The organism is Paenibacillus sp. DS2015 (assembly GCF_050433705.1).
Classification (GTDB): Bacteria; Bacillota; Bacilli; order Paenibacillales; family Paenibacillaceae; genus Paenibacillus_AQ.
The window spans coordinates 57,672-115,342 of record NZ_JBNPWS010000009.1; the positions used below are offsets into that span (position 1 = coordinate 57,672).

General features: G+C 40.8%; 50 protein-coding genes, 6 pseudogenes and 1 riboswitch (2 of these 57 cut by a window edge). Of the genes and pseudogenes, 47 read left to right on the forward strand and 9 right to left on the reverse strand.

Features of this window, described 5'->3' with window-relative positions; genetic code table 11:
• A pseudogene (locus tag J2T13_RS10405) lies at nucleotides 1-35 on the reverse strand (IS30 family transposase) (it extends 927 nt beyond the left edge of the window).
• A gap of 214 nt (nucleotides 36-249) precedes the next feature.
• Between J2T13_RS10405 and J2T13_RS10410 the strand changes: the two are divergent.
• Nucleotides 250-474 carry a hypothetical protein gene (locus J2T13_RS10410; protein ID WP_429370939.1) on the forward strand — a complete coding sequence of 75 codons (225 nt, stop codon included), beginning with the start codon at nucleotides 250-252 and terminating at the stop codon, nucleotides 472-474.
• A gap of 24 nt (nucleotides 475-498) precedes the next feature.
• Here the strand turns inward: J2T13_RS10410 and J2T13_RS10415 are convergent.
• Nucleotides 499-612: pseudogene (locus J2T13_RS10415) on the reverse strand (IS30 family transposase); the annotation flags it as partial.
• Between the two features lie 228 nt (nucleotides 613-840).
• On the opposite strand from J2T13_RS10415, the gene J2T13_RS10420 reads away from it, so the two are divergent.
• From J2T13_RS10420 to J2T13_RS10495, 16 genes and pseudogenes are all read left to right on the forward strand, one after another.
• Nucleotides 841-1,098: a PqqD family protein gene (locus J2T13_RS10420; RefSeq protein WP_429370941.1), complete on the forward strand. Its 258-nt coding sequence runs from the start codon at nucleotides 841-843 to the stop codon at nucleotides 1,096-1,098.
• A gap of 2 nt (nucleotides 1,099-1,100) precedes the next feature.
• A complete protein-coding gene (locus J2T13_RS10425; protein ID WP_429370942.1) occupies nucleotides 1,101-1,523 on the forward strand; it encodes a lasso peptide biosynthesis B2 protein in 423 nt (140 codons plus the stop codon).
• Nucleotides 1,524-3,341: an asparagine synthase-related protein gene (locus tag J2T13_RS10430; protein ID WP_429370944.1), complete on the forward strand. Its 1,818-nt coding sequence runs from the start codon at nucleotides 1,524-1,526 to the stop codon at nucleotides 3,339-3,341.
• A gap of 32 nt (nucleotides 3,342-3,373) precedes the next feature.
• On the forward strand, nucleotides 3,374-3,823 hold the full coding sequence (locus J2T13_RS10435) for a hypothetical protein (RefSeq protein WP_429370946.1): 450 nt from the start codon (nucleotides 3,374-3,376) through the stop codon (nucleotides 3,821-3,823).
• Complete coding sequence (locus J2T13_RS10440; RefSeq protein WP_429370948.1) at nucleotides 3,820-4,248, forward strand: MauE/DoxX family redox-associated membrane protein; 429 nt, start codon at nucleotides 3,820-3,822, stop codon at nucleotides 4,246-4,248. The genes J2T13_RS10435 and J2T13_RS10440 overlap by 4 nt, the downstream gene beginning before the upstream one ends.
• A 259-nt stretch (nucleotides 4,249-4,507) precedes the next feature.
• Nucleotides 4,508-7,120, forward strand: a complete 2,613-nt coding sequence (locus J2T13_RS10445; RefSeq protein ID WP_429370950.1) for an ABC transporter permease — start codon at nucleotides 4,508-4,510, stop codon at nucleotides 7,118-7,120.
• 15 nt (nucleotides 7,121-7,135) lie between these two features.
• The gene (locus tag J2T13_RS10450) at nucleotides 7,136-7,666 is read left to right on the forward strand and encodes a MauE/DoxX family redox-associated membrane protein (protein ID WP_429370952.1); all 531 of its coding nucleotides are present in this window, start codon (nucleotides 7,136-7,138) and stop codon (nucleotides 7,664-7,666) included.
• A gap of 64 nt (nucleotides 7,667-7,730) precedes the next feature.
• Nucleotides 7,731-8,315 (forward strand): TlpA family protein disulfide reductase, encoded by a 585-nt coding sequence (locus J2T13_RS10455; protein ID WP_429370954.1) that lies wholly within the window; start codon nucleotides 7,731-7,733, stop codon nucleotides 8,313-8,315.
• Nucleotides 8,299-10,134, forward strand: a complete 1,836-nt coding sequence (locus J2T13_RS10460) for an ABC transporter ATP-binding protein (RefSeq protein WP_429370956.1) — start codon at nucleotides 8,299-8,301, stop codon at nucleotides 10,132-10,134. Before J2T13_RS10455 ends, J2T13_RS10460 begins: the two co-directional genes overlap by 17 nt.
• Before the next feature lie 46 nt (nucleotides 10,135-10,180).
• On the forward strand, nucleotides 10,181-10,981 hold the full coding sequence (locus J2T13_RS10465; protein ID WP_429370958.1) for an ABC transporter ATP-binding protein: 801 nt from the start codon (nucleotides 10,181-10,183) through the stop codon (nucleotides 10,979-10,981).
• Between the two features lie 59 nt (nucleotides 10,982-11,040).
• Nucleotides 11,041-11,706, forward strand: a complete 666-nt coding sequence (locus J2T13_RS10470; RefSeq protein WP_429370960.1) for a hypothetical protein — start codon at nucleotides 11,041-11,043, stop codon at nucleotides 11,704-11,706.
• Nucleotides 11,707-12,242: 536 nt separating this feature from the next.
• Nucleotides 12,243-12,766: pseudogene (locus tag J2T13_RS10475) on the forward strand (IS30 family transposase); the annotation flags it as partial.
• Nucleotides 12,767-13,671: 905 nt separating this feature from the next.
• Nucleotides 13,672-14,270 (forward strand): annotated as a pseudogene (locus tag J2T13_RS10480) (helix-turn-helix transcriptional regulator).
• 113 nt (nucleotides 14,271-14,383) lie between these two features.
• Nucleotides 14,384-15,010, forward strand: a complete 627-nt coding sequence (locus tag J2T13_RS10485) for a type 1 glutamine amidotransferase family protein (protein WP_429370962.1) — start codon at nucleotides 14,384-14,386, stop codon at nucleotides 15,008-15,010.
• A gap of 19 nt (nucleotides 15,011-15,029) precedes the next feature.
• Nucleotides 15,030-15,119 (forward strand): annotated as a pseudogene (locus J2T13_RS10490) (VOC family protein); the annotation flags it as partial.
• Between the two features lie 427 nt (nucleotides 15,120-15,546).
• Nucleotides 15,547-16,500, forward strand: coding sequence for a helix-turn-helix transcriptional regulator (locus tag J2T13_RS10495; protein ID WP_429370964.1), 954 nt, complete (start codon nucleotides 15,547-15,549; stop codon nucleotides 16,498-16,500).
• 28 nt (nucleotides 16,501-16,528) lie between these two features.
• On the opposite strand, the gene J2T13_RS10500 is transcribed toward J2T13_RS10495, so the two are convergent.
• The gene (locus J2T13_RS10500; RefSeq protein WP_429371124.1) at nucleotides 16,529-16,732 is read right to left on the reverse strand and encodes a hypothetical protein; all 204 of its coding nucleotides are present in this window, start codon (nucleotides 16,730-16,732) and stop codon (nucleotides 16,529-16,531) included.
• Between J2T13_RS10500 and J2T13_RS10505 the strand changes: the two genes are divergently transcribed.
• The 10 genes from J2T13_RS10505 to J2T13_RS10550 all read left to right on the forward strand — a co-directional run bounded on the left by J2T13_RS10505 (nucleotide 16,714) and on the right by J2T13_RS10550 (nucleotide 28,184).
• Entirely contained in the window at nucleotides 16,714-16,788 is a 75-nt protein-coding gene (locus tag J2T13_RS10505; RefSeq protein WP_429371114.1) for a hypothetical protein, read from the forward strand. The genes J2T13_RS10500 and J2T13_RS10505 overlap by 19 nt on opposite strands.
• A 471-nt stretch (nucleotides 16,789-17,259) precedes the next feature.
• A complete protein-coding gene (locus tag J2T13_RS10510; RefSeq protein WP_429370966.1) occupies nucleotides 17,260-17,445 on the forward strand; it encodes a hypothetical protein in 186 nt (61 codons plus the stop codon).
• Nucleotides 17,442-18,635: a winged helix-turn-helix domain-containing protein gene (locus J2T13_RS10515; protein ID WP_429370967.1), complete on the forward strand. Its 1,194-nt coding sequence runs from the start codon at nucleotides 17,442-17,444 to the stop codon at nucleotides 18,633-18,635. Before J2T13_RS10510 ends, J2T13_RS10515 begins: the two co-directional genes overlap by 4 nt.
• Before the next feature lie 428 nt (nucleotides 18,636-19,063).
• Nucleotides 19,064-19,918 (forward strand): helix-turn-helix transcriptional regulator, encoded by an 855-nt coding sequence (locus J2T13_RS10520; protein ID WP_429370969.1) that lies wholly within the window; start codon nucleotides 19,064-19,066, stop codon nucleotides 19,916-19,918.
• A 148-nt stretch (nucleotides 19,919-20,066) separates the two neighbouring features.
• Entirely contained in the window at nucleotides 20,067-21,023 is a 957-nt protein-coding gene (locus tag J2T13_RS10525; RefSeq protein ID WP_429370970.1) for an aldo/keto reductase, read from the forward strand.
• A 446-nt stretch (nucleotides 21,024-21,469) separates the two neighbouring features.
• Nucleotides 21,470-22,039, forward strand: a complete 570-nt coding sequence (locus tag J2T13_RS10530; RefSeq protein ID WP_429370972.1) for an SF0329 family protein — start codon at nucleotides 21,470-21,472, stop codon at nucleotides 22,037-22,039.
• A 154-nt stretch (nucleotides 22,040-22,193) separates the two neighbouring features.
• Nucleotides 22,194-22,364: a hypothetical protein gene (locus tag J2T13_RS10535; RefSeq protein ID WP_429370974.1), complete on the forward strand. Its 171-nt coding sequence runs from the start codon at nucleotides 22,194-22,196 to the stop codon at nucleotides 22,362-22,364.
• Between the two features lie 61 nt (nucleotides 22,365-22,425).
• The gene (locus tag J2T13_RS10540; RefSeq protein WP_429370976.1) at nucleotides 22,426-23,313 is read left to right on the forward strand and encodes a hypothetical protein; all 888 of its coding nucleotides are present in this window, start codon (nucleotides 22,426-22,428) and stop codon (nucleotides 23,311-23,313) included.
• Between the two features lie 134 nt (nucleotides 23,314-23,447).
• Nucleotides 23,448-26,531: a hybrid sensor histidine kinase/response regulator gene (locus J2T13_RS10545; protein WP_429370978.1), complete on the forward strand. Its 3,084-nt coding sequence runs from the start codon at nucleotides 23,448-23,450 to the stop codon at nucleotides 26,529-26,531.
• Between the two features lie 48 nt (nucleotides 26,532-26,579).
• On the forward strand, nucleotides 26,580-28,184 hold the full coding sequence (locus J2T13_RS10550) for an amidohydrolase (protein WP_429371116.1): 1,605 nt from the start codon (nucleotides 26,580-26,582) through the stop codon (nucleotides 28,182-28,184).
• Between the two features lie 273 nt (nucleotides 28,185-28,457).
• Here the strand turns inward: J2T13_RS10550 and J2T13_RS10555 are convergent, their stop codons facing one another.
• Both J2T13_RS10555 and J2T13_RS10560 read right to left on the reverse strand, forming a co-directional pair.
• A complete protein-coding gene (locus J2T13_RS10555) occupies nucleotides 28,458-29,168 on the reverse strand; it encodes a class I SAM-dependent methyltransferase (RefSeq protein WP_429370979.1) in 711 nt (236 codons plus the stop codon).
• Nucleotides 29,165-29,617: a hypothetical protein gene (locus tag J2T13_RS10560; RefSeq protein ID WP_429370981.1), complete on the reverse strand. Its 453-nt coding sequence runs from the start codon at nucleotides 29,615-29,617 to the stop codon at nucleotides 29,165-29,167. Before J2T13_RS10560 ends, J2T13_RS10555 begins: the two co-directional genes overlap by 4 nt.
• A 145-nt stretch (nucleotides 29,618-29,762) precedes the next feature.
• On the opposite strand from J2T13_RS10560, the gene J2T13_RS10565 reads away from it, so the two are divergent.
• The 8 genes and pseudogenes from J2T13_RS10565 to J2T13_RS10600 all read left to right on the forward strand — a co-directional run bounded on the left by J2T13_RS10565 (nucleotide 29,763) and on the right by J2T13_RS10600 (nucleotide 39,370).
• Nucleotides 29,763-30,443, forward strand: coding sequence for a response regulator transcription factor (locus tag J2T13_RS10565; protein ID WP_429370983.1), 681 nt, complete (start codon nucleotides 29,763-29,765; stop codon nucleotides 30,441-30,443).
• Between the two features lie 115 nt (nucleotides 30,444-30,558).
• On the forward strand, nucleotides 30,559-31,482 hold the full coding sequence (locus J2T13_RS10570) for an ABC transporter ATP-binding protein (RefSeq protein WP_429370985.1): 924 nt from the start codon (nucleotides 30,559-30,561) through the stop codon (nucleotides 31,480-31,482).
• Nucleotides 31,475-32,278 (forward strand): ABC transporter permease, encoded by an 804-nt coding sequence (locus tag J2T13_RS10575; RefSeq protein WP_429370987.1) that lies wholly within the window; start codon nucleotides 31,475-31,477, stop codon nucleotides 32,276-32,278. The genes J2T13_RS10570 and J2T13_RS10575 overlap by 8 nt, the downstream gene beginning before the upstream one ends.
• Nucleotides 32,279-32,312: 34 nt before the next feature.
• Nucleotides 32,313-33,203 (forward strand): HAMP domain-containing sensor histidine kinase, encoded by an 891-nt coding sequence (locus J2T13_RS10580; protein ID WP_429370989.1) that lies wholly within the window; start codon nucleotides 32,313-32,315, stop codon nucleotides 33,201-33,203.
• Nucleotides 33,204-33,603: 400 nt separating this feature from the next.
• Nucleotides 33,604-33,792: riboswitch (Lysine riboswitch) on the forward strand.
• Between the two features lie 155 nt (nucleotides 33,793-33,947).
• Nucleotides 33,948-35,399 carry an amino acid permease gene (locus tag J2T13_RS10585; RefSeq protein WP_429370991.1) on the forward strand — a complete coding sequence of 484 codons (1,452 nt, stop codon included), beginning with the start codon at nucleotides 33,948-33,950 and terminating at the stop codon, nucleotides 35,397-35,399.
• A gap of 302 nt (nucleotides 35,400-35,701) precedes the next feature.
• A pseudogene (locus J2T13_RS10590) lies at nucleotides 35,702-36,793 on the forward strand (cobalamin-independent methionine synthase II family protein); the annotation flags it as partial.
• A gap of 345 nt (nucleotides 36,794-37,138) precedes the next feature.
• A complete protein-coding gene (locus tag J2T13_RS10595) occupies nucleotides 37,139-38,269 on the forward strand; it encodes a hypothetical protein (RefSeq protein ID WP_429370993.1) in 1,131 nt (376 codons plus the stop codon).
• Nucleotides 38,270-38,452: 183 nt separating this feature from the next.
• On the forward strand, nucleotides 38,453-39,370 hold the full coding sequence (locus J2T13_RS10600) for a hypothetical protein (protein WP_429370995.1): 918 nt from the start codon (nucleotides 38,453-38,455) through the stop codon (nucleotides 39,368-39,370).
• Between the two features lie 60 nt (nucleotides 39,371-39,430).
• Here J2T13_RS10600 and J2T13_RS10605 read toward each other — a convergent pair whose 3' ends face one another.
• Entirely contained in the window at nucleotides 39,431-40,339 is a 909-nt protein-coding gene (locus tag J2T13_RS10605) for an EamA family transporter (RefSeq protein WP_429370996.1), read from the reverse strand.
• A gap of 141 nt (nucleotides 40,340-40,480) precedes the next feature.
• Here J2T13_RS10605 and J2T13_RS10610 point away from each other — a divergent pair, with 141 nt between their 5' ends.
• The 8 genes from J2T13_RS10610 to J2T13_RS10645 all read left to right on the forward strand — a co-directional run bounded on the left by J2T13_RS10610 (nucleotide 40,481) and on the right by J2T13_RS10645 (nucleotide 47,831).
• Nucleotides 40,481-41,134: a M48 family metallopeptidase gene (locus J2T13_RS10610; RefSeq protein WP_429370998.1), complete on the forward strand. Its 654-nt coding sequence runs from the start codon at nucleotides 40,481-40,483 to the stop codon at nucleotides 41,132-41,134.
• A 302-nt stretch (nucleotides 41,135-41,436) separates the two neighbouring features.
• Nucleotides 41,437-41,844: a hypothetical protein gene (locus J2T13_RS10615; protein ID WP_429371000.1), complete on the forward strand. Its 408-nt coding sequence runs from the start codon at nucleotides 41,437-41,439 to the stop codon at nucleotides 41,842-41,844.
• A 7-nt stretch (nucleotides 41,845-41,851) separates the two neighbouring features.
• Complete coding sequence (locus J2T13_RS10620; RefSeq protein ID WP_429371002.1) at nucleotides 41,852-42,196, forward strand: hypothetical protein; 345 nt, start codon at nucleotides 41,852-41,854, stop codon at nucleotides 42,194-42,196.
• A gap of 358 nt (nucleotides 42,197-42,554) precedes the next feature.
• Entirely contained in the window at nucleotides 42,555-42,767 is a 213-nt protein-coding gene (locus J2T13_RS10625) for a helix-turn-helix transcriptional regulator (protein WP_429371003.1), read from the forward strand.
• Nucleotides 42,768-43,220: a hypothetical protein gene (locus tag J2T13_RS10630; RefSeq protein ID WP_429371005.1), complete on the forward strand. Its 453-nt coding sequence runs from the start codon at nucleotides 42,768-42,770 to the stop codon at nucleotides 43,218-43,220. It abuts the gene before it with no gap.
• 221 nt (nucleotides 43,221-43,441) lie between these two features.
• Entirely contained in the window at nucleotides 43,442-46,003 is a 2,562-nt protein-coding gene (locus tag J2T13_RS10635; protein WP_429371007.1) for a LuxR C-terminal-related transcriptional regulator, read from the forward strand.
• A gap of 110 nt (nucleotides 46,004-46,113) precedes the next feature.
• Nucleotides 46,114-46,791 (forward strand): GGDEF domain-containing protein, encoded by a 678-nt coding sequence (locus J2T13_RS10640; RefSeq protein ID WP_429371009.1) that lies wholly within the window; start codon nucleotides 46,114-46,116, stop codon nucleotides 46,789-46,791.
• Nucleotides 46,792-46,832: 41 nt separating this feature from the next.
• Entirely contained in the window at nucleotides 46,833-47,831 is a 999-nt protein-coding gene (locus J2T13_RS10645; RefSeq protein WP_429371011.1) for an HD-GYP domain-containing protein, read from the forward strand.
• A gap of 235 nt (nucleotides 47,832-48,066) precedes the next feature.
• On the opposite strand, the gene J2T13_RS10650 is transcribed toward J2T13_RS10645, so the two are convergent.
• Nucleotides 48,067-51,096, reverse strand: a complete 3,030-nt coding sequence (locus tag J2T13_RS10650) for an efflux RND transporter permease subunit (RefSeq protein WP_429371013.1) — start codon at nucleotides 51,094-51,096, stop codon at nucleotides 48,067-48,069.
• Between the two features lie 286 nt (nucleotides 51,097-51,382).
• On the opposite strand from J2T13_RS10650, the gene J2T13_RS10655 reads away from it, so the two are divergent.
• The 4 genes from J2T13_RS10655 (at nucleotide 51,383) to J2T13_RS10670 (ending at nucleotide 55,408) form a co-directional block, all read left to right on the forward strand.
• Nucleotides 51,383-52,576, forward strand: a complete 1,194-nt coding sequence (locus J2T13_RS10655; RefSeq protein WP_429371015.1) for a sensor histidine kinase — start codon at nucleotides 51,383-51,385, stop codon at nucleotides 52,574-52,576.
• Complete coding sequence (locus J2T13_RS10660; protein ID WP_429371017.1) at nucleotides 52,554-53,216, forward strand: response regulator; 663 nt, start codon at nucleotides 52,554-52,556, stop codon at nucleotides 53,214-53,216. Before J2T13_RS10655 ends, J2T13_RS10660 begins: the two co-directional genes overlap by 23 nt.
• 181 nt (nucleotides 53,217-53,397) lie before the next feature.
• Nucleotides 53,398-53,745, forward strand: a complete 348-nt coding sequence (locus tag J2T13_RS10665) for a hypothetical protein (protein WP_429371019.1) — start codon at nucleotides 53,398-53,400, stop codon at nucleotides 53,743-53,745.
• A gap of 268 nt (nucleotides 53,746-54,013) precedes the next feature.
• Nucleotides 54,014-55,408, forward strand: a complete 1,395-nt coding sequence (locus J2T13_RS10670) for an MATE family efflux transporter (RefSeq protein WP_429371021.1) — start codon at nucleotides 54,014-54,016, stop codon at nucleotides 55,406-55,408.
• A 103-nt stretch (nucleotides 55,409-55,511) separates the two neighbouring features.
• Here J2T13_RS10670 and J2T13_RS10675 read toward each other — a convergent pair whose 3' ends face one another.
• Nucleotides 55,512-56,723: a DUF5780 domain-containing protein gene (locus tag J2T13_RS10675; RefSeq protein WP_429371023.1), complete on the reverse strand. Its 1,212-nt coding sequence runs from the start codon at nucleotides 56,721-56,723 to the stop codon at nucleotides 55,512-55,514.
• A gap of 530 nt (nucleotides 56,724-57,253) precedes the next feature.
• On the reverse strand, nucleotides 57,254-57,671 hold the 3' portion of the coding sequence (locus J2T13_RS10680) for a sugar phosphate isomerase/epimerase family protein (protein ID WP_429371025.1). It continues 425 nt past the right edge of the window; the window shows 418 of its 843 coding nt (coding positions 426-843); its start codon lies beyond the right edge, outside the window; the stop codon is at nucleotides 57,254-57,256.

Here is a 57,671-nt window from a genome sequence, read left to right on the forward strand (position 1 = left end):
CTACGTTCGATTATGCTAAGATGTGTATAGCTCATGGGCTGATTCTCCTTGTGAATGGTGTCTGGTAACTTCATTCTACACGAATCAGCCATGAGTCATTTTTTATTCTCTTAGCTGCTGTCGCACTTCATATTACAATCCGTCAAGAAATAAGTATTGAATATATTAACAATAAATGCTAACTTAAGGAAGTAGAGAAAAATATAGGCCTATAACTACAATTAAATCAAGAAATGGGAGGTAATTTTAATGTTCAATCAGATTTACGCAACACCGAAGTTAGTAAAGTTCGGCAAGTCAAAGGATCTTATTCAGGGAGATTGTGGATGGGGTGTGGAGAACATTACAGTGGATAAGACAGGATATCAAGAGTATCTCCAGAAAAACTGTTTGGAGCGATCTACTTGTAATTTTGAAGTTGTCTGTATGCCCTCGGAGCCTTATGATACGTGTGCAAATCATTCCAACTGTTAATGTTCGATTGTGGAAGACGGATTGTCAATCTAATCGCGGCAGTTCATCCATGAAAGCTTCGTGAGCGGACATCCACCCTAGAAATTTACGAGGATGGTTGTTAATAAGTTGGATAACCTTGGCCAATTCCTCATCAGTGGCCAGGACAATCTCCTTATACATAATCGCCCGCAATGATGCAACGATCCTATTTTACAAGAAAAGAATTCAGTTTGAGCCCTTTTCTTTTTACCTGTCGCACTTCATTTTATAATCCGTCGGAAGATAAGTAGTCCGTTAGCACATGCGGGAAAAAATATTCTTGCATGTGTTAACGATACATATTGAATTTTAATTGATATTATTGATTGGGATGGGAGAAAATAAATGAAGATTAATCCATATGTTAGAACTGTTGACGAAGATGGGGAGAAAGTATTGTTTGATACAAAACGAGGTCTATTCTATGGCATAGATGAGATTGGTGCTGATATTTGGAGAGGCATTGAATCTGGTCTTGATATAGAAGCTCTTATTATATTGTTACAGCACAAATATGCTAATGTCTCTAAGCAACAGTTATATATAGACGTAGAGAATTTTATCAGTGAACTGAAACGAAGTAAGATTATTAAGGTAAGGTGAAAATGATGAGTAAGTTGGAATTTATCAAACTCTATAGCTCACTATTTAGAATTGATCTTGGCTTACAGGTGGTCGGATTTGAAAAATTGTTTAAAAGACATGTGAAGCGTTACCCACTAGAATCACCCAATGTACAAAAAGTGAAGGAAATACATCAAATTGAAGAAGAAATTAATAATTTGTTGATGACCATTGATTATGTTTGCACTGTGTATCCGCGTACTGCGCAATGTATGCATCGTTCTTTTCTCGGTTATCAATATTTACGGAAGAAATATCATCTACCTGTAGAGTTGGTTGTCGGCGTTCGCAAGATGCCATTCCGTGCTCATGCATGGTTAATGCTTAACGGACACAATATTAATGAAGATTCTCAATATACCGATCAATTTCAGATCATCCTTTCGACGGAAGGAACATTATAGATGAAGTGGTTTGTAGCTGCTATTAATTTGGACGGAACTACGATGTCCCCTTTCAGTGGACACTCTCTTGTAGAATCGATACGCACTCCTTATAACCAAGTATGTACTAAGCTTCACCATGAGTCAGAAATTTGTGCGCTAGTAATGGAATCGTCTACGATCGATATGCCTGAGCATATGTGTAGCGAGCGTCATCAACAGACCATCATTGGTGATATTCGTTTAGATAATAGAGATGTCCTACTAACACGACTCACTGAATTACATACGCGCAAGACTGAATACATCAATGATTTGGACCTTGCTCTAGAACTTATACTATTGCACGGTATCAATATAGTCTACGATTTCGTAGGTGAGTTTGCTTTTGTCATTTGGGATAAACGCGAGCGCAAGGCAATTGCTGTTCGAGATCATACAGGAATGCGCACGTTATTTTGGACACAGAAGCAACACACATTATGGATATCCAGTGATCTCTCCCTGCTGAAGGATGTCTTCTCGCTTGAACAGATAAATACCGACTACTTAATGGATTTTTATTTATATAATGGTCATATGGATAAAGTGAATACACCGTATGACAATGTGTATCGCTTACCAAGTGCATCTTGGTTAGAGGTAACTGTTGGCAGTGTATATACAAATAAATACTGGAATTTATATGATCAATGTGAAGAATTACGTTATCGTGATGTTGATGAGTATGAATCGCATTTCCGTGAGTTAATGGTGAATGCTGTGAAACGAAGAATGACGCCTTCGGTTAAACCTGCGGTCATGATGAGTGGTGGTCTTGATTCCACGTTACTGTATGGCATTGCAAGAACGGAGATACCAACTCAAAATACAATTCCAGTATGTGGTGTCTTTGACCGCTGGCATGAGTGTGACGAGCGTGAATATATTTATGCTGTACTAGACCATTACAATAGTCGAGATGATGCTGTCTTTGAAGTTTGTGATAATTATGGAACTTTTCATCAATTTCCGAATGAATACTTATGGACATATGAACCTGCTGTTACAGCAGCTACTGCAAGTTTTACAGATTCTCTAATCCGTTGCGCTTCTACTGCGGGAGCTAAGCAAATCTTCACGGGCTATGGCAGCGACCATCTACTGACAGGTTCATTACCAACGTTAGCTGATATGTTGCATTCAGGTAAAATATCCCTTGCTGTTAAAGAAGCATCACAGTTAGCAAGCAGATACAGACTTTCAACTCCAAAGCTACTTGCTTATTACGGTATAGGACCATTGATAGGTAGAGGTTGGTCTAAAGAACTGCGCAAAAATAAACATAGCCAGTTCATTGAAGAACTTAAGCAGATTCCATCATACAATCAACAAGAGTACTACCAACAGTTTAATGGTACGATGGCTCACTTATTTATGGATCGAGTGTTAGCTGCGAAGTATGGGGTAACGATGCAGCACCCATTTCTTGATCGCGAGCTAGTTGAATTTTTATTTCGCGTGCCAGGAGTAGTGCGATTCCAAGGTGATATGACTAAGCCATTGCTACGCAAATCAATGGGTAAGTACTTACCTCAGCAAATTATTGAACGTAAGAACAAAACGGGGCATCTCCCACTTACACATGAGGGACTGAAACAAGTATGGAACGAAGTTATCCAGGTAGCATCTAAGGGCAGGATCCAAATATTGAACATATTACCCCATCAAGAATGGTTACAAGCGTTATATAAATTTCGACATGGAATGGTAGTGAGAGAAGACATGTGGGTCTTGCTTACACTTGAGTTGTGGCTCTATAAGCTGGAAGAACAAATCGGAGTAGGTCTAATGCATTAAAAATATAAATTATAGTATTAGGAGATGAGTAGGTGGCGGTAGCAATTTCAATCGTAGTAACGGGCGTGTGTTCCGTCCTGCTATATGTTGCTCTACTTCATAAGGTAAGGGAACATCATCGATATGTGGTGGGTTTGCCGTCAGTAGGTGCTGTTCAGAAAAAGTTACAAACGGGATTTCGTGGGTTTATATTTTGTTTGGACGTGGTTGGTTATCCTCAATGTGCAAAGTGGATTGATCCTCTGAAGCAAATGATTGAACAACAAGGACTAGAAATGTTAGTATTTGACGGACAGATTGTATTTAGTGAGCGGATGGAGATTGCTCAAATGTTAAAAATCAAAAAGTTTCCTTGTGTCGTAGCAGTTAATACGGATGATCAATATGATGAACAGATGTTTATTTATCAAAAACATATTGATCAGGACACTACTGCTATACAACAGTTTATAACGAACAAGTTAGGTGTGTTTGCATCATGATTATTAGCATTATAATTTGGATGGTGTCAATAGTTATAGCTGCTTTATACTATAAAAGTTCTATGCAGAAATTGCGTACACCGTATACGTTCAGTTATATCGTGAGTGAGTATCAATTAGGCACATACCACATGCCACTATTTATAGCAACAAGATTGGCACCATTACTGATTGTCGTTGAATTACTGACAGCAGTGTGGATTTTATTGCCTTGGACACGGCTGTATGGTTTCGTTTTAGGAGCTAGCTTACAGTTCGTTTTTATTCTGTTAATGTTTACGAATATGGGGAGAAGTTTTCCATATGGTTGCGGTTGCTTCAAGATGAATGCGCCGAGCGTAATTAAAGCTCGTCATGCATGGGGGAATCTAGTATTGTGTTTTGTGCAGGTATCTGTAGTTATATGGATAGTTGTTGCAGGATAAAGAGTTTGGATACGTATGATCATCAAAACTTAGAGGGGATAAAAAAAATATCATGAGTAATCAGAAATTTGTAGCATCTGGCTAGTGAAATTCGGAAAATTTGTGGGTCTTATTAAGTCAACATTTTGCATAATTCGATTTGGCTAGCTCCCGGATATAAGATATAGACGAATAGAATCATTTTGATCTATATTTTGTTGATTGAAAGACGAACTTTTGGATTTATGCAAAATGCTCAACTGTTTATAGGAGGTCAATGATGAAACGCTCTACATTTGGGATCGCAATGAGGATGTTATTTGCTAAGAAACAGCGACTCATCCTAACTTGTATCGGTATTGCTGTTAGCTTCGGTCTGATCATCGTTATAAGTACGTTGTACGGTTCTATGGAGCGTTCCGTGCAAAAAACTTTAGATAGGGAAATAGGAACGTTTGATATGATGGCGGGGTATAATCCCTTTGAAGATAAAGAAGGGAAAAAGTTACTTACGAAAGAGGAGATTTCCAAATTAAGAAATCTGGATGGTGTCATTGGTTCAGGTGTTGCAATCCAGTTCCTGGAGCTTGCAACAAATAGTGCAGTTAGACAGACGGATGGTATTAATTATATTGCAGTCGAGCCTAATGAAATAATATGGAACTTCTATAAATTCACCACATCTTTGCAGCCTAATGAGATGGTGATTACCGAAGAGGTAGCCAGACGTTGGGGAGTGAAGCTGGGGGACACGAAGGAGTTCCCCATGAATAATGACATCGTGCTGAGAAAGGTTGTTGGTGAAATTATTCCTAATTATACATCAGGTCCTGCAGTACTCATGAATATAGATGCCATTCGCCAAGAGTACTCATTGGGTGAGGTTGCCAATACCATATATCTCGATCTAGCAGACGGCGTATCCGATAAGGCTGTTGAGGCAACGATTCGATCAGAAATTGATGGGAATATGGATATAGCGTTACGGTCACAGAACAATACTGTGATGAAGCAAAATATAATGTTTAGATTTATTGCCATCGGATTAGGTGGCATATTATTGCTAGTCAGTATATTGTTCTTGTCTAGTAGCTTCAAACTCATGTTGCTTGGACGTGTACGGGAATTATCGACATTTCGGATGGTTGGGGCTGGTCGGCGAGTCATCTATAAAATGGTCATGATGGAAGCAGCAGTGTTGAATTTGCTAGGCGTTGTGCTCGGTGTTGGTGTAGGAATTGTCTTGTGCAATATCTCAACAAAGTTTATTGATTCGATGATGGGGATTGACTTGAATAATGTGGAGATGGACCCGCGAGTAGTCGTTACAATTGCTCTGTTCGGTTGGTTGCTATTGACGTTGTCCGTCATGAGGATTGCCGTCACTGCTGCCGCCGCTGCCCCACTTGTTGCCGTTCGGCATAGCGAAGAGCAGGGATTAAACAGATCGAATGCTTGGGTTTCAGGAAGTCTTTTCGTCATCGGGTGTGTAATCTTAGGCCTAGCCTGGTTAGATCTAATTAGTAGTAGTGCACGTTTGCTCATTACGCTTATGGGTGGGTTGTTAGCAGCGGGAGGATGTATTCTTGGCACGGGATATATCATTCCTATCGTCTCTCGCAGTAGTGGTTGGTTCATTCGTAAGTTCGCGATTGCTGAAGCTTATTATGCAGTGAAGCAATTCTCAGCATTGCGCAGGCAAAATTCGTTCATCGTTATGCTATTAGCGAGTATCGTGACAGCCTTCATTGCTATTCCAACATTCATAGACAATCTCAACCGTGCAAATGTGGAACAAGTCATGCGTGAGCACATTACGCCGATCGTGATTGAGAAGAAACGTGATGTAATGTCTTCTAACGTAGTAGAGCAAGTGCGTCAAGTGAAAGGCGTTGATCAGGCGCTGCCCATGGGATCATTCCATGCTGTACTCCTTGGAGATATGGATTATGAACGAGCGGATCCAAAATGGTTGAAGCGTAACAGTTATCCTCCCGAGTATTATAAAAAAGGTACACCGTTATATGATACGTTTGAGTATCAATGGTTAGGAGTTGCGCAGACGGATTTTAAGCTGATGCAGCAGATGGGATTAATGAAGGTAGATTATAACGAATTACCATCGGGGATAGTCATACAATCGGAGTATGCTAAGCATATGGGAATAGCCTTAGGGGATACAGTGTATTTGCAAAGAACTAGTCTAGGTGAAAGGTTGGAACAATCTGGGTTGCCCGTAAGCGGAGTGACAGAGCTAACTTTTACAACAAATGAAACGCTTGTTTTAGTAGATCATCACAATCCAAAGGTATCATGGATTGAAGATGATCATAACTACAGTTCTAACGAGATTTTGCCCAAAACGATCTATGTGCAAGTTAGCGAAGGTGCGGATATTACTAGTGTAAGGATTGCGTTACAGAAACTACTAGAAGATGACCCGTTGATCAAGGTAACTGATTTAGATTCGGAGTTATTGCGCAGTGCAGAGCAGTCCAGAGAGCAATACACTATTTTGTGGGCTGTAATGGTAATATTTGTAATAGTGGGCATCGTAGGCGTTATGAATACACTTGGAGCAACATTCCATGCACACCGTAGGGAGTACGCTATACTGCGAGCGATTCATCTAACAACGGCAAAGCTAAGATCTGTGATGATCATACAAGGTCTATTGTATGCAATTACAGCTATTGTTATAGGAATTATAGCCGGTAGTTGGATTATCATTGGATTATTTAGTGGAACCGATGAATTTAATGGATGGACGATAAGCTGGTTTACTATAGCACTACCTATTATTGTTATTGGCGTTATAACGCTTCTTATTTCGTTCTTGTATGCGAAACAGATCGGACTGAATTCCATTACCGAAGAATTAACAGTCGAATAGTCGAAGGTGGTGTATATGGATTATTTAGCACTTATTATGCAAATTGCGCTTGGCTTGATGTTGTTGCTATCAGCGATATTGAAACTATTATCGCTAGGAAGTTTGCTTGACATTATGAACCTACTAAGGTTAACTCCTAATAAATTAAATAAAGTGATTGCTGTTTTACTCGTGGGTGCAGAACTTGCAACGGGTAGCTTGATCTTATTTGGATACTTTGCTCGTATAGCAGCGATTGTAGGTAGTGTACTATTTATAGGCTTTATCGGGTTGCATAGTTATGCATTAGTGCGAAAGATAGATATGACTTGCGGTTGTCATGGGAGATGGACGAGTACAAGGTTGGGTAAGGCAGGGATCGTTCAGAATATTATTTATCTTATCTATGCATTACCAATTATTATTTGGTCAACACAGCCATCGTTGTCTCTATTGATTACTACCTCTATTCAACAAGTTATTACTTTGATATTGTTACCTGCTCTGTTGTTACTTGTTCTTAGTATGTGTACAACTGTGTATTCATTTGAGAAGTCAATCAAGTAATGGAAGCTTAGTGTTGTGTGGGCAGTACTAATGAATTGAGATGGAATGGATGGGGGGATACGTTATGCCGATTTGGCAGCAATCAATGTTAACGCTTTGGCTAGGGATTGCTATATTATTCATCTTGTTGGTACGGTTATGGAGGTTATCCCATCGAGAATTTGCAGAAGAAGGGTTACTACCAGGGTTCGCTATGCCGCCGATACCTGTTTATTCGCTTACTACTGGTGAAGCGCAGCCGTTTGCTACTGTCTACGAAGCGACAGAGGAGCGGCATACTATCTTGTTCGTTGTAGATTATGGATGCACATTTTGCCGTGAAATGATGGCGATTGTACCTAGGATAGCAAAGACATATTCTCACATGCCGATTAAATTGATTATTATGGATGAGAATGCAGAACAGGCGAGAATGATGTGGTCTTTAGCAGGACGAGCATTGCCAGCGGTTAGAGTAGTCTCAGATATTGAAGTCGTCAAGAAATGGCGTATACATCGCTTTCCATTTGTATATGTAATAAATGAACAAGGGGTCGTTGTAGCGCGTCAATCGGTGAACAAGGGGAAGGTTGAACACTTCTTAGATCAGCTATTAGAACGAGAGAATAAGATTGTACCGAGGCGAAGCCGTTATGAAGTCAAAAATTGATCGAAATAAGGTAGATCTAAGAACCTCCTTGCATAACTTATGGAGAATTGTCAGTATCATGTGGCAAGTAAGACCATTGGCATTAACATGCTGGATACTACTATTGCTATTGATTTCAGCAATACCTGCTATGCAAATTTGGTTGCAGAAAATGTCAATAGATGCCATTAGCACTGCTACTGCTCATACTGCAAATTTGTTACCTGTATTATTGCTAGTTGCTTCGACATACGGACTTAATATTATAAATACCATTTTATCGGAGTCAAGTGAATATCTGTTTAATATTACAAAGGAAGATACGAATTTTCGCCTACAGCGTAGCATCTTACGCAAATCAATATATATTCCCTATTACTATTATGAAGATGCTCAATTTTATGATGAATTAAGTATGGTATCACAAGCATTAAGTCGTAGCGGGGCGGAGGTTATTCGCAGTGCCTTTACTTCAATTAGTAACGTTGTTTCCTTAATTACAGTAGTAGTGATGTTGAGTATCGTTCATTGGAGTCTACCTCTATTACTCATTAGCTCTACCCTTCCTGGTATTATTATTTTAGTGATAGCTAAGAAAAGTCGGTATCGTTTAGCGGTGACCACGACTCAACAAGGCAGGGAGATCGACTATACGTTTCGACTTATGCTGTCCAAACACGCGGCGAAAGAAATTCGAATATTTCAGTTAGGAGATTTATTGATCGAACGTTGGACGCATTTATTTGTTAATGTTCGTAATAAAGTATTGAAGCAGTATGCAAAGGAAGGACGAGGGCGCATTGCAGGTGTGCTTATACTGCAGTTATCTGCATTAGCGGTAGCTGTCATCCTTGTGATGCAAATCAATAAGAACGTGTTAACACTAGGAGATTACGTGGCGTTAATGAGTGCTGTTGTAATTGTGCAAGGAACGATGGGAAGCATTGGTGCGAATCTAGGTCAAGTGTTGGAAATGAGCTTATTCATTAATCATTTGTATAAATATTTATCTCTTCCTGAGGCTTCTAAGTCAACAGGTGAATTAGAGTTCCCGAGGCAGTATGAACAATTAAGTGTGAGCGGATTACATTTTACTTATCCGAACACAGAACGTAAAGTGCTGACGGATATTTCTTTTACGGTTAAGCGTGGGGAGACGATTGCCATTGTTGGAGAGAATGGTGCAGGCAAGACGACGCTCATGAACTGTTTACTCGGGTTATACGCGCCATCACAAGGAAATATATATATCGACAACGAACCACTGCAAAGCTTCAATATAGACAGCTACCTGACTCATGTATCGGCGGTTTTCCAACAGTTTGTACAGTATAACTATTCTATTCATGATAATGTTGCTTTTGGAGCAATGCATAAACAATTAAGTCAAGATGAGACGCTAGATGCATTGACAGCAGTAGGATTAACCGAGATGGTGCATCGTTTGTCTGAGGGGATGGATACACGTCTGGGTTCGGAGTTTAAGGGTGGAGTTGAATTGTCTGGAGGACAGTGGCAACGAATAGCGATTGCACGTGCGGCTGTTAGAGATGCTGAAATATTGATTCTTGATGAACCTACATCCGCCTTAGATCCATTAGCAGAACTAGAGATATTCCGAACCTTTCAAAATTTAGCTGCTGGTAGAACTGCATTTATGGTCTCTCATCGCTTAGGTCCCGCACGTCTAGCAGACCGTATACTTGTATTGAAGAATGGAGTATTGGTTGAGCAAGGAAATCATGATGTATTGATCCAATTAGGCGGTGAATATAAAGCGATGTTTCAAGCACAGGCAGATTGGTATCAAGAGGAAAAAGTATATGATGTTGTGGGATAAACGTCGATATCAGTTGAACAAAAGATGTGATGGGGAGGGAGTACTCATGGGAGATTCAAATTCAATATTAGCTGTAAGAAATCTTACGAAGATTTATGGGCAAGAACGGAATCAAGTAGTGGCGCTAGACCATGTAGACTTGGACTTGGCAGCAGGAGAGATTGTCATGTTAATGGGCCCAAGTGGATCAGGTAAGACGACGCTGTTACAGCTCCTAGGCGGACTAGAACCACCTACAGAAGGTAAGATAAAGGTTAAGGATGGCGAGTGGCAGAAGTTCTATCGCGAACCAGAAGTCTCTTATTATCGGCGGGATATGATTGGGTTCGTGTTCCAATTCTTCAATCTCATTAGCGCCTTAACAGCAGAAGAGAACGTAGCACTGCCGCTAATTCTGGCAGGTCAATCCAAGAAGAAGATTACCGCTCTGACAGAGGAGATGTTGCATTTAGTAGGTTTGTCAGAGCGAAGTAAGCATCGTCCAGCGGAGTTGTCTGGAGGTCAGCAACAGCGGGTTGCAATTGCACGTGCGTTAATCCATAAACCAGCTATACTGCTTGCCGATGAGCCAACGGGCAATCTTGACTCTCGTAATTCAGCAGACATACTTGAATTGCTTCTCAATATGCGTGATAAGCTTGGACAGTCGATGCTCATCGTTACTCATGATCCGTATGTTGCTACATATGGTGATCGTGTTGTTCTATTTCGTGATGGACGAATTGTTGATGAGTACAGTGCTGAACACATTGTTGGAGAAGATCGAAATGAGCGCTCATTATACATTATGGAGCGACTGCAATCGATTAGTAATGAACCATGCAGTAAGCAGATAAAGAATAATTAAGTAAATAGAGCTATATTGTAGGATGAAGTAGTAATATTATCAATGGAAAGGATGTAATTATGAGGAAGGTTATGTTCTTTTTGAATACGGTTCGCCAGCTATCTGTTGTTATTGCTACTATAGTAATTGTCGGTTCTTTGTCGTCTTGCTCTAAGGGTCAAGAAGATGTTAATGAACAGGTTCATTCAAGTGTCAACAAAATTCAACAATCTATTGATAATCCAGCATCATCGAAAATGAGCGCGAGTTCTAATCCGTATGACTATGTAAAGAATAACGAAGATTTCGAGGCAATTATTGCTTTAGGAGTCGCTGCATTGCCTGAGCTGAACCAGTTGTTAGACAATTCAGAACAAGATGGCTTAATGGAGTATATCTACGCCATAGCTCTTGAACAGATATCTAAAGTGGATATGAGTAAAGAGACTGATTGGAGTACAGGGAAAGAATTTTTAAAGACATATACGACCTATCTCAAAGAAATTCCCGACAAGGTAAAATTGATAGCCAATGAACCGATCAGCGATACTGAGAAAATTGATCAATTAAAGGAATTAGGCACTCCAGCTATTCCATATATATTCAATATTATTGATAATGGGCATCAGGAATTATCTCCTGCACTCGATTATTTGACAGACAATAAGTCGAAGGGTGATATTAGGAAATGGAGCGTTGAGAATATAGATCAGTTGAATTTGCTCACAAATTTCGTTGAAAAATAAAATGAATGGTTGCAGAGGCTAAGAATAACAAATTCCACAAAAGGACGCCAAGAGGGTGTGCTTTAGATATATATCAGAGTTTTCGGGTCTGAATAATATTTAGAGCAGACAAGCAAGTAGAATCAAGGGTTCGAGGAGATAGCAGTAAAGCTGTTGAAAATAGCAATTTGACTGAAAATAATGAAATAGGCAGGATAATGGGAATAAGTGTAGAGTCCCCTCAGAATTAAAAAGAATTGATGGCTGAAAGGCTGATTTACTGGGACTTTCAGGGATAAAGAGAAAAATAGAGTGTCGGCAATTCATCGTCGCAATTTATTTTTTGTTTGTATGAATAGGTCCTTAATGTGTAATGAGTTTACCGTATAAGCGTGTAATAAATTCGCCTCAAGAAAGAAACTTTTTGAGATAAATTTTTTTAATATTTGACGGATTGTAATATGAAGTGCGATAGTTGCTAAGAGAATAAAAAATGACTCATGGCTGATTCGTGTAGAATGAAGTTACCAGACACCATTCACAAGGAGAATCAGCCCATGATCTATACACATCTTAGCATAATCGAACGTAGCCAGCTAGACATCCTCAACCGACAGGGGTGGATTGTTCGTTCGTGCCATTGCACAAGAAATTGGGCGGCATCTTTCCACGGTACCACGAGAAATGAATCATAATCACGTGGAAGGCGTTTATGAGGCAGAAGTCTCACAACGAGCCTATCAACAGAGACGGGAATTCTCTATACCTGTTGGAAAGTGGACAGCTGAACTAGCCAAGGAAGTCGAAGAAAGGCTTCAGCAGACATGGTCTCCTGAATAAATTTCGCAGGGATACAAGGCGGCTGGAAACACACTGGTTTCTTTCAAAACGATCTACCTCTGGATTTATGCCGGACGATTAGCCCATGGCTGAAGTGAGCATGCTACGTCACAAAGGAAAACGTCGTAAACCGCTAGAAACAAGAAAAAGATTTCTAATGGGTAAATCGATTAAACAGCGCCCCAAGGAAGTCCGCTCCCGCGAGATATTCGGACACTGGGAGCTCGACACCGTGGTCTCATAAAGGCATACGCCTTACCAGCCGATTTATCCTTTACTTGCTGCGTAATGAACAAATAAAGGCCTACGAAATGGGGACGTGAGCTATTCACGTCCCCATTTTAATCGTGATTGAGGCTTGCCGGATCTCTGTCGCACTTGGCTTGACAATCCGTCATTTTTCCTGAAAATGAATATGCAGTAATTTTATTATCATATAAATCTCAATCAAGCAAAACAATAGAAAATTACTGTGAAAAACTAGAGGAATGTGCTAAAAATAAGATTTATTGAATATATAACTAAAAATGTGATTTTATATGACCCTAATATAGCTATAAACCCGAAATTTTGGGACAATCTTAGAGACTTTGAAAAAGAAGATTTTTATTACTTTGCACATTTTCTAAGGAAAAACAACCATAATTTGTTTAGAATGATTTCGAAAGTTTTTAAATTAAAAAATAAGTTTAATGAGTGTAATTTGTTTTACTAAATCAAGTAACTGTGCCAGATTACTTTAAACTCATTCGCTAAATTATTACACACCTATTCACCATAATACCCATAAAATAATCTGCTACTGAACGAATTGAGAAGGATTTTGTTACTACCAGTGTATATTGTCCACCAGTTGATGGCATGAATTGTCCTACTGGTTACAGATCCCTGGGAAAACATTATATGCTTCGTCTGAAGTCCAGAATTGCTCCTCTGAACTTCTGTTTCTTAAATAGCCTTACCAATATATCCCTTTCACCGTCTCCACACATGTGGAGTGCATAATATTGATGGTTCGAAATGAATAGATGAGATGTGACAGTATCGCTCAAGGTAGTTGAAAGATAGGTAGACGAGTCACGTTGAATGCTGCGTGAGGATTGAAAGGCTGAAAGATTGATGAATAAAGGGATGAGGGTTCATGTTATGCCAAAAAACGATAATATGCTGGCAATTCTATGGATGCTGAATTTGGGCGTAAAAATGACAGTAAAACAAATATCCGAAAAGTTAGAAATAAATATAAGGATAGTTTATCGGTATATTGATGCACTATGTGCCAGTGGAGTGCCTATAATATCCGACGCAGGTCATAATGGCGGGTATAGCTTGCTGAATAATTTTATCAGAGCACCTCTGCGATCCGCAGCTTTCGGGCAGAACGAATTCTACAAATCAAGCGTACTTAAATAACATTTAAGCGACCCGAAGCTTTTTCGGCCCGTGAATTATTTATGCAAAATCTGTTGCCTGATTTAGTAGGCAAGGACGGGTTAATTTCTTTAATTATCGGAGGTAGGCCAGAGGCATTGGATGACTTATGCCTGCATTGGTTTTTGGGGCATCATCTGAAAGAGCGGACATCAAACCAAGCAATCTTTTTACTTGAGGAAAAATCAATTCATATATATGTCCCTTATTTTCTCCCATCCTACGGGAAATCCATTCAAGTAATCGAACCACAGAGTTTGAAGGGAAAACTTGTTGCTGTTGCGTCGGAGTTAATGGAATATTATCAACTTTAATTGCTTCGCTGACAGTAGATGTCAGTGAAGTTGTTTTATAATGATGATAATCATTGATTACCGATGGATAGTTGGTATCACTTGATGAATTGTAAAATAAGGAGAACTTGCAAATGAATAATACGGTATATCTTTATGTGTTTGACACAATGGCAGACTGGGAAATAGGTTACTTAACTGCCGAACTGAACTCGGGAAGATATTATAAAAAGGGGCTGGCCCCATCAAAAATAGTTACCGTGGGAATTGAAAAGACTCCTATAACTACAATGGGCGGATTGAAAATACTGCCTGACATTAAACTGGATGAGTGCAGCATTGAAAGCACAGATACATTGATTTTACCCGGTGGAGATACATGGACAGAAACAATTCACCAACCCATCTTAAAAATCGCCCAGAGGTGTTTAAAGGAAGGTATATTGGTTGCAGCGATTTGTGGTGCTACAATGGGACTTGCCCAGACAGGATTGCTGAATTCACGCCCGCATACAAGCAATGATCTGGAATACCTTAAAATGATCTGTCCCACTTACACGGGTAAAGAGTATTACAAAATGGAGTCTGTTGTAACTGATGGAAAATTGATCACTGCATCTGGAATAGCTCCGTTGGAATTTTCTGTACACGTCTTGAAAGCTCTGGGCGTGTTTTCTTCACAAACATTAGATGCCTGGTATAGTCTTAATAAGACTCAAGAATCCAAATATTTCTATGAGTTGATGAATTCAATCCAATAAAGGTATAAGCATAAAATATATGGGAGTGTCAGGTAAATATACAAAGAATGGAACACCCAACGGCTTTACATCTATTACCGTATTTATAACAGTGAAGAATCCTTCTGAATGACTAGGATTGAGGATTTGTCAGAAGTAGAAAGTAGTCGGAGGGTTACTGAATGGGCCAAAAGCTTTGGTGGAGAATAAGTCCAATAATTGTTTTAATAACAAGTGTTAAAAGTGACAATTTGCTGAAGTGATGTAATAGAAATGCTGGTGCCAAATAGTTGACGAAAATAGAAACTTCAAAATTTAGAGGTTGAAAAAGCAATCTTTCGAAAATATACCCTGCCGCCAAGGGCTACAGGTTCTAGCGGCATACTTATCACAGCCACAAGGCATGTGGAGTGCTGTGTGTTGGTTGTGAGAAAGTAGAATTATGGAGCCGCATTCACCTGAGTGTAATATCTATTTTTCACATAATTACGCAAAGCTCAAATCAGTTTCATTTTCTTGAGAAAAAGAGGGTGCTTCCAATAGCGAAATGGGATAACATGCTTTCGATGCTTTGGATGCTTAGAACCGGAAGGAAGCTCACCGCCACGCAGATCGCGGACAGTTTGGAGATCAGCGTTCGCACCGTGTACCGATATATCGACGCATTATGCGCCAGTGGTGTGCCGGTCGTCGCGGAATCGGGCCATGACGGTGGCATTCGTATTCTGGAAAGCTTCAAGGAGACGCCATTGTTCTTCAACTCCGTAGAGGTGAAGGCGCTTGTGGATGCGTTTAAATTTGCGCAAGGCGCTGGCTATCCGTATACAGAGGAGCTGGAAAGCGCGCTGAAGAAGGTGGAGAACGGGCTGCACGAAGAGCAGCGCCACGATCTGTCCCTTCAGTCGAATGGCTTGGATGTGATTTCTCCGTCGCGTCTACCTTCCGTCGTTCCGTTGTTACGTGACCTAGAGCAGGCGGCGAAGGACGGGCTAACGGTTCGCATCACCTATCGCAAAGCGAATGCGGAGCAGGACGACGGACGAGAAGTTGATCCGTACGGGTTGGCTTACGACCGAAACGAATGGTACGCTGTCGCGTTCTGCCATCGGTCGCAGGCGGTGCGGACGTTCCGCGTGGACCGCATCGCGCGGCTGGAGCCGACTGAAGCGCGGTTCGAAAAGCCGGAGCGTTTCTCCGCGTCCGTCTATTTCCGCGACCAGTCCGAGCGGGAACGGGAGGCAGACGGACCGCTGACGGTCATCCGCATCGAGGGAGAGCCCGACACGCTGAACGCGGTTTGCCGCCACTGGCATATGCGCCACTATTTGACGGAACGGACCGATCGGGAGGTGCGGTTTCTGCTCGACGTCCCGACGATGAACAAGCACCTTCCGATGTATCTAATGACGTTCGGCACAGCCATTCGCATTCGGGAGCCGCTGGAGCTGAAGCGTCGGATCCAGGAAGTGGCATATGGAATCGCAAAACATTACGACGAAGATTCCGATTGAACTTCACTGACAACGGTTGTCAGCGAACCTAGTATACGATAGAGACAAGGCTGCGGCAGTGGTAGCCAAACGACGACGAATAAAGGAGAGGTGGATTCATCCATGCTTCAACACCCGCATCAATTGTACGAATATCATGTTTGGGCAAACGACCGACTATTCGCTCACCTGGAGTAGCTTCCAGAAGATGTGTTCCATGCGGAAGTGACGAGCGTGTTCCCGTCCGTATCACAAACGCTTGGGCACATGTACTTGTTCGAACAGCTCTATATGTCTGTGCTAGCGTAAGTTCCGAACAAGGACATTTTTCCGAAGATGCCGGGGTCCCGACCGATTATATATTTTATTTGATGGAACGGCAGGTAGGTCAGCGGTAAATATTGAATATTCTAAGGCAGTGAAAGGCACCCAACTCGGGTGCCTTTCGATTTCGGTCTATAGATGATACGGTGAACCATATTACAAATAGTGGTAAGGCAGAGAATCGAGTTGAAGGTTGAGGCTGTGATACTAAATCTGCAGATGGTGGCTGGGCTTAAATAGCACTCTGCACATGTGGAGTGTCTAATATTGATGATTCTGAAATAATAGATGAGATGTGACAGATTCGCTCAATTACATTGATTAAATGAATTGCGTACACTTAAGGACACGGGCAGCATTTCAATAGCTCTTGTTTGTATGCTCAAAACAATGGTAAAATTATATAGGAACATGTGTTTGTTTTATTGTGTTTTCCAACGGACAGGGGGAAGAGGCGTGGTTGAAATTGTTGAAACAGAGCAATTTTCGGTTATTGGAAAATTAGGAAAGGGGTTTGCTGATGAAGCTCCCCAATTGATACCACCATTATGCCAAGAAGCAAATAGTAACTTTATTGAGATAAGCAAGCTCGCCATCCATCATCATGTGCAAGCGACTGTTAAGGAGCTGATGCGTACATGATCCAATTGACGAACCGCCAGGCACGGCAGTTTCTGTTATTAAAGCACGGGCTGTTGGGAGAATATCAATTTACCGGAAAGCAGGGAGTATTGGATTTTGTGCGGCAGGTCGGTTGTATTCAATACGATCCCATCGATGTTTGCGGAAAAAACGCCGAATTGGTGCTGCAGTCGCGAATCAGAGGATTTACCAAGAACATGCTCGACGAGTTGCTGTATCAAGATAGATTCCTGGTTGATTATCCCGACAAGAATCTGGCTATTATCCCTGTCGAGGACTGGCCGTACTTTGAGCGGTACAGGCAGGCTGCCCGACAACATGCCAAGCGCTATCCCGAAATGGAAGCGTTGGCAGAGCAAGTGCTGACTCACATCCAAAATCGCGGTGTGCTAAGTTCGAATGATCTAAAATTGGATGGAAATTTCACTTGGCAATCGGTCATCCACTGGAGCAGCGGAAACAATTCAACCCGGTCGGTGCTGGAGCAGATGTACTCGACAGGCGAGTTGATTATCCATCACAAAAAAGGAACGCGTAAATACTACGATATCGCCGGGAAGTACATACAGCCAAATCTTCTGAATGCGCCGGAGCCGTTGAAGGGCGAGCTTGAGCATCATAAGTGGCGGGTACTGCGTCGAATCGGCGCTGTTGGCCTTTTATGGAATCGCGGATCCGATGCCTGGCTGAACATATGGGGATTAAAAGCGGAGCAGCGCAACGAGGTTTTCCGCCAGCTGTTGCACGAAGCTCGCATTGTTGCTGTTGCCGTGGAACAAATGAAGGATACACTGTACTGCCGCGCGGAGGATTTGCCGCTTATTGAATCCGTCCTGCACAATCCGGCGCCGAAATTGCGCTGCGAGTTGATTGCCCCTCTAGATAGTTTCATATGGGATAGAAAACTGATCAACGAATTGTTTGGATTCGATTACACTTGGGAGATTTATACGCCTGCAATCAAACGAAAGTTCGGTTATTATGTGCTGCCTCTATTATACGGAGAAAGCCTCATTGGACGAGTTGAGGTAATAGCGGATCGAAAAGCAGGGACGCTTGTTGTTAAAAACATCTGGTACGAGTGCGGCATAAAGCCAACAAAGAAATTGCGAACAGCCTTAGACAGTTGTATCCAGAATTTCGCATTATTCAACGGATGCAAGACGATTTCGACAGAGTCTTTGAACTGATATTTCCAGTTCCCTGGTACCATTTGCCGACGAGTTTCCGCGTACGTCAGAAATTATCGAACTGCTCGCTTGATGGTAATTCATGTAAGGTATGCCGACCGTTTGGCGGTTTTATTTGTGGGGAATTGTGCAACGCTCGGCAGTCCTCACATGTGGAGTGCGTGGTAGTGCTATATCGGGATTAAGTTTGTATATGAAAAATAAACAAAGGACTTCTCACTGGGAAGTCCTTTGTTATGCGGATATTTGCGTGCTAACAGTTCAGTATATTTGATCTTGCGTTTTTTGAAATGGATTCAATTTAACACGCCTAAAGCTGTTGTCTGACATGCATCATATAGGAAGCTCCCAAAAATAGCATATGTGATTTAGCCTTTATATCGAGGAATGGTATTATTAGGTTAGTGGTGTAAAGTCCCTCCGCCATTTTGACAGAAGAGGCGAATTTTTTTGGAATTGGGAGAATTGATAAGGGGTGTCCACTAATAAAAAAGGTAAATAAGAAATTAAAAATACTGGGCGACTTTCTAAAATCGCGCAGAAATCGTCTCCAGCCCGCACAAGCAGGCTTTAATAGTTCGTATGGTCATCGAAGAACGCCGGGACTTCGCAGGGAAGAAGTCGCTATTCTGGCGGGTGTTAGTGCTACTTACTATACCTGGATAGAACAGGGAAGAGAAGTAACAGCATCTAGGGAGGTCATCGAGAATATCGCAAATGCACTGCAGTTGACATCGGATGAGAGAACTCATCTTCTTCAATTGTGGTCTCCTACTGAACCCGAAGTCGTCCCTTCCTCGGAAATGAATTTGAATCCACAATGGCAGCGAATTCTTAATGACTTAAGCTTTCCTTCATTCATAAGTAACGAAAGATCGGATGTGCTGGCTTGGAATAGTGCGACAAAAAATATGTTTACTGATTTCTCTTTACTGTCTGTTCATGAGCGTAATATGATTCGAATGCTCTTTGTTGATCCTGAACAGCGCCAACGGATAGTGAACTGGGAAGAGTTCGCATTGCACTCGGTTGCTTTATTTCGAGGTAACTATGATAAGCATCCGGAAGATCCTTGGTTTGAAACAACTGTACAACAGCTTTGTGAGGAAGATGCAGATTTCGCAGACATGTGGAATCTGCACCAGATTGAGCAAAAGAAAGTTACCCGGATTGTCATTCATAGCCCCAGTATTAGGAGGGCGATTTCGTATGATATCAACTTTTCGTCGAATCCTAATGATGACCCGAACTTACACTTTTGTATTTTTACTCCGGTTGAGTAGAGAACACTTGGTCAAAAGAATAGGGATTTACACGTGCTGCTTACCTGACTAGTACTTTTATTACTAGTATAAACATACTGTGGTTGAACTCGTACCGTTGAGTTAATATGAGCTACAGAGACATTCAACCATTATGAGGTAAGGAGAAATGAGCTATATAACGAGTCAGAAAAGAAAACTTGGACGCCAAGGGCTTGAAGTATCAACCTTAGGTCTTGGCACGATGATGATGCCGAATAACGAAGAATCGGTACGCGTGATTCGGGGAGCCTTGGATCTCGGTGTGACAATGTTTGATACAGCGGATATTTACGGGGAATTTGAGCAGCAACGATTCGGAGAAAATGAGAAATTAGTTGGGCGGGCCCTCAAAGGCAGGCGTGAGGAAGCGGTGATCGCGACGAAATTCGGAATAACGCACACTCAGGGTCCTAAGGGTGATCCTGCCTATATCAAAAAGTCCGTTGACTCAAGTCTGTTACATCTCGGAATCGATTACATCGACCTGTATTATCAGCATCGTTACGATGTGAATACTCCGATTGAAGAGACAGTCGGTGTGTTGTCCGATTTGGTTAAGGAAGGGAAAATTCGTTATATTGGTCTTTCGGAAGCGCCAGCCGATATCATTGTCCGAGCTCATGCTATACATCCGATTACTGCAGTGGAAACCGAATATTCTTTGTGGAGCAGAGAAGTTGAAGACGAAGTCCTTCCGCTATTGAAGGAGCTTGGAATCGGTTTCGTACCTTATAGTCCACTGGGTCGAGGTTTCCTGACTGGGCAAATCAAAAAGTATGAGGATCTGCCTGCGGACGATTACCGCCGCAATTATGAGCGGTTCCAGGGCGAAAATTTCACCAGAAATCTGAATGTGGTATCTCTGATCGAAGAAATGGCTGCGAGAAAAGGTTGCACTTCCGCTCAACTCGCACTGGCGTGGTTGCTCGCACAGGGGGACTTTATCGTTCCGATTCCGGGAACAAAAAGATTGGACAGAGTTCAGGAAAATCTCGGTGCTCTGCAGGTTTCCTTATCAGAAGAAGATTTTGCGGAAATCGAACGTATCTCTCCGAAAGGATCCGCAGCAGGGGGCCGATTCTAAGGCTATTCATAAATAGTGTCAATCTGAGTTCGACTTTCTTACAGGCGTAAAAAGTTGCTAAGAATGCGTATTACAAGTAGATAATTGTGTTCAATGCATAGTCTACAACCGTTGAATACTGTTCAACGGGGTCTATAAACCCAATCAGTGATCGCCTCCTCGTAAACCGAGGGGGTATTTTTGTCGCCATGGGTTGGGCGCCCTACATTGTCCTGCTTATACTATGGTAAACCGTATCACAAATAGGGCGAATAGAAGCAGTTGAAGGCTATTTCACCGATAACAATTGAAAATTCCAAGAGAAGACCAAAAATTCAATTGGATTGTTTGATTATATGGGTTCTTGACGGTACAGTAGTATGATCGATGTGTTGGTTATTGTATTATGGATAATAGAACGACTGGCTCAATAGGTATTTATAAATATAGAACATTTAGGAGGAAACATGTCCTGGAGCAAATTGAAGCAACAGCTGGAGAGCTTTCTCTGTCCTGCGTTATATGGAAGGGTCGAATACCGTGCAACCAGCTACCGTTATTTACCTGATAAAGCAGGACTTTGTTATATTGCAGTAGATAAAAAGAACGTACTCAATATGAGTGATATAAATACCATAATCAGATGGTATCAGACGGAGCTGGAAATTAAGAATGATGCAGGTATCCAAATTCCTATCAACAATGAAGAAATTGAAGCGGTCAGAAAAGATACCAAGGGGATCGTTCCGGAGGATCGTCTAAAAGTAATGGCAAGAAGTAGAAAAATATCAGAATATGCAAAGGAGCTTTTGTCAGCACAGTCATCATTAAGTAAATCAAATTTTATCGTTGTAGCTAATAAGTTTTTAGCTATTTCTATAGAGGAAAGCATAGAGAGCAATGATATCTTATTGAATATTCTAGCTTTGGTGGACAGACGAGTTGGAAAAAGGCGAATTTTAAACATGACCGAGAAGATGAAGTTAAAGCATCCAATTGTGCAGTATTTTTATAAACTACGGCTTAGTACGTTATGAAAATAAATAACAGATGAACCTCCTTATTTCGCCACTCTGTTTGGATTAACATAAACGCCTGATTATTCACAAGATTGTAAAAATGGAATTATTCGACAAAAATTGACTTGATTCTCTGTGAAGTAGTATAATATACCTACGGAGATGATGACACATGGATAATAAAATATTTAAAGGATTTCAAAAAATGAGTCATGAAAATGAGATGAGGTCAATACTTCTCATCCGTGGAGTCAAAGGGATTCTTGAGGAAAAGAAGGCAGAAAGCTTGCTGAAAAAGACATTTCAGAAGAAAAAACATATAGAACTAAAAGCTTGGAAATGAGTTGTCTGATATTTTTATCGGATGGCTTTTTTTTATCTTGTGAATCAAGGCGGGTGAGGATATGGAACGCAATATAGTAATAAGCGATAAAATAAAAGAAGATAATTACAAAGTATTTGCTTTACTGAGCAATTATTTGAACAATGCACCCGACTTTATTAATAAAGAGAAAATTGTTGAGATTGTTCAAAGTGGTGTATCTTCTGAATATGCCTTTGTTGTCATATTAGCTGCTGCCTTCGGACTTGATATTGTTGACCAGGCTGATGATAAGGACTTGTTCAACAAATATTTTAGCAATATGGTTCATAAGCTTGATGCAGATGAGTATTATGACAATTCATATTATAAGAATATTAAGATACCAACGATCAAGATCGGTAATAGTGAATTAAAATATGAAAAATATAAACCTTTTGAAGGTTTTGTTTGTCATGATATCATCCGAACAGAAGAGGGAAGGCAAATTCCGCAAATCGGATTTTTTGAAACTGAATTCATGTTTCCAGCAGTATTAGAAAATGATAGGATCTGGATGACTATTACACCTAATGAAATAGAAACGATGAAAGAAGCTGTTGATCAAGCATTTGGTAACGTACTTACTTTTGGACTTGGGCTTGGCTATTATGCCTATATGATTTCTGAAAAAGAGAATGTGGAAAGCATTACGGTTGTTGAAATGAATGAAGATGTCATTGATTTATTTAATAAATATGTATTACCACAATTCCAGAATGCTCATAAGATTAAGATTATCAAAACAGATGCTTTTGAATATGCACAAAAACACATGTCTAGGGGGAAATATGATTTTGTGTTTACCGATTTATGGCATGATGTTTCTGATGGAATAGACATGTATTTAAAAATGAAAAAGTTTGAAAAACAAAGTCCTGATACTGTATTTACGTATTGGATAGAAAAGTCTATTTTGTGTTATTTATAAAGCCTGTGTTAATAAGAAAGGCATGGTTAGAGTCCTAAAAGAACTTTAATAATTCCTTTTTTTGTATATTTAATTTACTTACCTCGACACTATTAATATACTGAAACCATGGTTGGGATAAGGAGTCAGATGACTTGATAAATAATCAGAAAAGAAAAAAGTGGAAGCTAATAGTTCTGGTAGCTTTATTTTTAATCCTTCTTACAGGTGGGCGGATAGTTTGGATCGCTTTGTTCCATAATACGGATCAGCCATCTGCTAGGGCAGGGCAACTGGATTTAAGAGATTGGGATGCCTCCGAAGGAGGTGTGATTACGCTGGATGGGCAGTGGAAATTTTATTCTCATGAATGGCTCATAGATCAGAATAATGAACAGGAGCTACTTCCACAAATGCTGGAGGTTCCAGGAAGCTGGAATGCTTATTTACAGCCAGAAGAAGAAACCCCGTATGGGTATGGCTCGTATCGGTTGCAAATTCTGATTGATCCAGCAGATGATTTAACCTACAGCATTCGTATACCAAGCATTCGGAGCTCGTCAGCTTTGTATGTAAATGATCGGTTGCTGGCTGGATCGGGCCAACCAGGGGAAAATGAGGAAGAATATGTGGCTAAGAATGTCCCGTACACGGCCTCCTTTTCGACGAATGGTCATAATGTTATTGAGGTCGTTATTCAGGTCGCAAATTATAAGGATTCTCGAGCTAGCGGGATCATTCGCTCGTTGAAGTTCGGGACAGAGGATGCTATTTATCGGGAAACACAACTTTCCATGACTATGCAGCAAATGGTTGCCGTCGTCTTTTTGATGCATGCTGTATATGCGCTCATTTTGTATTTTATGGGAGATCGGAAGAAGAAATTGCTCTATTTTAGCTTGCTGGCTGTTGGTTTGATGCTCAATAACCTTATCGCAAGCGAAGAAAAAATATTGCATTATTGGTTTCCTATTAATTATGAATGGGGATTCAAGCTAGCTCATTTGGCCATTATTGTTGTTACATATTCTCTACTTCAGTGTGTGACAGATCAGATACCCGCACGTTGGCGCAAGGTTATTCCGATGTATTCTGTGTTGTATGTAGTTGCCGTATTGTTGACGATACTCCTGCCTGTGAGGAATATTTTGATGCTTCAGCATTTTTACCTTTTGCTTAATGCTTCGACAATTTTGATAGCCATTGTGCTCTTACTCCGAACATCTAGCAATGAATTCAAAGGCAGTGTGCTATTCGCCTTTTCACTTATAGCAGTCACAAGCAATATGTTATGGGCGGTGTTCTATCAAGCAACGGGCATCAAGATTTTGTACTATCCGTTAGACCTTATTATTGCGACAACCTGCTTTGCCTCTGTCTGGTTCAGAAATTACGTACAGGTGCATGTGGAAACAAAGGAGCTTGCTGCTAAGTTGCTGAGAGCCGATAAACAAAAGGATCTCTTTCTCGCCAATACATCTCATGAATTACGGAATCCGCTTCACGGTATTCTGAATATTTCTCAAGTTGTTTTGGAGAGAGAACAGCATTCACTTCATGAAAAAAGCGTCAAGGATTTGGAGACTATTTTGTCTGTTGGTCGTCGTATGTCCTTGATGTTGAACGACTTGCTTGATTCAATGAGTTTAAAAGAAGGCGCAGTTCGGCTGCACTTTAGCAGTTTTTCTATACACGCGATAGCAATAGGCGTTTTGGATATGCTCCACTTAATGCGAGAGGGAAAGCCCGTTCGTTTTGTGAATCAAATCCCGGAAAGCTTTCCGCAGGTTTTTGCTGATGAGCACCGAGTGATTCAAATTTTATTCAATTTACTACACAATGCACTGAAATATACCAACGAGGGTAAGGTTTCCATTCGTGCAGAAGTAAAGGATGGTAGGGCCTATATAACGATCTCGGATACTGGCATTGGCATGGATGATGAGACGGTGCGTCGAGTATTCGAACCCTATGAGCAAGCTATCTCCGACGAGGCGATGATAGAGGGAGGATTTGGACTTGGACTTAGCATCAGTAAACAGCTTGTGGAATTGCATGGCGGGACGTTGCAAGCTAGTTCTGTTCCTGGTCAAGGCTCCGAGTTTCTATTTTCTTTGCAGCTGTCTGACCAAACTGTCATGCAAGAGGTAACTGAATCTAGCACATTTGAATCGATAACCTTTGAGGAATCAGCAGTAGCTTGTGCATTGCCGGATTCGATTTCGACACAGCCAACGAAGTCATCTATTGATCGTCCCAGAATTCTTGTTGTAGATGATGATCCTGTTAATCTGAAAGTGCTGGAAACGATTCTATCATTAGAGCAATATGACATCATGTTGGTAACCAATGGCAAGCAGGCACTTGAAGTCCTGGGTGCGAAGGAATGGGATTTAGTGATATCTGATGTGATGATGCCTCAGATGTCCGGTTATGAGCTAGCCCGTAAAATTCGTGAAAGGTTTACGATTACAGAGCTTCCAATACTGCTGCTTACGGCAAGAAGTCGGTCCGAGGATATTGAGAATGGCTTTCTATCAGGTGCCAACGATTATGTAACCAAGCCGGTGGATGCTCGTGAAATACGGTCAAGGGTAAGAGCGCTGACCGAAGTGAAGCAGTCTGTTCGTGAACGACTGCGAATGGAAGCCGCTTGGCTTCAGGCACAAATTCAACCACACTTTTTGTTCAACACCTTGAATGCAGTTGCAGCTTTGAGTGAGATCGACTTAGATCAGATGCGTAATTTACTTGAGGTATTTAGTAGCTTTTTAAGAGATAAATTCAAGTTTAAAAATACGGATGAGTTAGCCCCTTTAGAGGATGAGTTAAGTATTGTACGCTCCTATCTCTATATCGAACAGGTAAGATTTGGTGACAGGCTGCAGGTAATATGGGAGATAGAAGATTGCGAGCAATTAGAGATTCCTTTGTTAACGATCCAACCGCTAGTCGAAAATGCCATAAAGCATGGCATCATGAAGCGTGTCCAAGGTGGAAAAATTCTTATTCGCATTGCTAGCTTCGAGACGTATGCAGAAATCGTGGTTGAAGATGACGGAGTGGGGATGGATGAGGATATACTGTTAAAATCACCAGACAGAATATCGAGCACCGGCTCAGGTGTGGGTCTGCGTAATACAGATCTTCGATTAAAGCGACACTTTGGGAAGGGGCTTCAAATTAAGAGTAAGCCGGGTGAAGGAACTTCAATATCATTTATTGTCTACAAAACATAGATAGTTATTGATAAATGGAGCAAGCTCTATCACGAAAGGGAATTCATGATGTCAAAGACTATTTTTACAAATGGGAAAATCTATACACTGGATACCAATCAACCTATTGTTGAAACGATTGTTGTAAATAATGGGAAAATTCTAGATAGCGGTTCAACCGAAGATATGATTCTGCAATGGGGCAGACAGGAATCTAAGATCATTGATCTACAAGGTAAAATGGTGACTCCTGGCATGATTGATAGCCATCTGCATCTCTCTGGTGTTGCATTTAATATTTTAGATTTGGATTTAGTTGGTGTTTCATCAAAAGGCGAAATGCTCTATAAAATAAGTGAAAAAGCAAAAGTAATTCCTGAGGGTAAATGGTTAATTGGAATGGGTTGGGATGAGAATTTATTTACTGATGGTAGTACAATTCCGACGATCCAAGAATTAAATAACGCTGTTCCTCATTGTCCTATCTTTCTGAAAAGAACCTGTTATCATGCATTTCTTGTGAATAGTAAGGCACTTGAAGTGTGTCATTATCATCCATCGATGGAAGTTCCTAAAGGAGGAAAGATTGTTCTAGATCCCGTCACTAGCAAGCCAAGTGGGTTGATACTTGAATCTGCATCAAAGCTCATCACGGATCACATACCGGATAAATCCTATGATGAACTTAAATATGGACTAGAACAAGCGATGCGACTTACTGTAGAATCTGGCTTAACAAGTGTTCATACGAATGATCCTTTATACTTTGGCGGTTTAGATCAAACATACAAACTGTACGATGAAGTTATTAATGATAAACAACTAGGACCAAGATGCAATCTTCTTATTGATTATGTATTCCTGAAGAATTTACAAGAAAGAGGAATGTACACTGGATTCGGTAATGAGAGATTACAAATAGGTGCGATCAAAATGTTTGCTGATGGTGCGTTTGGAAGAAGGACCGCGCTACTGTCAGAATCTTATCATGATGCACCAGGACATTATGGAGAGGCGATGCAAGAACAAGCAAGGCTGGTTGAAATGTGTAAAGAGGTAAGAGCGTCTGGCATGGCCATTGCGGTGCATACCATTGGTGATCAAGCGTTAGAAAATGTGTTGGATGTGTTAGATCAGTTGCCAAAAGGTAAATACCGCGACCGTATCATTCATGCGTCTCTTATACGTGGCGAATTAATCAAGCGATTAGCTGATCCAAGTCGAATTGCAGATATTCAACCCAGATTTGTTGTGAGTGATTATCCATGGATACAAGAAAGACTTGGTGAGGAACGAGAGAAAAATCTCTATGCATGGAGAACCCTCCTATCCTCTGGCGTCATCTGTGCGGGTGGATCTGATGCACCTGTAGAACCATTTGATCCTTTACTAGGTGTTCATGCAGCACTGACACGGAGATTGCCTTCACAATCTCATCATGCAGGTTGGAACGAGATAGAGAAACTATCCATAAGTGAAGCCGTTAAGTTATTTACGATCGGCGGGGCATATGCAACCAACGAAGAGCATATAAAAGGCACATTAACACGTGGAAAGCTCGCTGACATGACGGTGTTTTCACATGATCTATTTACAATGGAGCATCCGGACGAATTATTAAGCACAAATGTGGAAATGACGATTATTGATGGCGAAGTATCGTATATTAAGTAACAGAAATCGATAGTAATGAAATAACCGAGTGAGATTCAGGATGATATTCCTGATCTCGCTCGGTTTTTCTATTTAGAAATATTGAATTACTAATATTATCCGATTGAGGGATGTCATAAAGCCTTTTTAGCTCAGTAGGGGCCAGTCAGATTCTTAGGATGTGTACATATAAATAGATTGAGAAAGAAGCACTTCATTCCCTTAGTGGATTGAAATGCTTTTTTTATTGTTGCTATGAAGCGGTACTCATACCTACCCAGTACATCAATGAATTTACTTTACTGCGGAGATAATGAGTCCAGGTGATTCTATTGTGTAGGGAGACTTACGGTAATCACCGTACACAGCTATGGAGTGAAATCCACAATTTTGAAGCTCGTTCTCCAACTGTTTTTTTGTAACAGGATAAAGGGGAAGTGTATTGGACTGGGTATCTGACTGACATTCCAGAATCGTTGTAAACAGGACACTTTCATTCAGAAGCTCATATTGGCGTGTGAAGGTAAAGTTTTCTTTATGTATGATTGGAAAGGAGTATCCTTGTTGAAGGAATACTTTCTCGAAATTGACCGTTTGAATAACCAACATCCCCGATTCAATAAGTCTGTCATATGCAGATTGAAGAAAAGTAGCTATTTCCTCTAAATTGTTAAGGTGGGGAAGTGTGTTGCCGATACAATAGATTCCGTTGAACGTTTCATTGAGCTGAGAAATTTCCTGCATGCTGTGTGGTATTACTTTGATAGCAAGATTGCTACTGTCTGCCTTTTCCCTGATCCTAGTAGCCATACTATGTTCGGGTTCTGCAGCAGTTAGTCTATATCCATTATTCGCCATCGCTACAGCGGTATTACCTGTTCCAGCCCCAACATCAAGCAAAGTCGAAGCAACTGGGAAACATGACGATAGAAAGAGAAGTTGTTTGTCGTTTACAGGGAATATTTCATCATAATAGGGAGTTAATACTTGATAAAATGTGTTCATGCTGTATGCTCCTCTGGTAATAATTTGGCTATGATACTGACTCCTTGGATATGGGCGGAATATTTCACAAACTGCTTACGCATCGTTAGAAGTCTTTGCCTTGCTTGGCGATCCATCACAATATTGCAAATAATCTTAAGAACGCCCTTCCATCCTTCGTCCTTAATTAACCTACGGGAATGAAGCAAATGCATGGGGGCAGTATGAACAGAAATAATCTTAAATCCGTGATGAATGAGTAGTTGTTGCCACTCTTCGACCGTTAATGGAGAAGTATTAATACGAATCGCTTTGGCTAGGTCCTGACGTATTTCCTTCTTGGTATCCTCATCTATATCAGTGGTCGTAAGATTCATTTCATGAATACCATATTTAACACCAGGCTTCAGTAGGCGCTTAGCTTCTTTAATAATACTCGACTTCTGCGCAGATGTCTGCTTTGTTAGCATAGTATGCTATCTGTTTATAATGATTTCTTTTCTCGGTTTACGATAACGTTAAGGAATTAATACCAGAAGAAGATATGTGAAAATACTTTAAATACGGGCTTGTCGAGGTTATGCTAAGGACATCGGACAAGGAGATGGGTATTAGATGAATAGAATATTAATTATTGAAGATAACGAAGATATAAATAAACTGCTAGCGGAAGCTCTTACCGATGCAGGTTTCCAGGTAGAGTCAGTGTATACGGGTATGGATGGAATCAAGGCGATTCGAGATGGCGCTTATATCTTGGTGCTGCTTGACCTCATGCTTCCTTTTAAGTCTGGAGAAGAAGTGCTGAAAGAGATGCGTCAATTCAGCGACATTCCTGTCATTGTCATTTCTGCGAAGGATAGGGTCGGTACAAAGATAGACCTGTTAAAATGGGGTGCGGATGATTATGTAACGAAGCCCTTAGATTTAACCGAGGTTGTTGCACGTGTAGAAGCAAACCTACGACGCTCTAATCGACAGATCTTGGAAGGCAAAGTATTCAAGTACAAGGATTTAATGTTGGATGACAACACCAAACGAGTTACCGTCGGTGATATTGAACTTGAATTGACCGCAAAGGAATACCTGATTATGGAACAGATGTTAAAGCATCCAGGTAAGGTCTATACCAAAGCCAACTTGTATGAATCAATTTGGCAAGATGAATATCTCGGTGACGAAAATACCATCAAAATACATATTAGCAATCTGCGAAACAAGTTGAAAAAAGCAAATCAGGATGAGGAGTATATTGAAACGGTATGGGGTTTGGGCTATCGTCTATGCAAAGGCTAATCTATCTTCAGAAACAGTGGTCTCTTTTTCAGATACTTTTCTTGCCGCTCTTAACCTTTTCTAAACCTTTCCGCATTAGACTTGGGTTATATAGAAGGGATAGGTGAACAGACAAATGAATGAACACGTACTGAAAACAGTTAACCTGACGAAAAGCTATCACGGTATCAAGGCTTTGCAGGATGTATCGGTAACTTTGGAATTCGGTAAAATATATGGCTTAATCGGACAAAATGGTGCCGGAAAAACGACGCTAATGCGGCTGGTTACGGGGCTAAGTTTCCCTACCAGTGGGAGCGTTGAGCTCTTTGGTCATACCGGTGAGAAGGCTTTGCAGATCGAGCGAAGAAGGATTGGATGTATGATTGAATACCCTAGTCTTACTCCGAACATGACGGCAAAGGAAAATCTTACATTTCACAGAATTATGCGAGGTATCCCGAATAAGGAAGTGGAAGATGAGGTGCTAGAGCTTGTTGGCCTTACGGATACTGGTAAGAAGAAAGCGAAGGATTTCTCGCTGGGTATGAAGCAGCGTTTAGGAATTGCTGTTGCTTTGCTTGGTAATCCTGAATTGCTTATTCTGGATGAGCCAATCAATGGGCTTGATCCGTTAGGTGTAGTTGAAGTCCGGAATCTGCTAAAAAAACTGTGTGAAGAACAACAATTGACAATACTCATTTCAAGTCATAATTTACCGGAGCTGTATCAGACGGCAACGGATTACATTATCATTCATAATGGCGAAGTCAAACAGACACTAACGCTTACCCAGCTTGAAGAGCGCTGCAAACACCACCTTCTGATAAGTTGCGATCAACCGGAGAAATTAGTTAGCATTTTGGAAATGAAACTGAATACAACGAACTACAAAGTTATGCCAGATAAGAACATTAAGCTATATGATTATGTTAATGACAAAGAACGAGTATCAAGAGTCCTCTTTGAAAGCGGGATTATCGTTACAAACTTATCCAATGAGGGTGACACCCTTGAGGATTACTTTATATCTGTTATTGGGGGTGGGCGGAATGTTTAATCTCATGAAGGCTGATTTATATAAACTACGCAAATCGACGGCAATTCAAATATTTTTGGGTATCATGTGTCTGAGTGCTGTGTTAGTGACTGTTATTTCTTACTTATTAGCACAGGGACGGCTGGGTATGGAGATCAGCGGTACGGCTTCTTTGCTATCCGATGCAGCGATGGTGTCAATCATTGGATCTATTATCGCAGGAATATTCATATGTGGGGATTTTGAGAATAAAACGATTCATAATGCTGTTCTATGCGGTACGGGCAGGGGAACGGTTATGGTAGCCAAAGCGCTCGTATATTTCTTCGTTATCGCGCTGATGGTGCTGCCCTATTCCGTCATAACAGGCATTGCATTCTGCACGGGTTATGAGTTCGGCACACCCTTTGTTGCATCAGTGTTTCTTGATATATTAGCGAATGAATCAGGGTTGCAGGTTACCCTTCCATTGATTGTGAAACTGTGTGCAATCATGCTGACGATGATGATCGTGTATGCAGCACAGTTGAGTATTTGCGTGTTACTCGCTTTCGTGCTGAAGAAGAAGCCAGTATTAGTGGTAGGTATTGGTGTTATTGTCTCCATGCTTTTAGCACAAGCGACGTTATTAAAGGAAAGTTATCCATCATGGGGTACTGTTTTTTCTTATACGCCATTCGCAATAGGCTACCCGCCCTTGATGACGCTGGATGCCGCACCGAGTGACTTTATCAAGGCTATCCTTGTGAGTCTGGTATTTATTGCTATTATGCTTGCCATTACTTACATTACATTCAGAAGAACTGAACTTAAATAATAGAAAGATGCTAGAAAGGTAAGGTGGTGATGCTGTGGAACTGTTGGTTATTGTGTTATTCGTGGTCTCGACCCTGCTCGTTGTGTATATCATATGGCTCCAAAACCAGTTCCGTAGCATCAATTGCCAGCTTGCTAAAAGGTTGACCGAAAAGACAAGACAGCCCATTCGTTTGGAGTTAATAAATAGCGAATTGAACAGGCTAGCCTCCCACATTAATGAATGTTTAAAATCGGAGGAAACTCTACGGCTGGAAAGTACCCGCGAGGAAAGGCGGTTCAAGGAGCTCATCGCGAATATCTCCCATGATCTGCGTACCCCGCTTACTGCCATCAAAGGCTATCAGCAGCTTATGGCCAAAGGCGGGTTGACCGCCAAGCAGCAAGAAAAGCTACAAGTGGCGCAGAAACACGCCGATGAACTTGGAATCTTGATCGAACATTTTTTTGAGTATTCCTATTTAGTGAGTGCGGAATCGGAGTTTAGTCCCTCGCGCATCAATGTGACCAATCTTGTGATGGAGTGCCTTGCTACTGAAGTACCCACTTTTGAAGAGCGTGGCTTGACGGTACACTTTCAGGAAGCGCCACAGGTGTTTGTGATTGCCGATTATGAAATGACTATGCGCATTATGCATAATCTAATACGTAACTGTGTGACACATGCCGCCGGAGATCTTACGGTCAACGTTTCGATGGGGGAAAGCGTAGTCGTATCATTCAAAAATTTGCTGGAAAACGCTGCTGAAATTGATGTGGATCGGTTGTTTGATCGTTTCTATACCGGAGATCGGGCAAGGCGCAAAAGTACCGGCCTGGGTCTGTCGATCGTCAAGCTGCTGACAGAGAAGATGGGTGGCAGGGTAGGGGCAGAATTGCAGGAAGATATGATTGAGATATGGGTTGCACTCCCGCTTTACAAATAAGATAGATTGAAGTGCTTCTACGATCTTACGTTAAATTTAACGAATGAATTAAACTGGTAGGAGCCTAAAGCTCCTACTGACTATACATATTTGGAGCGCAAATCGGTTTTAAAGAGATCCGCATAGTAGGAACAAAAAATGTTCCAGCACTCTACACATGTGGAGTGCGTAGTGTTACTAAAATGGAAGGGTGCCGAGTAGTCGTGCACCCTTCGTTTACTTCTTGTTCATTGATTTTTTGATCAATAATCTGCTTCTAATCCCTACTCATCTAGCCTCTTATTTCACATGATGTTACTCTCCTAGAATCTAATACACTATTTATACCATTGTTTACCCTCTCAATGTTCGTTATAATATTCTTCTAAATTAAATTGAATACAATCCTCATCCTATCAAACGGTGAGGTAGAGGTCGCGGTTGTTAGAAGTAGATCAGTGGAGACGCAGAGAACGTCATTGAAGCTGTTGAAAGGAACTACCGCCGAAGTTTGATTGCTGCTCTGGGCAATTGGGCTGGGACTGTTGCCGGAAGGTGCAGAACTGTTACAAATTTATGATAAGTAAATTTGTGATGAGCTATCTTCAAAGAAGATAAGATGGGAACGATATAAAACGTTCACCTCTGTGAGCGTTTTTTTTTGTAGCCATAAGAAACGTATGTTCTGAAAGACGGTGTCACCGTTTCTTCTTGTTTCCCACTCCAGAACAATATTATCGACAATATGATTAAGGAGTGTTTTAAATGTCATCAAACAATACGACTGAGCCACAGCAATTGAAACGCGGGCTCAAGGCTCGTCACCTCACGATGATTGCACTTGGAGGCTCCATTGGTACAGGCTTGTTCCTTGCTAGTGGTAGTGCAATAGCAGAAGCTGGTCCAGGAGGAGCTCTTCTCGCATATATAGCGGTGGGCATTATGGTGTACTTCCTTATGACTAGTTTGGGAGAACTTGCAACCTATATGCCAGAATCGGGATCTTTTAACACATATGCGAGCCGCTTCGTGGATCCTTCTTTGGGATTCGCCCTAGGATGGAATTTCTGGTTTAACTGGGCGATTACGATTGCCTCTGAGCTTACAGCAGCAACTCTTATTATTAAATATTGGTTTCCTGATAGTCCTTCTTATCTGTGGAGCTTCCTGTTCCTTGCCATTATTTTCGGTTTGAATTTAATGTCTGTCAAAGGATATGGTGAATCGGAATACTGGTTTGCATTGATCAAAATTACCGTTGTCATCATCTTCTTGATTGTTGGGGTGCTTATGATATTTGGTATAATGGGCGGCTCGAAGCCAACTGGTTTCAGTAATTTCACACTAGACGGTGGACCGTTCCATGGTGGTTTTCTAGCGTTTCTTGGTATCTTTATGGCAGCGGGTTATTCGTTCCAAGGAACCGAGCTTGTCGGCATTGCAGCGGGTGAAAGTGAGAACCCACGTGAGAACGTACCGAAGGCCATTAAACAAATCTTCTGGCGTATTCTGTTTTTCTATATTTTTGCAATCTTTATAATTGGCATGTTGATTCCATTTACACATCCGAGCTTGATGCAAGCTGGAATTGAGAATATTGCAGTTAGTCCGTTCACTCTTGTGTTTGAAAAAGCGGGAATTGCCTTCGCGGCTGCTATTATGAATGCCGTCATTTTGACTTCGGTGCTGTCTGCTGGTAACTCGGGGATGTATGCATCTACACGTGTACTATGGGTACTTGCCAAAGACGGCAAAGCACCTAAGTTTCTAGAGAAATTAAACAAACGCGGTGTTCCTATTAATGCGCTGCTGGTCACTTGTGCAGTCGGCATGCTTGCGTTCCTAGCTTCCTTCTTCGGTGATGGGGTTGTGTATTTATGGCTGCTGAATGCTTCTGGCATGTGCGGATTTATTACATGGCTTGGAATCGCAATTAGTCATTACCGTTTCCGTAGGGCATTCGTTGCACAAGGTCGGGATTTAAGTGAACTTCCTTATAGGGCCAAGTGGTTCCCGTTAGGTCCACTCTTTGCCTTTGCACTATGCATGTTCGTTATTATCGGCCAGAACTTTAAAGCTTTCACTGGAGAAACGATCGATTGGTATGGTGTGCTTGTTTCCTATATCGGAATCCCGTTATTCTTAGCTGTATGGCTAGGCTATAAATTTGTGTACAAGACCAAAGTCATTCCTCTTAAAGATTGTGAATTTGACTAAAATGAAGGGGGAGTCATAAGCAAAGGGACAGGTCAGCCTTAATCTACTTAACTCAATTTTCATTATGACAATTAAGAAGTTTGCTGAGATTTTGAAACTTTTACTCCAAGTAATTTCCATACAACATGTAATGGCTCAAGCTGAAATAATGCTTGAGCTTTTGTATTTCCAAATAACCCACCAGATCTGAGTTGCTTTTGCAATTTTATTTAATAAAAGTCGTGTGTTCAATAAAATGTACTAGTTTATGAGCAAACACTTCAGGTTGATTCTCTTGTACATACGTTAGTGCATTTTCCACTATTTCAAATCGTGATGATATTAGTTATCCCTTTTACCAAGATTTTCAAGGGTATGAGCAGTGTGAATCTGATGCGATTCAGAATGTGGTTGATAAAGAAATTAAAAATGGTTTGTCCACTCTCACTGATGGAGAATATTCCAAATCTATGTGGCATCTGGATTTTGTCTGGGGCTTCCAAGGGATTAGCCGCTATATAGCGGATCATGGATATTTTTTCAGAGATACAGATGGAACTTCAAAATATGAGACTCGAAAAGATATTGGTTTGCGCATTACAGATGAATTGGGTGGAAAGAACCATCATTTTATTCATGTATTTAAAGAACTTCAAGCCCTTGCTGGCGACCGTGAAACAAAGCTGTGCGTACCTTCTCCATCACATATTCTTGGTGAGTTATCTTGGTCAGATAACATTGGTGGCAAAGATGCAGTTTATAAGGATAGACATGAGCTTAAAAACGGTTTAGTTAAGGCATATAAAGAATTTGTCGAGGAATTTGCTACTGCTGGAGGAAAAATCCTTCAATTTGACGATTGCTTATGGGAGATATTTGCAGATGATAACCCGAACTCTCCATATACGGGTGAGAATATCAATCAAGAGGAAGTACAGGCTCTAGCTACAGAATTTATTGATATTAACAATACAATAATTGAATTTGGTCATAGCTTAGGCTTGAAAATGTGGACTCATAACTGTCGTGGTAACTATGATTCCCGTAATATGGGTGGTGGCTCATATGCCAAAATTGCTAATCTGTTCTTGAAGCAGCTTAAATACGATCGCTTTTTCCTTGAATGGGATGATGAACGTGCAGGCTCACTTGAGGCGCTTGCAGTTTTTAAAGATAAGCCTGAAACGGAAATTGTACTTGGATTGTTGTCTTCGAAAACCAATACGCTTGACGATGAGGATCGAGTAGTTAGAATGCTTGATGAAGCATCGAAAATTATTGCCAAGGATAGATTACTACTTTCTCATCAATGCGGTTTTGCATCCTGTGATGGCGGAAATGAATTAACGGAAGATGAACAGTGGATGAAAATTAAACAAGGACAACGTATTGCCCAGCAATATTGGGGTAAGTAATTGGCGACTCATCTTGAACGTGTATTTAAAAATCAAAAAAACTCCAATCTTGGAGTTTTTTTTGATAAGAAAACGTGAATGGTTTCTATAAATTTAGAAACGCCCCCCGGCAGCGAAGCCTTGCAGTTTGACGATGGCTACACGGCTGTCCTCAAGCTGTTTTTTGTTGTGAGCCAAAATAGCGTACAAAAATATAAGAGTGGATAGGTGAAATATAAAATAACTTTATAGACTATGTTAAGTTTGGAGTTAGCAAGATTGAAGGATATTCCAGACTGGATATGGAATTATCTTCATAGGGAGTCGTTCTCTAATTGAACATCAGGATGGGCTGGGATCATTAGGATGCAAGAGTATGTATTATCTGGTGGAGAAGTTGTACGGTTGAAGCATTATATTGAACATAAACACGCTAGTCTTGATCCGAAGCAACGGGCATCCGTATTAGCGGATGCGGTACATCGGATTATCGAGAGTCGCCTGCCTTCTTTTCCAGATGAGGTGAAGAAGCGGGTTTGTCACGATCTTCTAATGAAGCATAGAGACTCTCTCATCATTCAGGCAGATGATGTGCTTCAATATTGTATGTCTCTAGATTTGAGCAATGAAGATCTGTTATCGTCCCTAGCTGTATGGGTATGCAGCAAATCTTCTGTTCCCGTACAGGAAGAGGATGCTCGAAACATCGTTCATCGATGGTCTCAGCAACGATTGCCTACAGTCTCCCTTCAAGTCTTGGAGCAGGAATGGGGTCAGAATCAGAATCAGAATCAGAATCAGGATCAACAAGACCAGAGTGTCGGTAAGGAGCTTGCGGTTGCTAGCGAACCGGTTGTTCCATACAGGAACAAACAAGGCTTCAATCGAAGGATAGCTATTGCAATGGCATGTTTCTTTGTTGTTATTCTCGCGGTTCTGCTAATCTTGCCATTAGATCGACAGTCATCTGCACCTTCATCATATGCAGATCCAATAAATATACTGCCACCCACAATTAAGGATAACGGGGAGATGCAATCAGGAATCCCTACCGTACTCAAATATGTGTCTATAGATACGAAGCGGTTGCAGCAATACCTGCGGAATAGGAATTCCCTTTTAGCTGAGGAACCGTACTTGTCTGCGATTGTGGAAGCTAGCAAGGAATACGATGTTCACCCTCTTTTGCTTTTTGCCATTACTGGCCAAGAGCAGGGATTCGTGCGAAAAAATCATAAAAGTGTAGAAAAAATAGCGAATAATCCTTTTAATGTATTTGGTAGCTGGGAGAGCTACAACACAACGATTGCAGGTTCAGCTACCATTGCAGCGAAGACCGTAGCTAATATTAGCGGTAGACGTCCAGCAGGGAATCACCCGATTCAATGGTTAAACCAGACCTATGCAGAGGATCCGAATTGGTGGAAGGGAGTCACATGGTTCTTCGATGAGATGAAGCGAGAAATTGAAGATGAATCTTTTGAGTGGCCTGAGTAAGCGGGCTTTTTTAGTGCGCTAACTACGGTGAAAATACCTTGGACAAGACAGCCCATCCGTTCTTGAGTAGGATTACAAGGAAAGTACATTCATTTGCTGCTATGGAGTGGACAGAGGCGACTCTATTGGCTGTTATCTGTAAAGGGCAACTCCTGTAGAAGGAGACCAAAAGGGGATATCAAGTTGGGTAATAATAATCAGAATATTCGTTATGCAATCGAAGAGTCTATACGATTTCTTGAATCTACTCCAGATTTGGCGATGGATCGTTGCGGGGATAGCCGTAGAAAATGGGATGGAGCCTGGTGGCATATGGCAGTTCTTTTCGAAATGGGGGAAGTGAAACAAATCCCCAAGTCTGCTATTGCTAGAGCGAAATATTGGCTCGAATTTCTAACATGGCCCACCTTTATCATATCCACCGATGACCATCCAATAAGTGAAGTTGATAAAATGAAAATGGATTGCTGCCATTGTGAACTTGCTGTGTACTATATGATTTTAATGGCCTATGGCTGTGATTTGGATAATGATCTGCCTTGGATTCGCGAATGGTTCTTAAAGCATCAGCTGTCTGATGGGGGACTGAACTGTGATCCAGAGGCTTATACTCAATCTAATAAGAGTTCTATCGTTTCGACACTGCCTCCGCTTGAGGCTATTCTGTGGTATACAAATCGGGAATTCACTGTACAGGAAGCTGTTTTCTTGGATCAAGGCGCACGTTATTTGATTGAACATCGTCTTGTATGTTCCAAACAAAATGGGCACATCATCGACATGGAATGGTTAAAGCCTTGCTTTCCGAGGTTTTTTGAATATGATATATTGCGCGGCATGTCCTTCTTGGCGGAATGGTCCCGACGCAGGAATAAGCCGCTACCGGTCGACCTGCTTGGTGAAGGAATGCAACGTCTGCACAGTTATTTGGAGACAGGAGGCTTGCGAATTGGCAGGCAAGTATTTGATCCACAAGGTCCGTGGGGCGGGCACACGTTTGCGTTACTAGAAGCAGTATCCGGAGTTGGCGACGTTTCGCCTTATCTAACCAGACAATGTTCTGGAGTTGTTAGGCAATTGGAGCATGTCTCTAATGAATGAGACTTCTAAAAATATAAAACTTCGAGGAATCAGTCCCCGAAGTTGGTAGTAAACAAATATTTAGAGTTCATCAGCAATACCCAGCAGTGCAATACCAATAATGACAACAACAATAACCGCATACTGTATCTTACTTAGCCTCTCCTTGAGGAATATTCGAGCTAGTATGATTGAAAATATGCTATACGAAGCTATGAGGGGTGCCGCGATTATGGCGTTATTAGACATAGCGAACACATAGAAGAACTGACCGGTTGTTTCCAAGATGGCCGCGCAGCCTTTGTCCCGTTCCTTAAACACGTTGAGTTGTTGTTTCTTAACAAATTTAAGGTATACAAATGACAAAACGGCACAAAAGAAGAAAGTGAATTCATAAGCAAGTAAGGCTGAGTCTTCACTGATCAGACTGAGCTCATCCAGATAGATCGCATCGGCAAAGGTTCCAAGTCCATCGATTATACAATATAGAATCGGGAAGAGGATGGCCATAAAGCCAATTTGATATTTCTTATCGATCTGTGTGGAACTAGCTCGGAGGGCCGCATGTTCTGCATTTTTTTCCAATATAGCAATTCCAATAACGCCCAAGGTGATAATGGCCACACCCAATATTTCAACAATGCCCAGCTCGTGGGTGAAGAATATGAACAATAGGATAGCTGTTACGGCTCCAGAAGAATTCTGTACGGGAGAAGCAATCGAAAGGTCAAGGTATCTCAGACCAATATAACCGATCGCCATCGACAAGATGTAGAGTGCAGACACAGGAAAGTATCGGATCAAGTCTATGGGATCAAAGGCTATCCCTTGAATGAACATATAAGCCGTACCGTGAATACCCATGACCAAGCCTACGATAATGACAATCTTAATATGACTAAACTTATCGTTACTATCCGTACCTTTTTTATAAAATAGGTCAGCAGCTCCCCAGGCGAGGGCTGTTATCAAAGCAAATATAAACCACATGATATGTACTCCTTGTGATAGATTTAATAACCTTCGAATAGACAGCGTCAATTTACAAAGCTATATTAGTATAATCAATGTTCCATGGATGTCAAGAAAAATCAGAGTTGAGAATTACTGCATAGAAATGATGGTGTACTTATGAAAATTGAATTTGAAAATAATATAATAGCCTTTAATGTTCAATATGGAAGTAGAAAGAAAATATCAATTCATATCGATTCGTTAGGTCTCATAACAGTTAAAGTGCCCAAAGATACAAGTGAAGAGAATATTATAAGCGCTGTGGAACATCAAGGTAAATGGATACTTGAGAAAACACATGGCATTGCGAAGGCAAGAGAAACCCATAAACCAAGAGAGTATCAGGATGAGGGGAAGTTCCTTTATCTCGGGAAAGAGCATTTTCTTCATGAATTAATAGAGACTACTGAGCTGGAAGAAGAGGAACTCAAAAAAAATCTCAAGAAGTTCTATTTCTCTAGCTGTAAGAAGATTGTAGGGGAACGAATAAAAATTTATCAAATTCAACTTGGGGTAAAGCCTAAAACCATTGAGATCGTGGAATCTAGAACCAAATGGGGGAGTTGTAATTCGGATAAAAAGCTAACCTTTAATTATCGGCTAGCCATGGCTCCGATTGAAGTTATTGATTATGTGATCATTCATGAACTATGTCATCTCATTCATATGAATCATGATCGATCATTCTGGAGACGTCTAGGAAGTGTTATGCCAGATTATAAGAAAAAGGAAGAATTTTTAGCGCAGTATGGGCGTGCTATGACACTTTAAAGGATCATGTTGCCAGAAAAAGTACTCGTGAATCAAGAGTGTCAGTACAACATATACCAATATTGAAGCTTCATTTATAATTGACGGAGTGTAACCGATCCACTCAGTCAAATGATTTCATCTATAAACTAAATAGAGTTATCATCCATACCAATTCTGGGATGGATTTTTTTGTCGGAAAATAAAGAAAGTAATGTAAAAGATAAGGTGAAATATGAAAATTGTTACTTGAATATTTTGCTAGATAGCATATGATATAAATATATCAAATAAGTATTTATTTGGTATATATAGAATAAAGATTGGTTCAAGATGTATTATATAAGATTTATGATGCGAACGATGGAACATTTGGGTTCTTTAAGAGTGATATCACACCTCCTATCCACTCGGCCACCTTTAATGGATTAGGATATAATCAAGTGGATTACTTTTCTAATGGGTTGTTCAAACAGGGGAATGTAAATAGCATTAGTCAAAAATTAACTAATTATTACTATAAAAATGATCTTGTTGGTGAAGGAGCAGGAAGCAGCTGGGCGTTTAAAAGACTAGGTACAGATGTAGGTCCTTGGACTGCTAAGGATGAGAAGGGGAATGTGATAATGCCCGAAGATAATACCTCGTTAGATTTAACAAAGGTACATGCAATTGGGTTATTTTATTATGAACCCGGATTGAAATACCCTACTCTATCAAATTATTATTGAGGTGAATATGAACTATATTAAACTCTTTCTTCTCACTCATTTAAAGTATTGGTGGATTTATTTTGCAGTTATATTTACGTCGCTATTTGGACTGTTGGTTGCACTATTGTTTGTCGGGAGGGTTTTATATGCATGGAGTATATATCCCGAAGTTAATTTAGTTGCATCTAGCTTAACAACTTCCATGATTGGAGCAGCGCCTTTACTAATGGTTAACTATAAAGTGGCACAAAGTTCGAAGAAAGAGAATATTGTTGCGCTAACCATGTTGAATCATTTCATAACCATGGTAGCCTTTTATGCTATCGCACATTTTAGTTTGTATTGGTTAATCATAGATTTTAGAGAGTGAGTATTGGAGGAACTACTTAATTAATATATTTTATTAGAGAGGTGAATTGGAATACCCTACTCTATTTCACTAATTACGCCAGATTTAAGTGCAAGATCCCTCAGACTATGGTCTGGGGGATCTTTTTAGCTGTGTAGACAGTTCGAAATAACACTTACAGTCAGAGAAATCAGATTTGAGAATTACTGTATAATGGGCGTGCTATGAAACTTTAAAAATGACGGTTACATTTTGAGATAAATGTGACCATTTTTTTTGTGTTTACATATCCTTTTATTGGATTAATGCAAAGTATACTTGACAATATATGCAAAGCTAACTATACTATAAATGTAATGTAAGCTTTACATTTGGAGGTGTGGGATTGAGGACTAAAATTCAAGAACTTCGCAAGCACAACAAGATATCCCAAGAGGAGCTTGCATTGGCAGTTGGGGTAACCAGACAAACAATCACTTCATTGGAACGTGAGAAGTACACGGCATCATTGGTGTTGGCATATAAGATTGCTAAATATTTTGGAAAGACCATTGAAGAGGTATTTGATTTCTCAGAAGCGGAGGAGATGTAGATGGAGCAGTTTAGGGAAACATTGAAAAAAAGAACAGCTGAAATGGGTGGTATTAATGTAATAGCCTTGTTATTTATCTTTGTAATGGGTAGATACGGGTTGGTAGTAGTGGGGAGTAGCGAGAATATCTCAGATTATATTCATGGTTTTCAAATAGGGATTTTCCTTGGCGTGCAAATCATTATGCTACTTACCATAGGCAAATATAGGCAAGCTATGAAAGATTCCGGCAAGTTAAAAGAGCTTTACATTAAAGAAAATGATGAGCGAGCAAAATTAATTCGAGATAAGATCGGTGGAGCAGGATTCTTCCTTTCTATGGGCATCATTGCGGTAGCGGTGATTACAGCGGGATTTTTTAACGAAACGGTGTTCTTTACATTATCGGCAACTTTGATTTTCTTGGGGTTAGTTAAGCTAATATTAAAGTTGTACTATACGAAAAAATATTGAGATTCGACTTCACCAAACTCAGATATATAAATCGTATATATCTGAGTAAATAGTCACAGAGAGATCATGGATATTTCGTCAGCCTAAGCGCTCTTTTCTATGGTAGTTTTGGACTATTATTGATACAATTATTGCAGACTCTGGGTTGAGAATTTATGGTACTCCAACGTTCATAATATGAAGCTGTTCCCATAGGTCACGAGAATACGGAGGAATTATCAATGATTGTAGGCACCAAACTTTATATTCCCCATGTACGTAACTCTTTGGTGCCCCGGCCGAGACTGATCCGTAAGCTTAATGAGGGAATGGAAACCAAGTTGACACTTGTTAGCGCGCAGGCTGGTTATGGGAAAACTACAGCGTTAAGTGAGTGGGTGAAACAATGCACTGCACTTGTAGCGTGGGTTTCCCTGGAAAAGCAGGATAATGATTTGATCCGATTCTGGAGTTATATAACCGCATCCATCCAGGAGAGAGTTCCCGGATATGGTCAGACGATCTTCCCGCTACTTGAGAAAGGACCTTCGGTCTATTGGGAGCCTGTGATTACAGCGGTACTGAATGAACTCCACGGTTTAACTAATGAACTGGTCATCATCCTCGACGATTTTCATACCATTGAGCTCTCTGCAATACATGATTCATGTATCTATCTAATCGATCACTTGCCTTCTCATATTCACCTCTACATCGTAAGTCGTACAGATGTGGTGATACCTACGGCTCGACTTCTAGCGAAAGGTGAGTTGCATCGAATTAGTATGCTCGATTTGCAGTTTCAACTGGATGAAGGGCTTGTCTTTTTTCGAGATACAACAGATTTAATGCTAACGAACGAGCAAGTGACGGAGCTATTCTATCAGACAGAGGGTTGGGTTAGTGGATTGCAACTGGCAGCGATCTCTCTGAAGCGTAGTGATAATATAACTGAATCGATTCATCAATTTAGCGGTCAACATCATTATATATCTGATTATTTGTTGGAGGAAGTGCTTCACCATCAACCAGAGAGCCTACGGGCCTTTTTACTGGAAACGTCCATTTTGAGTCGACTAAACCGTTCATTGTGTCAGGCCGTCACGGGTCAAACGAACGCTCAAGAGCAACTGGAAATGTTAGAGCAACTGAATCTATTTATTATTCCCCTAGACGATCACCGGAATTGGTACAGGTATCATCATCTATTCTCTGAATTTTTGGAGCGGATATTATCTGCGACAGATCCAGAAAAATGGGTGCAATCACATATTCGTGCGGCACACTGGTTGGAAGAACAGGGATTTGATGAAGAAGCGGTGGAGCATTTCTTAGAGGCGAAACAGTATGCAGATGTCGTTCGCTTGATCGAGAAAAACCTGCAAACTTTGATGCAGTCGAAGAGTGAAGCGTTGAATCGATGGGTATCTGTATTGCCCGAGAATTCCTTCGCAGAGAAGCCCATGATTGAAATGTTCTATATTTCGATATTGCTGGGAGTTGGGGAATGGGAAGTCGCTTTTAGAAGAGTGAAGCTAGCGGAGCTCTGGTTTCATGCGCTACAGGAGAAATTGACCGAGGCAGAATGGAGCCAGGTTATGGGAAACATCTACTTTTTCTGTGCGGTCACCTCTTATCTGCAAAAAGATTTGGTGGGAACGTCGGAATATTTTGAGCTGGTTGAACGATATATGCCAGCAGGCAGTTCCTTTCAAACGATGGGGCGTAACAGATATCAAGGATATGATTCATTTGATGATCATTTGGCGGTTATCAGCGATCTTCATGCGGCAGATGCTTTTCTCGTGAAATGGATTAGAACATGGGAAAAAAAGAAGGTGTATCCTTTCCTAGGTTCCTTATATGCTTCTTATAGTAAATTGCTGTATGAATGGAACCGGTTGGAAGAGGCAGAGTTCTATGTAAATCAAGCAATGGGACGTAAGGATATAGTGCCTTTTGCACGGATAGTGATTCATATTACGTTTAGTGCATCGCGGATTCAACAAGCTAAAGGGAAGCCGAGTCGAGCCTCTGAGTTACTCTCGCAGTTGAAGTTGCAAATCGACTCTCCTGATTACGAATTATTTATGTTGAAAATCGAAGCGGAACAAGCTTGTCTATCTCTGCAACAAGGCTCATTAGAATATGCTCAAGATTGGTTGCAAAGATGCGGAATGGTGCATACAGATGAGGTTTCACTGTCTCGTGTGGCAGAGCATCTAATATTCGCTAGAGTGCTTGCTGAGAGTGGGCGGTTGGAAGAAGCACTGTATCTATTGGAACGCTTGGATCATTTATTATGGAAAGAAGATCGCCTTCGGGATCGAATTAAGGTATTAATTCTACAAAGTTTGACGATGCAACGAGCGGGTCGAACGGAGGCTGCGATTGTTCAATTAGAGACTGCCTTGCAATTGGCAGAACCAGAGGGATACATACGTAGTTTTATAGACGAAGGCCCGATGATGGCGGAAATGCTATCTGCTTATTTGAAGGTACAGCAAGTTAGTAGTCGTTTGAGAAATCCCCTCTTGGTTTCCTTAACTTATGTGAAACAATTACTTGAAGCTTTGAATATCATGCCGGAAGAGGATCTATCTCTCAAAGAAATATTAACGGATCAGGAAACCAAGATATTACGGTTGATCGGCACGGGGCTGTCAAATAAGGAAGTTGCGTATGATTTAAACATCACGGGTGAAACCGTAAAGTCGCATATTAAAAATGTGTACAGGAAGCTAAGAGTTAGTAATCGCGTGCAAGCATTACAGCGAGCTAAAGAATTAAATATACCAGAATAAGGAGTATCCCCCGTTTGGGGGATTTTTTTATATCCAATATATCGTTAAAATGACAATATAGAACGACAAAGCTCGAAAATTGTCAAGTATGAAGTGAGGGGGCATAGCAAATGAGATATACAGGGCGTATCATGGCATTGCTGATTGTTGTCATAAGCTCAATAGGGATAATTCTCTATCAATACCTCTCCCATGACTACATCGATATGATCTATGTATCTGTTTCGGTGTTCTATTTATTGTTTGGTTGGCGGCTGGGTAAACAGTACGACAAAGTCAAATATCTCTCCGAGAAGGATGTATTAACGGGAAGCTATAACCGCCGATTTATAAAGGATGCTTTCCCCAAATTGAAGAGTATGTCGGACAGAAAAGACCAGAAGCTTATCGTTTTCCTTATCGATGTAGATGATTTCAAATTAATCAATGATCAGTATGGCCATGCAACGGGTGACCGAGTACTCCAACTGATTGCGAGTACTCTTAAGAAGGCATGCAGAGGTTCGGATTATATGGTTAGATGGGGTGGCGATGAATTTGTCGCTATTTTCCCTTGTACAGAACAACCAGATCTGAACGAGCTGCACCTTAGGCTCCACAATGAATTAAATAAATTGTCGAATAAAATTTCTATAGATGTATCCGTATCCATTGGCCATGCAACTTATCCAGATGAGGGTGCAGGATTAAATGATCTTGTTAAGATTGCCGACAGAAAAATGTACAACGATAAGCGTGGCAATAATAATAACCAGAAAGTTGAAAGGCTAGCGAGTAATGGTAACTAGACGGAGGAGATGATATGATCATTTTGAGGGGAGGGAAATGAATGGAGCGGTTTATAGGTAGAAAAATCAAAAGTGAAATTACTAATTCGTATGGTGTATCCTTGATACCCGCACATACGACGTTTCATCATAATCACATTAAATTTTTGATGAATCATACCATTGATCCAACTTCAATTTCATTCGAATCCGAAGATGAAGAAGTATACAGGCAATCCATCAAACAAGTTGTTGATACTTCGAAGGAACTATTTAATTCGATTACAACTTCTGGGAAGATTCCATTGATGGAAATTAGAGAAGAGATTTTACCAGTTATTCAGCAGGCTTCCGAGAATTCGAATATTTTTCAATTGTTTGAAGCTGTAAAAGCAACAGATGAGTATACATATCAGCACAATATTGGGGTTGGCATATTATCTACTTTAATAGGTGAATGGCTAAATTTAACAGAGTCTGATATTGCAACGCTTTCCCTTGCAGCTACATTACACGATGTTGGAAAAGTGAGAGTCCCTATTGAAATTTTAAATAAGCCTGGGAAATTATCTGAGGACGAATTCACACTGATTAAAAAACACACGATTTATGGTTACGAGATTTTGAGGGATACGATCGGTTTAAACCAACGAATTCCATTAGTAGCCTTACAGCACCATGAGCGAAATGATGGTCAAGGTTATCCCTTGGGCCTAAAGCAGAATAAAGTCGATTTCTTTAGCAAAATTGTAGCCGTCGCCGATATTTTTCATGCTATGTCTTCTAAGCGTCCGTATCACGATCCAATGCCATTCCATGAAATTGTAAGCCAAATGAGGAGAGGGATATTTGGAGAGCTTGATCCAACGATTGTGTCTGTGTTTCTTGATAACATCGTGAAGAGAATGGTCGGTGAGAATATTGTCTTAACGGATGGGAGAGTAGGGGAAGTCGTTTCACTGAATCCTCATAACATAGAAACCCCACTAATTAAAATCAACGATGAGTTTATAGATTTGAGTAAACGAAATGATATAAAGATCAAAAAAATAAGTATTTAATGAATGGAAGCCATCTATTTTAACGTAAAAGACGTGAATATATTTGGGTGAAAAGTCTGAGAGAATGGTTGAAAATCCGTTCTCTCAGGCTTTTCACCCTCTTTGGGTATGACAACATTACTGGGACAATAATAGAATGATAGTTCTAGCTCTATAAGACGTGCACTTTATTCTCAAAGTGTACGTCTTATGGAGCATCTATCCAGTAATCCGTATTATAGTTATCATGGTGAATTTATGATGATGGTGTTCTTATCGTGGCATCTTGTTGTGCAGGTTGTTTCAAACGTCCGTCAAAGAAGCTGTAGAGCACAGGAACGATAATTAGAGTGAGCAGTGTGGACGTAGTTAGTCCGCCAATGACGACTATCGCAAGTGCACGTGAGATGAGACCAGACTCGGTAGAGATAGCAAGGGGGATCAATGCACCGATGGTAGCGATGGCTGTCATAAGTATCGGACGAATCCGTGTTTTGCCAGCCTCCAGCAATGATTCTTGAATACCTTGACCTTGCATACGGTTCCGCTTGACACGATCAAGCAGGACGATCGCATTGGTAACGACAATACCATTAAGCATGAGCAATCCTATCATTGCAGCAATACCGATTTCTTCACCTAAGATGAACAATCCGAGGATTGAACCGATGAAGGAGAAAGGAATCGCTACTAGAATGATGACGGGTACTTTCCATTCGCCGAAGGAGATAAGCATAACGACAAGTACAAGTACGATACTGACAGCGATAGCGATACCTGAATTGACGAAGCCTTGCTTCATTTCTTTCGAGACACCCTCGGAACTCCATGTTACATCTTTTGGTAGGTTTAGAGAGTTGAGTATGGATTCCGCGTCACTTACGACTTTACCGGTATTTGAGTCTGTAATTGTGGCATTTAGTCGTAAATAGGCTTGCTGATTGAGGTGACTAATCTTTATTGGATTATTAACAAGTTCCAAAGTGCCGATTTCTTTGAAAGGTACAGGCTGACCAAGCATATTCGTCACTTTCTGCTCTTTCAGTTTATCGATCGATTGTTCTCCGTTAAGTAGCATCGATAGACGAATTGAAGTTGTAGTTCCATTACTTGAGATTTCGGCAATATTTTGGCCTTCGACGGTATTTTTTAGCGCCATAGCAACTGTACCTGCGGTTAGTCCATTCTCAGCCAGTTTTTGAGGATTGAAATGGATGCGAATTTCTGGTTTTTCTCCATCCGCGGTACTATGAACATCCGTTAACCCAGGGAGACCATTCAAAGCGGTGACCATTTGCTCGGCGCCTTTCTTTATTTCATCTAGATTGGGTCCATTAACGATCAATGACAATTTTCCATTGACGTCCATGCCACTAACACCCATGATGACGATAGTTTTGACTTCTTTTAGCTTTAAGAAATCTTCTCGCAAGCTGGAGATGATCTGTTCGGGTTGTGTGATTTCTTCATTAATTTGGAACGCAATCTGCGCGCTCTCGTTGGATATTTGCGTGTGTACATATTCAATATCTTTTCGGGAATGAAGCAGTTCCTCAGTCTTTGCTACAATTTTCTCTGTATTGGAGAGCGATGATCCGACCGGCATTGTGATATTGGTGCGGTATAAATGTGTCGTCTCCGATGGGATGAAGTTGAATCCCATGAAAGGAACTAAGGCGCCGCTTCCGCCCAGCAGAGCAATTGCGATCAATATAGTAAAGAGACGGTGTGATAGAGCCCAGCGAAGAGTACGAAGGTACACGCGTTGAACCGCATTCTCTTTTGATTCCTTGTGCTTGATCCGTAGCAAAAACATATTAGACAGCAAAGGAACGACAGTGACCGCAACTAGAAGTGAGAAGAGCAGTGATATAACAATGGTCCATGCGAGTGGGACGAAAAATTTACCGACGATACCTGGCACGAAGGCAAGTGGTAAAAAAACAGCGACTGTCGTCATTGTAGATGAGGTAATAGCACGAGCAACTTCGCTCGTTGCATTTTCAATAAGCTTGCCATCTCGAAGATCGTTATCACTCATACTAACACGACGGAAGATGTTCTCCATGACGACGATTGAGTCATCGACCACACGTCCTACGGCAACCGCTATAGCCGCCAAAGTCAGCGTGTTCAAGGTATAACCGAGATTGGAGAGAATGATGAACGATGCAAACATGGAAAGAGGTATCGAGATAACTGCGATCAATGTAGAGCGTAGATTACGTAGGAACAGCAAAGTGACGAGTACGGCCATGATGACACCGAATAGAACTTCGCGCATCATCGCGCTAACGGATTTCTCAATCTCTAACGAACGGTCGAGTAAGGGTTGATATTGGATTCCTTCTGGGAAGGAGGTGTTTTGTAGGACATTCTTTACTTTCTTTGCAATGGTAACCGCATCTTGCCCAGGGACTGGGGTAATGTCGATCTGAATGGCGGGCTGACCATTAAACTGAATGATTTGATCCGAGTCTGCTTGGGTAGAAACTTCAGCAAGCTCTGATAATTTAACGATCTTCAGAGGCATTCCGTCTGAAGTATCTGGATTCCGTAAGCCAATGGGGAACTTGGCGACTTCATCGGCCGATTTGAAGGTGCTATCGAGTCGGATTGGCAAGATCTGCTCGGTTGTATCGAGTTCACCGATCGGTATTGATAGATGATTGGCCAAAAGCAGGGAACGAAGCTGTTCCAGTGTTAGATGATATATATCTAGAGCTTCGGGTTTGACTTTAATATCGACGAATAGATCAGCGATTCCCTGTACTTTAACATTCTCAATACCACGGATGGCTGTCAAATCTGGATCTAACTTGATTTCGACGAAATCTCGTAGTGACTGCTCCGTACCTCCATAAATGGCGAGCGAATATATCTCCGGATCAAGTTTAAAGGCTTTGAATTCCGGTTGATGTGCACCTTCAGGCAATTCCAATCCGCTGATTGCCTTTCGAACCTCCTGTTCGCCGACAGCAGCATCGGCACTCATACTGAATTGTACAGTTGCAGACAAAGCATTGGCCCCAGCCCCTACAAATAGGTTGTCAATATTTTTTACGTTTCGTAGAGCTTCCTCAAATTGTTTTCCGATATCTTCCAATGCTTGATCAGGAGATGCTCCTGGATAGACGATCAGAATATCCAGAAATGGAATATCTACAGCAGGATATTTCTCCATATTCATTTTTGAGATTGAATAGACCCCACCAGCCGATAAGCAAATAATAAAAATGAATAAAACGGCAGCATTTTTCATGCTAAAACGTGTTAATGCCCTCAAAATCGGACTCCCCCATTCAATTAATGTTTTCTTACAATAATGCTAGCATTATAAGAAAATGAGGACATCTTGCATGGTGTCAAAAAAAGTATATTAAGGTATATTTTTGAGATTTAAATCTATATAATTAGGATAATCGTCTATAGCGAATGACATATATTAAATATTTTGAGTATAATTTAAAATATATACTACATATACAAATTGAAACAAAAATGGTATTTGAAAAAATACGGGAATCGAGCATTTCTCGGTGAGCTATTGGTCATCAGTAGGAGGGGGATTTTTGGGATCATGGCCTATTAATTACAGGATGCTTTTTATACTTCGTATCGGGTTTATACTACTCTACTGTCCGGTTTATATTTTTGCGCAGACTGATGTGCCTCCTTGGAAGGAAGCTTTCGTCATTGGAACGATTATTCTATTTATTGTTAACCATGTATTGTATGACCGTACTCAAAAATTGAGCTTATTATTTCTCATCGCTGGTATTGATTTCCTCGCAGCAAGTAGCTATGGTTTTGTTTTTCTTGGGGGCAATCTACCAGATCAGGCAGTGATGGGACTTGTTGGACTAATTCTGTTTATGCGTGTTTCTTCCCCTTATCTTGTGATTGTATGGCTCACACTTCTGGTTGCTTACTGGGTTACTTTCTTGACTGTTGAATATCATTATTTAGGTAGAATCGACGTCGTCGCGATTATCGTTAATACAGCTTTTATTGTGTTTCTGACGTTCATTGGATCGTTAATTCGTTTTTATAAGCAATCCCGTGAAGAGGCTGCAGAATTGTATGAACAGTTGAGGAAGTACGCAAAGCAGGTGGAGAACTTGGGGGCAGCCAAAGAAAGAAGCAGAATTGCTCGGGAGATACATGATAGTATTGGCCATATGCTCACCTCGCTATTGGTACAGCTTCAGGTTACCCGTAAGCTGCATCCTGTTGATCAGGACAAAAGCTTTGACTCACTGATTAAAAGCGAGGAACTGGCAAGAGTTGCTCTACAAGAAGTGAGACTATCTGTCCGCGCGATGAGAGATGAGGATTGGAAGGCTGCTTTTTTGGAATCATTACGCACGTTGATCCATGATTTCTCGATTATTACCGGGATGAATATTACGTTTCACTCAGATGATGATATTACAGGTGTGCAGCAACAAATACAATTATCGATCTATCGAATCGTTCAGGAGTTCCTGACAAATGCGCATAAGCACGGTAAGGCTACATTGACAATAATACATCTTCAGCGCAATTCGAATGAGATTGAACTCGTATTACAGGATAATGGCGAAGGTACGGCAGAAGTGAAGGAAGGTTGCGGGATTCGTAGTATGAGTGACCGTGTAGAGGAGCACGGAGGAACAATTCGGATTACCAGTGATGTTGGCAGCGGCTTTCAGGTGGCCATTTCTATTCCGTTGTTAATTGATCCTTTTAAGGAGAGAAACTATGATACGCGTCTTAGTGGTTGATGATCAGACGATTATGAGGGAAGGGCTAGTGACCATCCTGCAGTTGGAGGAAAATATTGATGTTGTTGGGATGGCGAGCAACGGGCTGGAAGCATTCGAGATGGCCGAAAAGCATTTACCGGATGTTGTTCTTATGGATATTTATATGCCTAAGGTGGATGGGGTAGAAGGGACGAAACGCATCAAGAAAAGTTTCCCGAATATTAAAGTACTGATATTGACGACCTTCAATGACAACGCATTGCTACTGCAGGCGATGGAACAGGGGGCAAGCGGCTATCTGTTAAAGGAAATGCCCGCGGAGTCAATCGTCAGTGCAATTATGACAGTTGCAACAGGAGGTGTAGTGCTTCAGCCTATCATTTCCCAGCAGCTAGTTCGTGAACTCAGAAAGGCGCAGAACACAATTAGTCATCAGGAAACCGAGGTTTTGCGTTATAAGAAGCTGACTGATCGGGAGCAGGAAGTTCTAAAGCTTCTCGGACTTGGTTATAACAATCGTGAACTGGCGGACAAGTTATTTATTTCCGAAGGAACAGCGAAGCTACATGTATCAAATATCATTTCTAAAATGGATTTCAGAGATAGAACTCAGGCAGCTATTTTTGCTGTGCGGTATGGAATCACTGATTTTCTATAGATAATTCCAGAGATGTTTCGTGAAGGACATGAAATCGTGATACTGAAGGTCGTCGGAAGCTGTAATGGAAAGTTAAATCCTTATGGCAATATCACATGTGCGGAGTTCGCAGCTAAAGGAGCTTCTTGTCCTAAATCACTATCCTCAGCATAGATATGTAGTAAAGAGGAGCGTGAACATAGTGGACAAGAAAGTGAAACGTTACTATCAACTGAAGCAAAAACAGAAAGAGACAGAGCAAGAACTGGGGGAACTGCGCAACGAGATTATGAACCATTGTGCAGAACAAGACGTTTCCGATCTTGAGATTGGAAGTCATAGGGTAAAGATAGTGCGCCAAGAGCGGAAGGAATACGATGATAATAAGCTATATGAAGCACTGCCTGACCCTGGGGTGTGGCGTATGCTCTCCAAGCCGGATTCTTCCAAGATCGCTAGTCTTATTAAATTGAATGTCATCTCGGAAGACGCCATTCGAGATACATATTCGGTTAAGAATATCACAATACTTCAAGTGGATAAAAAGTAAAGTGAGAAGTAACAAGTGAAAAGTTACTTGTGTTACTTGTTTACTTGATTACTTGTTAAGCATAGGCTAACAGAAAGTGAACTTTATAAGAGAGACGAGCTACAGCAACAGTGTGGCTCGTTTTTTTTATGCATTTATGTTCACTACTCATACGTTGTGGTAACACTTAGTACATGATTCTCTCTTTAGGAGTGGTATAATATGCAAAGTCGTTGGACGAATCGACAATGTCTCTCGACAGAATACAATCCGAAGAAGTGATGATGTAGTGAATAGAATAAAACTGAATATAAAACAAAAAACCGTTTTTTTATTGAGTAAATATTTCACAGGGGACTCGATTGATTATAAACAAATTATCGCTATTATTATTCCGATATTTGTGGATCAGGCATTTATTATTCTCATGAGCTTGTTGAATACCGCCATGATAAGTTCATCGGGGGTTGCTGCTGTCAGCGCGGTGAGTATGGTAGATTCTCTGAATATTTTCTTGATTAATGTGTTTGTCGCTGTCGCTACAGGTGGTACAGTTATTGTGGCGCAATATAAAGGCAGTGGGAATCAAGAGATGGTATCCAAGGCTGCTTCGCAAGCCATATCCGCTGTTGCGATATTATCTGTACTGATCAGTATGTTCGTTATTATTTTTCATACACCGACCTTAAATTTGTTGTTTGGTAATGCTGATGCTGAGGTGTTTCAGAATGCAAGGATTTTTCTCATCGGTAGTTGTATCTCGTACCCATTCATTGCAATATTTCAAGCTGTCACGGGTGTGCTCCGAGGTGTTGCAGAAACAAAAGCATGTTTGGGCTTGTCATTGATTATGAATATAACTTACTTATGTTTAAATATATTGTTAATCACCGTATTTGATATGGGTGTCATAGGGTTAGTGATCTCCATGATTCTAGCAAGAATATTGGGAATGGTTACTTCATTAATTTATTTGTTGAAATATAATCAGACGTTACGCTTCAAAATAAGAAATGCACTGAGGATTGATTTCTCAATTCTTAGGAAAATTATGTTCATCGGGATTCCGTTTGCAGCAGAACAGATGTTTTTCAATGGTGGTAAACTATTAACGCAGACGTTTATTGTACAATTAGGGACGATCGCGATGACGGTGAATGCAATTAGTGGTTCTATATCAATGTTGTTTCAAATCGGCGGGAGTGCACTGAGTATTGCCGTTATAACCGTTGTTGGTCAGTGTATCGGACGAAGAAACATTCAAGATGCTAGGAAGTTTATTAAATCTTTTATCGGACTCTCCACGGTGTTCTTTGTGATCGTGACGGCCATCATATTGCCATTATTCCCTTTGATTGTGAAATTGTTCTCTCCGCCGGAAGACATGGTCCCTACGATCTTCGCTCTAACTTTATTAATAGCGATTGCACAGCCCTTTTTGTGGTCATTTAGCTTTATTATGCCTTCGGCATTACGTGCAGCTGGGGATTCGAAATTTACGTCGATTTCTTCCTTGCTTTCTATGTGGTTGTTCCGTGTGATCCTAGGTTATATTTTAGGTATTACACTCGGTTTCGGTATTATGGGTGTATGGGTGGCTATGGTAGCAGAATGGGCCATTCGGGGAACTATTTTTGCATGGCGATTCAAAGGGGACAAATGGTATGCGCATAAGTTGATTTAGTAATAGAAGCTTTGTTTGTATTGGCGCATATAGTAAAGAGGGGCATTTAGCCCCTCTTTCTTTTATCCGAACAGGTATGGTGTCGTCATCTGTTTTACAGAACCTATTTTAATGGTTTTTCCTGATATTCTTCTAACCAATACGGATAGAAATCATTCCCCCATTTCGTTCCATCGTAGTATTCAGCTTCTATGACACAAGCAAGAACAGTCTTGATACCATGCGACTCGTCGATTGACCAGCCCTTACTATTTCCATATGTTGCTCCGGGTAATATGTTTACATTTTCAGCTTTGCCAATATTTTCGAAAGAACCATCTGAGAAGTCATATTGAGATTTAATCTTGAGGGGAAGCCCGTTAGAATCAAAACCTAACATAGATACCTTCATGTTTTTTACTGTTTTATCGGAGTTGTTCTTTATAATCACTTGAATCATATCAGGATATAAAGATTTATAGGTATCGTCTTGAACAAGAATGTTGGCATTCTGAACTGTTAATTCTTGCCCGATCTTGGCCTCTTCCATCTTCTTTTTTTGTTCGGCAGCCAATTTCTCCTCATTCTGTTTTACATAGACCACTTTTTTCGCAGTTAAGTCTGAATCATTAGATAGGATCGTTAACGCATCGACTATAACTTGGATCGCATCATCATATTTTTGTTCGGATGCAAGCTTGTCCGCATCACCAAGTATGACTGTTTTATAGTCAGATGAAGTATCTTTTATCATGTCCTGTGCTTTACTATAGTTGGCAGAATCCGCTTCGATGACCTTTTTTAATTCTGTAAGAGCTTCTTTGATATTGTTGTTCTTCAGGAGTTCTTCTCCAGTTGTGAATGCTGTTCTCGAATTATTGAGCGTATTGATCTCGGATATGACTTTCTTTACTTCGGATTTAAGGAGATCCGTTTTTTGGATCGTCTCCAGTCTAATGGTGGTAGCATTATAATCGAGGGTTCCATTTGTATAACTTTGTTTCGCATCCTCGATCTCTGTCTTTATGAAAGATTCAATTTCGACTTCTTTTTTAGTATCACCCTTGATTTCCTGATCATAGACTTCATTGGCCTCGCCATAGTTATTGTCATGCACGGCATTTTTAAATGAATGAACAGGACTGTTGTTTAAGAATAATAAGATCAATCCGATGATGACGATGACGCCAATAATACCACCTAATAGAATCCATTTTTTCTTGATACCTAACTTGGTTGAAGACTCCGATTCTGGCTTCGTTTCGTTCTTAGTTCCGCACTTACTACAGAACAGACCGTCCTCTGGTAGTTCAGCAGTACATTTCTTGCAATTCATAAATATCCTCCTTGGTTAAGTGAACTGAGTCTAAAGACATAGGTAATTGATACTATTCTATGCGAGATATGAAAAATCCTGCATTTCCTTCACTTTTCTAGCAGGATCAATGGTCGCATCTAACTTTTACTTACGATGTCGGTACGGTTAAAACGTATGTCAATGGTGTGGTGAAACCACAGGAACCGGATTTACGGATGTATTCGATGGAGAGGATGGTGTATTCGCCCTCGGCGTCCATTATTGGGATATGCCGTACAAAAGGGCACGATCGACGAACTGAAGATATACAACAGGGCGTTGACGTTGGAAGAGGTGCTGGCGGATTATAAGCGCACAAATCGAGAAAGTAGCGGTAAGTGTAGCGAAGTTGAACTAGGGTGTATCATGATTCCGAATCTCTATGATGTATCTTATTTGCACTATCCCCAAGTGGTGAAAGAAACCACTTGAGGATAGTGCTTTCTTTTTGCAATAGTACATGGGAAAATATTCTGAAATTTAGTAGATGTATTAGGGTTAACTTATCATTATACTTCCTCATATACTCGATTTAAAAAGGCTATACTTTCTTCCAAATATTCTTCTGTGGTACTTTCTAATATACCTTGAATATGTGGGCGTTGGTGTTTCATATAGCGAAGAATAGGCTCAAACTGAAGCCATCCCTGACCGACAGGGACAATTTGAATTCGTCCATCTTTAACGATAAAGTCTTTCAAGTGAATGACGGCAATCCGATTTCCTAGAAGTTCGAAAGCTTCCGCAACGATGGATTCCTGTTGTGAGTAATGGGTAGGTGACATAAGATTTGCACAATCAAGAATCACTTGAAGATTATTAGAAGGAATAAGATCAAGTAGTCGTCGTGTCAATGGAGCCGTGTGTAGGGGATGATGTAATCCTGCCTCAATACCCACAGTCACGCCAAAGCGTTCGGCTTCCGCC

Excerpts from the sequence above, each read along its gene's own strand:
- J2T13_RS10420 (WP_429370941.1), top strand. The coding sequence starts at position 841 with ATGAAGATTAATCCATATGTTAGAACTGTTGACGAAGATGGGGAGAAA.
- J2T13_RS10585 (WP_429370991.1), top strand. The coding sequence starts at position 33,948 with ATGTCATCAAACAATACGACTGAGCCACAGCAATTGAAACGCGGGCTC.
- J2T13_RS10675 (WP_429371023.1), bottom strand. The coding sequence starts at position 56,723 with ATGAATTGCAAGAAATGTACTGCTGAACTACCAGAGGACGGTCTGTTC.
- J2T13_RS10425 (WP_429370942.1), top strand. The coding sequence starts at position 1,101 with ATGATGAGTAAGTTGGAATTTATCAAACTCTATAGCTCACTATTTAGA.
- J2T13_RS10575 (WP_429370987.1), top strand. The coding sequence starts at position 31,475 with ATGTTTAATCTCATGAAGGCTGATTTATATAAACTACGCAAATCGACG.
- J2T13_RS10515 (WP_429370967.1), top strand. The coding sequence starts at position 17,442 with ATGATCCAATTGACGAACCGCCAGGCACGGCAGTTTCTGTTATTAAAG.
- J2T13_RS10610 (WP_429370998.1), top strand. The coding sequence starts at position 40,481 with ATGAAAATTGAATTTGAAAATAATATAATAGCCTTTAATGTTCAATAT.
- J2T13_RS10450 (WP_429370952.1), top strand. The coding sequence starts at position 7,136 with ATGGATTATTTAGCACTTATTATGCAAATTGCGCTTGGCTTGATGTTG.
- J2T13_RS10570 (WP_429370985.1), top strand. The coding sequence starts at position 30,559 with ATGAATGAACACGTACTGAAAACAGTTAACCTGACGAAAAGCTATCAC.
- J2T13_RS10535 (WP_429370974.1), top strand. The coding sequence starts at position 22,194 with ATGGATAATAAAATATTTAAAGGATTTCAAAAAATGAGTCATGAAAAT.
- J2T13_RS10525 (WP_429370970.1), top strand. The coding sequence starts at position 20,067 with ATGAGCTATATAACGAGTCAGAAAAGAAAACTTGGACGCCAAGGGCTT.
- J2T13_RS10565 (WP_429370983.1), top strand. The coding sequence starts at position 29,763 with ATGAATAGAATATTAATTATTGAAGATAACGAAGATATAAATAAACTG.
- J2T13_RS10530 (WP_429370972.1), top strand. The coding sequence starts at position 21,470 with ATGTCCTGGAGCAAATTGAAGCAACAGCTGGAGAGCTTTCTCTGTCCT.
- J2T13_RS10550 (WP_429371116.1), top strand. The coding sequence starts at position 26,580 with ATGTCAAAGACTATTTTTACAAATGGGAAAATCTATACACTGGATACC.
- J2T13_RS10495 (WP_429370964.1), top strand. The coding sequence starts at position 15,547 with ATGCTTTCGATGCTTTGGATGCTTAGAACCGGAAGGAAGCTCACCGCC.
- J2T13_RS10485 (WP_429370962.1), top strand. The coding sequence starts at position 14,384 with ATGAATAATACGGTATATCTTTATGTGTTTGACACAATGGCAGACTGG.
- J2T13_RS10430 (WP_429370944.1), top strand. The coding sequence starts at position 1,524 with ATGAAGTGGTTTGTAGCTGCTATTAATTTGGACGGAACTACGATGTCC.
- J2T13_RS10440 (WP_429370948.1), top strand. The coding sequence starts at position 3,820 with ATGATTATTAGCATTATAATTTGGATGGTGTCAATAGTTATAGCTGCT.
- J2T13_RS10460 (WP_429370956.1), top strand. The coding sequence starts at position 8,299 with ATGAAGTCAAAAATTGATCGAAATAAGGTAGATCTAAGAACCTCCTTG.
- J2T13_RS10465 (WP_429370958.1), top strand. The coding sequence starts at position 10,181 with ATGGGAGATTCAAATTCAATATTAGCTGTAAGAAATCTTACGAAGATT.
- J2T13_RS10470 (WP_429370960.1), top strand. The coding sequence starts at position 11,041 with ATGAGGAAGGTTATGTTCTTTTTGAATACGGTTCGCCAGCTATCTGTT.
- J2T13_RS10635 (WP_429371007.1), top strand. The coding sequence starts at position 43,442 with ATGATTGTAGGCACCAAACTTTATATTCCCCATGTACGTAACTCTTTG.
- J2T13_RS10605 (WP_429370996.1), bottom strand. The coding sequence starts at position 40,339 with ATGTGGTTTATATTTGCTTTGATAACAGCCCTCGCCTGGGGAGCTGCT.
- J2T13_RS10455 (WP_429370954.1), top strand. The coding sequence starts at position 7,731 with ATGCCGATTTGGCAGCAATCAATGTTAACGCTTTGGCTAGGGATTGCT.
- J2T13_RS10410 (WP_429370939.1), top strand. The coding sequence starts at position 250 with ATGTTCAATCAGATTTACGCAACACCGAAGTTAGTAAAGTTCGGCAAG.
- J2T13_RS10445 (WP_429370950.1), top strand. The coding sequence starts at position 4,508 with ATGAAACGCTCTACATTTGGGATCGCAATGAGGATGTTATTTGCTAAG.
- J2T13_RS10560 (WP_429370981.1), bottom strand. The coding sequence starts at position 29,617 with ATGCTAACAAAGCAGACATCTGCGCAGAAGTCGAGTATTATTAAAGAA.
- J2T13_RS10630 (WP_429371005.1), top strand. The coding sequence starts at position 42,768 with ATGGAGCAGTTTAGGGAAACATTGAAAAAAAGAACAGCTGAAATGGGT.
- J2T13_RS10555 (WP_429370979.1), bottom strand. The coding sequence starts at position 29,168 with ATGAACACATTTTATCAAGTATTAACTCCCTATTATGATGAAATATTC.
- J2T13_RS10640 (WP_429371009.1), top strand. The coding sequence starts at position 46,114 with ATGAGATATACAGGGCGTATCATGGCATTGCTGATTGTTGTCATAAGC.
- J2T13_RS10645 (WP_429371011.1), top strand. The coding sequence starts at position 46,833 with ATGGAGCGGTTTATAGGTAGAAAAATCAAAAGTGAAATTACTAATTCG.
- J2T13_RS10620 (WP_429371002.1), top strand. The coding sequence starts at position 41,852 with ATGAACTATATTAAACTCTTTCTTCTCACTCATTTAAAGTATTGGTGG.
- J2T13_RS10595 (WP_429370993.1), top strand. The coding sequence starts at position 37,139 with ATGCAAGAGTATGTATTATCTGGTGGAGAAGTTGTACGGTTGAAGCAT.
- J2T13_RS10660 (WP_429371017.1), top strand. The coding sequence starts at position 52,554 with ATGATACGCGTCTTAGTGGTTGATGATCAGACGATTATGAGGGAAGGG.
- J2T13_RS10540 (WP_429370976.1), top strand. The coding sequence starts at position 22,426 with ATGGAACGCAATATAGTAATAAGCGATAAAATAAAAGAAGATAATTAC.